This window comes from Paenibacillus glycanilyticus NBRC 16618 (genome assembly GCF_004000805.1).
Taxonomy (GTDB): domain Bacteria; phylum Bacillota; class Bacilli; order Paenibacillales; family Paenibacillaceae; genus Pristimantibacillus; species Pristimantibacillus glycanilyticus.
Genome location: NZ_BILY01000001.1, coordinates 230,685 through 288,355, shown reverse-complemented (window position 1 = coordinate 288,355; position 57,671 = coordinate 230,685). Strand labels below are relative to the sequence as shown.

The 57,671-nt window shown below is 47.4% G+C and carries 48 protein-coding genes and 1 pseudogene (2 of these 49 cut by a window edge); 38 read left to right on the top strand and 11 right to left on the bottom strand.

Going from position 1 to position 57,671, the window contains the following annotated elements:
* The 4 genes from PGL01S_RS01095 to PGL01S_RS01080 form a co-directional block, all read left to right on the top strand.
* On the top strand, nt 1-782 hold the 3' portion of the coding sequence (locus tag PGL01S_RS01095) for an AraC family transcriptional regulator (RefSeq protein ID WP_127490720.1). It extends 112 nt beyond the left edge of the window; only the last 782 of its 894 coding nucleotides appear in the window; its start codon lies off the left edge, out of view; it ends in the stop codon at nt 780-782.
* 558 nt (nt 783-1,340) lie between these two features.
* Nucleotides 1,341-2,078, top strand: coding sequence for a phytanoyl-CoA dioxygenase family protein (locus PGL01S_RS01090; RefSeq protein ID WP_127490719.1), 738 nt, complete (start codon nt 1,341-1,343; stop codon nt 2,076-2,078).
* Between the two features lie 40 nt (nt 2,079-2,118).
* Nucleotides 2,119-2,964, top strand: a complete 846-nt coding sequence (locus tag PGL01S_RS01085; RefSeq protein WP_127490718.1) for a helix-turn-helix transcriptional regulator — start codon at nt 2,119-2,121, stop codon at nt 2,962-2,964.
* 16 nt (nt 2,965-2,980) lie between these two features.
* A complete protein-coding gene (locus PGL01S_RS01080; RefSeq protein ID WP_127490717.1) occupies nt 2,981-3,802 on the top strand; it encodes a sugar phosphate isomerase/epimerase family protein in 822 nt (273 codons plus the stop codon).
* Nucleotides 3,803-3,818: 16 nt separating this feature from the next.
* Here PGL01S_RS01080 and PGL01S_RS01075 read toward each other — a convergent pair whose 3' ends face one another.
* The gene (locus PGL01S_RS01075) at nt 3,819-4,661 is read right to left on the bottom strand and encodes an AraC family transcriptional regulator (protein WP_164775338.1); all 843 of its coding nucleotides are present in this window, start codon (nt 4,659-4,661) and stop codon (nt 3,819-3,821) included.
* Nucleotides 4,662-4,823: 162 nt separating this feature from the next.
* Here PGL01S_RS01075 and PGL01S_RS01070 point away from each other — a divergent pair, with 162 nt between their 5' ends.
* Together PGL01S_RS01070 and PGL01S_RS01065 are read left to right on the top strand one after the other, a co-directional pair.
* Complete coding sequence (locus PGL01S_RS01070) at nt 4,824-5,966, top strand: glycoside hydrolase family 88 protein (RefSeq protein ID WP_127490715.1); 1,143 nt, start codon at nt 4,824-4,826, stop codon at nt 5,964-5,966.
* On the top strand, nt 5,963-7,786 hold the full coding sequence (locus PGL01S_RS01065) for a heparinase II/III domain-containing protein (protein ID WP_127490714.1): 1,824 nt from the start codon (nt 5,963-5,965) through the stop codon (nt 7,784-7,786). Before PGL01S_RS01070 ends, PGL01S_RS01065 begins: the two co-directional genes overlap by 4 nt.
* A 104-nt stretch (nt 7,787-7,890) precedes the next feature.
* Here the strand turns inward: PGL01S_RS01065 and PGL01S_RS01060 are convergent, their stop codons facing one another.
* A complete protein-coding gene (locus tag PGL01S_RS01060; protein ID WP_164775337.1) occupies nt 7,891-8,676 on the bottom strand; it encodes an AraC family transcriptional regulator in 786 nt (261 codons plus the stop codon).
* A 264-nt stretch (nt 8,677-8,940) separates the two neighbouring features.
* Here PGL01S_RS01060 and PGL01S_RS01055 point away from each other — a divergent pair, with 264 nt between their 5' ends.
* Entirely contained in the window at nt 8,941-9,540 is a 600-nt protein-coding gene (locus PGL01S_RS01055; RefSeq protein WP_127490712.1) for a maltose acetyltransferase domain-containing protein, read from the top strand.
* A gap of 25 nt (nt 9,541-9,565) precedes the next feature.
* Nucleotides 9,566-10,351: a nucleotidyltransferase domain-containing protein gene (locus PGL01S_RS01050; RefSeq protein ID WP_127490711.1), complete on the top strand. Its 786-nt coding sequence runs from the start codon at nt 9,566-9,568 to the stop codon at nt 10,349-10,351.
* A gap of 137 nt (nt 10,352-10,488) precedes the next feature.
* On the opposite strand, the gene PGL01S_RS01045 is transcribed toward PGL01S_RS01050, so the two are convergent.
* From PGL01S_RS01045 to PGL01S_RS01030, 4 genes are all read right to left on the bottom strand, one after another.
* Entirely contained in the window at nt 10,489-12,078 is a 1,590-nt protein-coding gene (locus PGL01S_RS01045; RefSeq protein ID WP_127490710.1) for an ABC transporter substrate-binding protein, read from the bottom strand.
* 72 nt (nt 12,079-12,150) lie between these two features.
* A complete protein-coding gene (locus PGL01S_RS01040) occupies nt 12,151-13,104 on the bottom strand; it encodes a carbohydrate ABC transporter permease (RefSeq protein WP_244935472.1) in 954 nt (317 codons plus the stop codon).
* A gap of 11 nt (nt 13,105-13,115) precedes the next feature.
* Entirely contained in the window at nt 13,116-14,039 is a 924-nt protein-coding gene (locus PGL01S_RS01035; protein WP_244935471.1) for an ABC transporter permease, read from the bottom strand.
* Between the two features lie 177 nt (nt 14,040-14,216).
* Nucleotides 14,217-15,650 (bottom strand): ABC transporter substrate-binding protein, encoded by a 1,434-nt coding sequence (locus PGL01S_RS01030; RefSeq protein WP_127490709.1) that lies wholly within the window; start codon nt 15,648-15,650, stop codon nt 14,217-14,219.
* Between the two features lie 56 nt (nt 15,651-15,706).
* Between PGL01S_RS01030 and PGL01S_RS01025 the strand changes: the two genes are divergently transcribed.
* The 4 genes from PGL01S_RS01025 to PGL01S_RS01010 all read left to right on the top strand — a co-directional run bounded on the left by PGL01S_RS01025 (nt 15,707) and on the right by PGL01S_RS01010 (nt 22,566).
* Complete coding sequence (locus tag PGL01S_RS01025) at nt 15,707-17,518, top strand: sensor histidine kinase (RefSeq protein WP_127490708.1); 1,812 nt, start codon at nt 15,707-15,709, stop codon at nt 17,516-17,518.
* Complete coding sequence (locus PGL01S_RS01020) at nt 17,518-19,134, top strand: response regulator (RefSeq protein WP_127490707.1); 1,617 nt, start codon at nt 17,518-17,520, stop codon at nt 19,132-19,134. The genes PGL01S_RS01025 and PGL01S_RS01020 overlap by 1 nt, the downstream gene beginning before the upstream one ends.
* A gap of 209 nt (nt 19,135-19,343) precedes the next feature.
* Nucleotides 19,344-21,197, top strand: coding sequence for a glycoside hydrolase (locus PGL01S_RS01015; RefSeq protein ID WP_127490706.1), 1,854 nt, complete (start codon nt 19,344-19,346; stop codon nt 21,195-21,197).
* Between the two features lie 52 nt (nt 21,198-21,249).
* Entirely contained in the window at nt 21,250-22,566 is a 1,317-nt protein-coding gene (locus PGL01S_RS01010) for a BNR repeat-containing protein (protein ID WP_127490705.1), read from the top strand.
* Between the two features lie 171 nt (nt 22,567-22,737).
* Here PGL01S_RS01010 and PGL01S_RS01005 read toward each other — a convergent pair whose 3' ends face one another.
* Nucleotides 22,738-23,619, bottom strand: a complete 882-nt coding sequence (locus PGL01S_RS01005) for an AraC family transcriptional regulator (RefSeq protein ID WP_164775336.1) — start codon at nt 23,617-23,619, stop codon at nt 22,738-22,740.
* A 153-nt stretch (nt 23,620-23,772) separates the two neighbouring features.
* On the opposite strand from PGL01S_RS01005, the gene PGL01S_RS01000 reads away from it, so the two are divergent.
* The 8 genes from PGL01S_RS01000 (at nt 23,773) to sigK (PGL01S_RS00970) (ending at nt 30,612) form a co-directional block, all read left to right on the top strand.
* Nucleotides 23,773-24,582: a sugar phosphate isomerase/epimerase family protein gene (locus PGL01S_RS01000; RefSeq protein WP_127490703.1), complete on the top strand. Its 810-nt coding sequence runs from the start codon at nt 23,773-23,775 to the stop codon at nt 24,580-24,582.
* A gap of 25 nt (nt 24,583-24,607) precedes the next feature.
* Nucleotides 24,608-25,648 carry a Gfo/Idh/MocA family protein gene (locus PGL01S_RS00995; protein ID WP_127490702.1) on the top strand — a complete coding sequence of 347 codons (1,041 nt, stop codon included), beginning with the start codon at nt 24,608-24,610 and terminating at the stop codon, nt 25,646-25,648.
* Nucleotides 25,614-25,784 carry a hypothetical protein gene (locus tag PGL01S_RS30710; protein ID WP_164775335.1) on the top strand — a complete coding sequence of 57 codons (171 nt, stop codon included), beginning with the start codon at nt 25,614-25,616 and terminating at the stop codon, nt 25,782-25,784. Before PGL01S_RS00995 ends, PGL01S_RS30710 begins: the two co-directional genes overlap by 35 nt.
* Nucleotides 25,785-26,013: 229 nt before the next feature.
* The gene (locus PGL01S_RS00990) at nt 26,014-27,015 is read left to right on the top strand and encodes a hydroxyacid dehydrogenase (RefSeq protein ID WP_127490701.1); all 1,002 of its coding nucleotides are present in this window, start codon (nt 26,014-26,016) and stop codon (nt 27,013-27,015) included.
* Nucleotides 27,016-27,115: 100 nt separating this feature from the next.
* Nucleotides 27,116-27,949, top strand: coding sequence for an AraC family transcriptional regulator (locus PGL01S_RS00985; RefSeq protein WP_127490700.1), 834 nt, complete (start codon nt 27,116-27,118; stop codon nt 27,947-27,949).
* Nucleotides 27,950-28,048: 99 nt separating this feature from the next.
* On the top strand, nt 28,049-29,182 hold the full coding sequence (locus PGL01S_RS00980; protein WP_127490699.1) for a glycoside hydrolase family 88 protein: 1,134 nt from the start codon (nt 28,049-28,051) through the stop codon (nt 29,180-29,182).
* Nucleotides 29,183-29,218: 36 nt separating this feature from the next.
* The gene (locus tag PGL01S_RS00975) at nt 29,219-30,064 is read left to right on the top strand and encodes a sugar phosphate isomerase/epimerase family protein (RefSeq protein WP_127490698.1); all 846 of its coding nucleotides are present in this window, start codon (nt 29,219-29,221) and stop codon (nt 30,062-30,064) included.
* Nucleotides 30,058-30,612: an RNA polymerase sporulation sigma factor SigK gene (sigK, locus tag PGL01S_RS00970; protein WP_127490768.1), complete on the top strand. Its 555-nt coding sequence runs from the start codon at nt 30,058-30,060 to the stop codon at nt 30,610-30,612. Before PGL01S_RS00975 ends, sigK (PGL01S_RS00970) begins: the two co-directional genes overlap by 7 nt.
* Before the next feature lie 459 nt (nt 30,613-31,071).
* Here the strand turns inward: sigK (PGL01S_RS00970) and PGL01S_RS00965 are convergent, their stop codons facing one another.
* Entirely contained in the window at nt 31,072-32,445 is a 1,374-nt protein-coding gene (locus tag PGL01S_RS00965; protein WP_127490697.1) for a DUF3238 domain-containing protein, read from the bottom strand.
* Nucleotides 32,446-33,379: 934 nt separating this feature from the next.
* Between PGL01S_RS00965 and PGL01S_RS00960 the strand changes: the two genes are divergently transcribed.
* The 5 genes from PGL01S_RS00960 (at nt 33,380) to PGL01S_RS00940 (ending at nt 37,483) form a co-directional block, all read left to right on the top strand.
* Complete coding sequence (locus PGL01S_RS00960; RefSeq protein ID WP_127490696.1) at nt 33,380-33,703, top strand: hypothetical protein; 324 nt, start codon at nt 33,380-33,382, stop codon at nt 33,701-33,703.
* A gap of 90 nt (nt 33,704-33,793) precedes the next feature.
* Entirely contained in the window at nt 33,794-34,069 is a 276-nt protein-coding gene (locus tag PGL01S_RS31415; RefSeq protein ID WP_127490695.1) for a restriction endonuclease, read from the top strand.
* A 47-nt stretch (nt 34,070-34,116) separates the two neighbouring features.
* Nucleotides 34,117-34,656 carry an RNA polymerase sporulation sigma factor SigK gene (sigK, locus tag PGL01S_RS00950; RefSeq protein WP_127490694.1) on the top strand — a complete coding sequence of 180 codons (540 nt, stop codon included), beginning with the start codon at nt 34,117-34,119 and terminating at the stop codon, nt 34,654-34,656.
* A 424-nt stretch (nt 34,657-35,080) separates the two neighbouring features.
* Complete coding sequence (locus tag PGL01S_RS00945) at nt 35,081-35,821, top strand: S-layer homology domain-containing protein (RefSeq protein WP_127490693.1); 741 nt, start codon at nt 35,081-35,083, stop codon at nt 35,819-35,821.
* Between the two features lie 291 nt (nt 35,822-36,112).
* Entirely contained in the window at nt 36,113-37,483 is a 1,371-nt protein-coding gene (locus tag PGL01S_RS00940) for an ABC transporter substrate-binding protein (RefSeq protein WP_127490692.1), read from the top strand.
* A gap of 94 nt (nt 37,484-37,577) precedes the next feature.
* Here the strand turns inward: PGL01S_RS00940 and PGL01S_RS00935 are convergent, their stop codons facing one another.
* Nucleotides 37,578-38,360: a helix-turn-helix transcriptional regulator gene (locus PGL01S_RS00935; protein ID WP_174806510.1), complete on the bottom strand. Its 783-nt coding sequence runs from the start codon at nt 38,358-38,360 to the stop codon at nt 37,578-37,580.
* Between the two features lie 53 nt (nt 38,361-38,413).
* On the opposite strand from PGL01S_RS00935, the gene PGL01S_RS00930 reads away from it, so the two are divergent.
* Together PGL01S_RS00930 and PGL01S_RS00925 are read left to right on the top strand one after the other, a co-directional pair.
* Nucleotides 38,414-39,238 (top strand): sugar phosphate isomerase/epimerase family protein, encoded by an 825-nt coding sequence (locus tag PGL01S_RS00930; protein WP_127490690.1) that lies wholly within the window; start codon nt 38,414-38,416, stop codon nt 39,236-39,238.
* A 199-nt stretch (nt 39,239-39,437) separates the two neighbouring features.
* Nucleotides 39,438-39,524 (top strand): annotated as a pseudogene (locus PGL01S_RS00925) (sigma factor-like helix-turn-helix DNA-binding protein); the annotation flags it as partial.
* A 54-nt stretch (nt 39,525-39,578) separates the two neighbouring features.
* Here the strand turns inward: PGL01S_RS00925 and PGL01S_RS00920 are convergent.
* The gene (locus PGL01S_RS00920; RefSeq protein WP_127490689.1) at nt 39,579-40,340 is read right to left on the bottom strand and encodes an SDR family oxidoreductase; all 762 of its coding nucleotides are present in this window, start codon (nt 40,338-40,340) and stop codon (nt 39,579-39,581) included.
* 311 nt (nt 40,341-40,651) lie between these two features.
* Between PGL01S_RS00920 and PGL01S_RS00915 the strand changes: the two genes are divergently transcribed.
* Complete coding sequence (locus tag PGL01S_RS00915; protein ID WP_127490688.1) at nt 40,652-41,719, top strand: alpha/beta hydrolase; 1,068 nt, start codon at nt 40,652-40,654, stop codon at nt 41,717-41,719.
* 414 nt (nt 41,720-42,133) lie between these two features.
* Here the strand turns inward: PGL01S_RS00915 and PGL01S_RS00905 are convergent, their stop codons facing one another.
* Nucleotides 42,134-44,404, bottom strand: a complete 2,271-nt coding sequence (locus tag PGL01S_RS00905; protein WP_127490687.1) for a glycoside hydrolase family 127 protein — start codon at nt 44,402-44,404, stop codon at nt 42,134-42,136.
* Between the two features lie 171 nt (nt 44,405-44,575).
* Between PGL01S_RS00905 and PGL01S_RS00900 the strand changes: the two genes are divergently transcribed.
* From PGL01S_RS00900 to PGL01S_RS00855, 10 genes are all read left to right on the top strand, one after another.
* The gene (locus PGL01S_RS00900; RefSeq protein ID WP_127490686.1) at nt 44,576-45,421 is read left to right on the top strand and encodes an AraC family transcriptional regulator; all 846 of its coding nucleotides are present in this window, start codon (nt 44,576-44,578) and stop codon (nt 45,419-45,421) included.
* Nucleotides 45,422-45,645: 224 nt separating this feature from the next.
* On the top strand, nt 45,646-46,629 hold the full coding sequence (locus PGL01S_RS00895) for an ABC transporter permease (protein ID WP_127490685.1): 984 nt from the start codon (nt 45,646-45,648) through the stop codon (nt 46,627-46,629).
* Between the two features lie 15 nt (nt 46,630-46,644).
* On the top strand, nt 46,645-47,526 hold the full coding sequence (locus PGL01S_RS00890; RefSeq protein WP_127490684.1) for a carbohydrate ABC transporter permease: 882 nt from the start codon (nt 46,645-46,647) through the stop codon (nt 47,524-47,526).
* A 65-nt stretch (nt 47,527-47,591) separates the two neighbouring features.
* Nucleotides 47,592-49,184 (top strand): extracellular solute-binding protein, encoded by a 1,593-nt coding sequence (locus tag PGL01S_RS00885; protein WP_127490683.1) that lies wholly within the window; start codon nt 47,592-47,594, stop codon nt 49,182-49,184.
* A 163-nt stretch (nt 49,185-49,347) separates the two neighbouring features.
* The gene (locus PGL01S_RS00880; RefSeq protein WP_244935477.1) at nt 49,348-51,120 is read left to right on the top strand and encodes a cache domain-containing sensor histidine kinase; all 1,773 of its coding nucleotides are present in this window, start codon (nt 49,348-49,350) and stop codon (nt 51,118-51,120) included.
* Complete coding sequence (locus PGL01S_RS00875) at nt 51,068-51,814, top strand: response regulator transcription factor (RefSeq protein ID WP_127490681.1); 747 nt, start codon at nt 51,068-51,070, stop codon at nt 51,812-51,814. Before PGL01S_RS00880 ends, PGL01S_RS00875 begins: the two co-directional genes overlap by 53 nt.
* 6 nt (nt 51,815-51,820) lie before the next feature.
* On the top strand, nt 51,821-54,124 hold the full coding sequence (locus PGL01S_RS00870; protein WP_127490680.1) for a glycoside hydrolase family 95 protein: 2,304 nt from the start codon (nt 51,821-51,823) through the stop codon (nt 54,122-54,124).
* A gap of 230 nt (nt 54,125-54,354) precedes the next feature.
* Nucleotides 54,355-55,275: an ABC transporter permease subunit gene (locus PGL01S_RS00865; protein ID WP_244935470.1), complete on the top strand. Its 921-nt coding sequence runs from the start codon at nt 54,355-54,357 to the stop codon at nt 55,273-55,275.
* Nucleotides 55,272-56,183, top strand: coding sequence for a carbohydrate ABC transporter permease (locus PGL01S_RS00860; RefSeq protein ID WP_127490679.1), 912 nt, complete (start codon nt 55,272-55,274; stop codon nt 56,181-56,183). Before PGL01S_RS00865 ends, PGL01S_RS00860 begins: the two co-directional genes overlap by 4 nt.
* A 42-nt stretch (nt 56,184-56,225) precedes the next feature.
* Nucleotides 56,226-57,671 carry the 5' portion of a type 2 periplasmic-binding domain-containing protein gene (locus PGL01S_RS00855; RefSeq protein WP_127490678.1) on the top strand. Its footprint extends 336 nt past the window's final position, so only the first 1,446 of its 1,782 coding nucleotides appear in the window; it begins with the start codon at nt 56,226-56,228; its stop codon lies beyond the right edge, outside the window.

Here is a 57,671-nt window from a genome sequence, read left to right as displayed (position 1 = left end):
GGCACTATCACCTCGAGATAATTTATTTTACAAAAGGCGAAGCTATTCTTGAGGTGGGAAATGGAAGAAAGGAAGTATCGGCAGGAGATTTGATTCTAATCTATCCCTGTGAGGTGCATGCTGTTATCGTAGAAAAAGGCATGGCGTCTGAACATTATGTGCTGGGGTTTGACCCTGAGGTATTGGAGCCGCTGTCAAGCTTGGCGTTCGAACTGCGCTATGTTCGGCCAATTCTGGCTTCGCTGGAAGCGCATCCTAGAGCATTGCGGTTAAATAAAGAAGACCAAAGACGGATGAATAGCTGGATCATGGACATTTATGAAGAATATAGGTATCAAAATATCGGTTTCGAGCTCGGGGTCACGTCCATTCTCTATCAAATCACGCTGTATTTGCTTAGAAATCCGGCAGTGGATTGGTTTCGTTCAAGCGGGGAATATAGACGAGTACCGCCGGTTCATATCCAGAAGTTTGAACAGATTATCCAATACATTCATGAGCATCTGCATGAAGATTTGTCAGCATCCATAGTCAGTCAGAAAGCAATGCTGAGCTATAGTCATTTTGCAAGACTGTTCAAGGCCATGATGCATCTATCTTTTACAGATTACTTGCATAATCTGCGAATACAAAGAGCGGAGCAGCAACTGGTGGACTCGGAACGGAGTATTTCCGAAATTGCTATGTCGATTGGCTACAATGATACGAGCTATTTTATCAAAATGTTCAAGCGGCTTAAGGGGATATCGCCGAATCAGTATCGTAAGACATATTTGCAATAAATCATTCTATACCTTACAAATGCAGATGGATAAATATAGCCATTAATTTATAATAGCCGGCTAAGGGAACAAATGCCCTTACCGGCTATTGATCTTTTACTAGAGAATTTAATAGTTGCTCCCGATAAACTCCCGGAATTCTTCGTTCTTCCATATTTCCCTTGCTAGACAACTTGCTTCACCATGAGAAAATAATACGTATAAACCGCTGTTTTCATCATCATATTATTTTTCTGCTTGGTACGGGAGGCGTCGACAATAGCGTGAAGCTCTTATTTCATCTAAATCGGTATGTCTTCGATCCTTGGCAATGCCAAGTTCATCTCCAAGCTGATGAGTTTTAACGCATTGACCTCGCATCATACTACGCATTCAACATCCGGATGCTCGGGCAAGCATCTTGAGAAATTTTACAAGTTAAATCGGCTAACAGAAGGGCATAAAGAATAGTTCCGAAGATAAATCAACTTTACAGGAAATAACGAGAAGTACGAATAAGGGCATTCCCGTTATGATTGGTTCAGAAACAACAACCACATTAACGGAGGGGATTTACAAATGACAAATGCATTACTTTTACCGCAGGAAGTTGAGTTTTATAATAAAAACGGTTACTTGCTTCACAACAAGCAAGTATTCAGCGAAGACAAAATGAAGGAGCTCAGCGGCATCTTCGAAGAGCAATGGGAGCTAGTTGGCAGGAAGCTCAATAGCGAGCTGGACACTCCGCACTTCCGTGACGAGCGTCTGCTCAAGTTCCTGCTCAGCGACGAGGTGCTCGATTTGGTAGAACCGATTATCGGGCCTAATATCGGTTTATGGTCGAGCCATTTCATCTGCAAGGAACCGTTGATCGGCAAACAAACGCCTTGGCATGAGGATTCCGCGTATTGGAATGGCCGTCTGAGCAGCTTCGATAAGATTGTGACAGTTTGGCTTGCGATTGACCGCAGTTGGGAAGAGAACGGCTGCATGCGCGTCATTCCCGGTACTCATGCCGGCGGCTTCTCCGAGTATGAAGAAGTCGACGGTAAAGATAATATTTTCAATTCGGAGATTAAAAATATGGATGCTTCCAAGGCAGTATACTTCGAACTCGAACCGGGCGAATGCTCGCTCCATGATTCGCGCATCATTCACGGCGCTGCGCCTAATAAAAGCCCTTATCGTCGTTGCGGCTATACAATGCGGTATTTCTCAACGGAAGCGAAAGTAATTGAGGAGAAAAATCCCGGTCATAAGGTTTGGCTGGCAAGGGGCAAGGATCTGGCGGGAAGCGCATTCGTCAACGTATAATACAAATAAATAAGTAGATATAGCGAAAGGGGAAGAACGGATGAATAACGGGTCGCCGGAGAGGCTGCTTGAGAGTAATTATTTGGAAGTCTCTTCCTCGTTTCGTATGTTTAAGCAAACGCTTACCGACAAAATAGAAACGCATTGGCACGATTTTTTTGAAATGGGCTGCATCGTCTCCGGCACGGGGCGCCATATCGTGAACGGCCAGACCTACCGTCTTCAACCGGGGATGGTATTCCTGCTGACAACGGCTGATTTCCATGAACTGATTCCGGATGAAGGACAGACAATTGAGCTATTCGATTTCATATTTAACGACTCTTTATTACGCCCGGTCATCTATGAAGCTATCTTCGGACATGCAGGTCTATTCATCCATACTTTCGATAACGAGCATGCGCAGAAGATGGAGTCGGAATTCTCCCTGTTATGGAACGAGTCGCAGCATTGGCAATTCGGCAGCGAAATTATCGTGCAGGGCAGCTTTGAACGCATCATTGTTGATCTTGTGAGACAGATGGATCTGATTAAACGAAGCGAACAGAACAATAGCAAAGAGGTTATGCATCCTTCCATTCGGAAGGCGCTGCTTTATATTCAGCATCACTTCCGCGAACCCGTCTCGCTTGCAAACGCGGCGGGTTACGCGGGGTTATCCGCCAATTATTTGAGCGAATGCTTCCGTAAACAAGTCGGCATTTCTTTTCAAGAATACTTAAACGAGAGAAGATTGCAATTTGCGTCGGCGCTTGTCCGAAGCAGTGATCTGCCCATTACGGAAGTATGCTTCGCAGCGGGATTTAATTCGATTCCCCATTTCGATCGGACATTCAAGCGGAAATTCGGATGTTCGCCAAGAGAATACAGGAAGCAGGGAAGTTAAGCAGGAGGGACATTTGATGAAATTACACGTATATAAAGCGTTATGGGGAATGGAAGGGACTTACGAGGAGCAACTGGGGAAAGCGTCTGCAGCAGGTTACTACGGCATTGAAGCGCCATTACCGCCGGAGAACGACGAGCATTCGTTCAAACAACTGCTGAAGCGATACGACCTTTCTTATATTGCGCAGATTGTCACGCACGGCGACCATTCGTCTTCGTTCGCTGAGCTAGTTAAACGAGCTGCCACGTTTCAGCCGGTTCATATCGTTGCGCATTCTGCAAAAGATAGCATGAGCGAAGATGATCAGGACCGCTTCTATGAGCAGGCGCTGCGGGTGGAGCAAGAGTGGGAAATACCTATTGGTCATGAAACCCATCGAGGCAGGGCTATGTTCACGCCATGGACGACGGCGAGGCTGCTCCGAAAGTTCCCGGAGCTGCGCATCACGGCCGACTTTAGTCACTGGGTGAACGTATGCGAATCCCATCTGGAAGATCAAGAGGAAGACATTGCCCTGGCTGTCAGTAAAACGATTCATATCCATGGCCGAGTCGGGTATCCGGAAGGGCCGCAGATTCCTCACCCCGCGTCCCCATACTTCCAAAAGGAGCTCAAATTGTTCATGGGCTGGTGGCAGGACATTTTCCGGCACCAGAAGGACAATGGCAGGGCGAATGCGACCTTCACGGCTGAATTCGGCCCTCCAGGCTATATGCACACCGATCCATTCACGAACAAGCCGATAGCTGACTTGTGGGAAGTAAACGAATGGATGGCGGATATGGTGAAAGAGAATTTCAATCGTCTTGAATGGAAGGGGAAGCTAGAGGGGTAACAGGCGTCTCTCCCGCTTAGATGTAGTTTGCCGGCGAGACGCCCGTTATTTTCTTGAAAACTTTGTAGAAGTTCGAATAATCCTCGAAGCCGGTCATCGTGCACACCTCGCCGGGAGGGAAACGCAGCTTCAGCAGCTCAATTGCTTTGGCAATCCGCTTATGCGAGATGTATTGTTTGAAGCTGAAGCCGGTCATGCTCTTGAACAAATGCGAGAAATGATAACGGTTCATATGGAATTGTTCCTCGATGTGCTGAAGCGTGAGAGGCTGGTACAAATGCTGATTAATGTAGCTGAGAATCTGCTCGATCCTTGCGTTGTAATTACCGTTTAGAGCGGTGGGGAGCACCTGGGAGGCTATGATATCGTTAATCTGGATCAGCATTCGTATGAACGCCGTCTCGATCAACAAGTCGCTGGCCGGATGGCCGCTGCGTTGATACTCTTCAATCTCACTGAAGGAACGCGCCAATTGCGCTTGCTCTATAAGCTTGCTCGGCAGCCAATTAAAGCTTCCGGGCTTTTTGCGTTCGAAATATTGTAATAGCGAGTACCCTTCATGACTGTAATGGCTGCAAAATTCCGGGGTGAAAAAAAGGATGATCCGCTCATACTCCGAATCCGAGGCGAAATATGGCCTGTGCATCTCTCGGTTGTTCAGGATAATCATATCGCCGGGATTAAGCGAATAGCTGTGCTCTTCGACCTGATAGACGACATTGCCCGATACTAAATAGTAGATTTCGTAGCACTCCAGCATATAGTTGTGATGCTGATCATCCTGAGGATTCCGCGTCAGCGTGCGCTGATAAGTGAAATTACCGTTATGCAGACTGATGGTTGTGATCGTTTCGTTCATCGTTTTGCTCCTCTCTCCCGTAATAATCATAATCGGCAATCTAGGATCGCAACATTTGCAATGTTTTACGCAAACTATACCATATCGGCAGAGAGGCGCTCAACGTAAACTCAAATTATATCAATTCGTATGATGATATTTTAATGATATGGAGGAGATGGCATGCAAGAGCTGCTGCAGGAAAACTACCCATTTATCGAGGAAACGTGGAAAAGGATTACAAACAAGGTAGCTGTGACTTCCGCCCGGATTAAGGATGGCATGCCGTATACGACGCATGACGGCGTTTATGACGACTGGCAGGATGAAGCATCCTGGTGGACGAACACGTTTTGGACGGGCATGCTGTGGCATATGTATGAGGCAACGAAGGATGAGTCTTACAAGCTGTACGCGCAAAGCATTGAGGAGAAAATGGATGCGGTTCTGCACGGGTACGACGAACTTCATCACGACGTCGGTTTCATGTGGCTGCTGTCGAGTGTGATGAACTATGAAGCGACCGGCGAGCAGAAGGCAAAGCAGCGGGCTATGCTGGCCGCTAACGTGTTGTCCGGCCGAATGAATATCGCCGGTGGATATATACGGGCCTGGAACGGGGAAGGCAATGAGGGCTGGGCGATCATCGACTGCATGATGAATATTCCGCTGCTCTTCTGGGCGAGTGAGCAGAGCAAGGACGAACGATTTAAGCAGATTGGTATTCTGCACGCAGATAAGACGCTCCGGCATTTTATTCGGGAAGACGGATCTGTTAATCACATCGTCGCCTTCGACACTCATAGCGGTGAGGTGCTGGACATTCCAGGGGGGCAAGGCTATGTGAGCGGCTCCTCCTGGACGAGAGGCCAGAGCTGGGCGATCTACGGCTTCGCGCAAGCTTACAATTGGACCGGCAAGTCCGAATATTTGAACGCGGCGAAACGGATCTCGCATTATTTCATCGCTAATTTGGCACTTACCGGATATGTACCGCCTTGCGATTTCCGGCAGCCGGCTGACGCAACGCTTCTTGATAGCAGCGCCGGAGCAATCGCAGCCTGCGGTCTGATCGAGATCGCGAAGGCCGTTCCGGAGGCAGAGCAGAGTTTGTATCTGCAAGCAGCGCTCGCGATATTGAAAGCGCTGGCAGAGCAGTGTGCCGTCTGGGATCTATCCGATGAATGTCTGCTGACAAATGGCACCTCTGCCTTCCATCGCGGTAATCATCGTTCCGACGTAGAAAATGGCGCGTTAATCTACGGAGACTATTATTTTGTCGAGGCCTTTGCTAAGCTGCGGGCGATAACAGGAGCGCAGTTATGATAACGTACACCTTCAAAGAAATTCGAGATGCAATAACAGCCGTGCGGGAATTGCCCCGAACTTTGCTAGGAAAGGAGATTAATCAGCGTCTGCTCCGGAAACTGGCGAAGTCCGCGCATCTAGAGCCGCTTTTTGCGGAGGCGAGAGCCGAGTCGGATCGCGCAAAGCGCGAGCCATTCCCGGAGCTAAAATTTTCCGATTTCCGCCTTTTTGAAGCACAAGGCACCCGGGTGGAATACGAGACACCTTATTTCGAACGCCGCAATCGGTTCATCTCTTTGCTGCTCGTGGTGCTTCTGGAACAGGAGCCGTCCGATTTGCAGGCATTAGAAGATTTGATCTGGGAAATCTGCGCGGAATATACCTGGTGCTTACCCGCTCATCTGTCAATGTCTCCCGATCGAATTCCTCCACGGCAGCGTGTCGATTTGTTTGCAGCAGAGACGGCTCATGCGCTGGCTGAAGCCTTGTACCTGCTGGGAGACTTGCTTGACCCGCAGGTCGCTGCCCGCGTGAGGGCAGAAGTGGAGGAGCGAATTTTTCAGCCGCTATTCGAATCCTCATCCGCCTTCGGGTGGGAATCCTCGACGAGCAACTGGTCGGCGGTTTGTTCGGGTGCGGCGGGAATGGCGGCGATTATGCTCGTGCAGGATAAGGAGCGTCTGGCAGGGATGACGGCAAGCGTCATTCGCACGATGAATGTCTTCCTTAGCGGATTCGAGGATGATGGATGCTGTACGGAGGGAATTGGCTATTGGGCGTATGGCTTTGGATTTTTCTTCTATTATGCAGATATGCTCCATGAACTGACTTCTGGTTCCATTAACCTGCTAAGTGGGGAGAAGATCCGTACCATCGCGGCTTTCCCTGCAGCGGTGCAGCTTTCCTCAACGGACTATACGAACTTTTCCGATGCATGGCCGGACAGTCAGCCTCATACGGGACTGATGTGCCGTCTGCATCACCGGCTAGACCAGCCGCTGCCAGAGATGAACAGAGTTCCTCGTCTATACCGTATCAATCGGTGGGCGCATGCTTCTCGCAATCTGTTTTGGAGTGAAGCGGAGCTGTTAAACGGATCGATGGCGCTGGGTAATTTCTTCTTCCCGTCTGCAGGCTGGGCGGTCTCCAAAGCGAAGAATGCCAGCGCGCAATTCAGCATGGCATGCAAGGGTGGTCACAACGACGAGCCTCATAATCATAATGACCTTGGGCATTTCATCCTCAATGTCAATGGGGAGTCGCTGCTGACCGATCTTGGAGCAGGTGTCTATACGAAGGATTATTTTGGCGAAAAACGTTATGAGCATCTCCATAATGGATCGGAAGGCCACTCCGTTCCTCTCGTTAACGGCTGCCAGCAGGCGGCGGGCCGGATCTATGCAGCCGAACTTGTCGGACAAGAAGAGAAGGGTGGAAGTCTTGAGGCGGAAGTAAACCTGACGCAGGCATATCCGCAAGATAGTGGTTTGACAAATCTTGTTCGATCATTCTCCTGGAAACTAGTGCCGAAATTGCCGCAGGCCGTATTGACCATCTTCGATGTGTATTCATTCCGTGAGGCGAACAACCGCATCGAGGAGCTGTTCATGAGCTTTCACCGGCCCGCACTTGAGCACGGCCGCATCATCTGGCAGGGAGAGCGGAGCAAGGCGGTACTGGACTTCGACCAGGAGATGCTGCAAGCGGAGATTGAGGAAATCGCAAGCCAGCATCATAATGCCGAGCCCGTTCTTATTTACCGCGTCCGCCTGAAGGCTCAGGCGCTGGGAGCCGAGGTGAGTATTCCTCTGCGCTTCACGGTAACGGCGGAGCTTTAACTAGGATGGCCCCGCTTCTTTGGCGGGGCTGTTTGTGTTATGAGTAATACCCAATCAGAGATTGAGATTAAAGATGGGTTGCACCAATTTGTATATCATTATTTTTATTTAGACATTCCTTTTATAAATTTCCTGTAGGCTAGAGGACTGAGACGCGTCTTCTTTTTGAAAGATTCAATAAAGTAACTCTGGCTGCTGAATCCAACTGTTTCAGAGATTTCTGAGATGGATATATCTGAGGACTCCAGAAGTTCAACTGCTTTTGAAACCCGATATTCCATGAGATAATCCGAGATTGTCATGTGCATCATTTTCTTAAAGTAGCGGCAGCATTCTCCACGGCTAACATTGGAATGTGTCGCCATATCACTTAACGAGAACTTCGAAGAATAATAAGTATGCAAATATTCGATCATCTTCAAGATTCGCGCATTATGTTGCTTACGCTCCCCTGCTTCTTCCTTGGACAAAAGATTGTTCCACAAAATGATCCAAACATCTTGTACGATCCGCTGCACGTTTAATTGGAACGCAGGGCTATCGTCAGCTTCTTGGTCATAAACCCGTTTCATCTGCTCAAATATGGGACGTGTCCATTTATCCTGAATATTAAACTTATAAAAGGCTTCTTTCTTATTTAATGCTGGAAAATAAAAGGCATGTTCAAAAAAACTGCCCTTAAATCCGGTTAACAAGGCGGGTTCAAAAATGAAAGTAAAATATCTTGCAGCTTTCGCACCTTTGCTTGGTTTTAAGGTGTGTAGACGTTCCGGCAAGATTAGAAAACCATCGCCAACTTCCATCGTTTCTTCGCGTTCCAGGACGGTCACATTAATACTTCCTTCTAAAACAATAGCAATCTCTACAGCAGTTTGTTTATGCCAGTTCACGAATCCGCCTACATAGTCGCTTAAATCATCCCGGGAAAGTACAAAAGGAAATATGGGATTCAACTTAAAAGTGCTGTTCAGATCCTTATCAACACGGACAATACGATTTTTCAGTGATCTCACCACATTAGGTTAATATAATGATATTTTCAGTCAATAATTATATATAAAACGTTAACTGACATCAATAAAATAGAATTTAATCAAATGTTGAGGTTTTGCAAAAGAGGTCTGAGAAAATTAGAAAAAGAAAGGAATTATTAAATGACACAGCGTGAGAATATAAAGAATGGTTTGTTGTTCACCGATATGGGAGAAGGTCTGCCCGAAGAACGACTTAGGGGAAAAGAGCTCGTTTTCGATTTTAACCAAACGAGACCGTCCGAGGTAGACAAAAGAGAAGAACTTGCTAAACAGCTTTTCGGAACCTGGGGCAACAATTGCTGGATCGAACCTCCGATTCACTTTGCCTATGGCTCCAATACGTTTATCGGCAATGATGTCTACGCGAATTTCAATCTTACAATCGTGGACGATACAACGGTCAAAATCGGGAATGGCGTCTTATTTGCTCCTAATGTTACGATTTCAACTACAGGACATCCTATTGACGCTGAATTGCGCGCAACAGGCCAAATGTATGCATTCCCAGTTGTCATTGAGGACAATGTATGGATTGGGAGCGGCGCAGTCATTAATCCCGGCGTTACGATAGGCAGGAACAGCGTAATAGGTGCGGGAAGTATTGTCACGAAGGACATTCCACCGAATGTGGTTGCCGTGGGCATTCCTTGTAAAGTGCTGCGGGAAATTACGGAGGAAGATAAAGTTTACTACTATAAGAACCGGAAGGTGCAGCCCTAATTCCACTTAGAAGGAGCCATTCTTAATGTATCCACATCATAAAACAGCCATTGAAAGGATTACAAACAAGCTTAAGGAAAAGGAAGAGATTTTGGCTGTCATTGTCGGGGGCTCCGTAGCGCATGGTTTTGCAAAAGAAGATTCGGACATCGACTTGATGCTTGTTGTATCGGATGAAAGTTATCTTTCTTTATTAGAAAGCGGAGATATTCATTACCATGAAACGGAGTCAACGCCTTATGTTGGCGGATATGTGGATGGGAAGTACACCTCGGTTTCGTATATTAAAAAGGTTGCTGAATCCGGCAGCGAGCCCGCTAGATTTGCCTTCAAGGACGCAATAGTTAGTTATAGCGAAATAAACGGCCTGCAAGAAATGGTGCAAGCGGCGTCATGTTATCCCGCTGAGCGGAAATATGAGACCATGGAAAAATTTCACGCCCAATTTGAAGGTTGGCGTTGGATGTTTTACGAAGGTTTAAAGAAGAACGAACGTTACGTCATCGAAATCGCGACGACTAATTTCGTTTTATTCGCAGGGCGGCTTATTTTGGCATACAATGAAGTTCTCTATCCCTATCATAAATGGTTCATGAAAGTGCTGGAAGGGGTTGCTTGCAAACCGAATAACCTTGTTTTAATGATGAATAATGTATTGCAGCATAAATCAAAGGAAAACGTTGAAGCACTGTATGAAAGCGTGACGCAATTCCATGAGTGGCCGAAGTCGGAAAAAGGAAGGCACATTCGATTCATGCTTGATAGTGAATTGAATTGGATGACAGGCCATGTACCGGTCATTGATTTATAACACAAATGTGCTGCTTGATTTTGCCAAGTAAAAAAGCCCACTCGTGGCTCTGTGAACACTGTTATAAAGGCAAGCAAGCAAAAGAGCTCTGCAGGGGATTCTGCAGAGCTCTTTTGTATCAACCTTCAGCTGATCATTTATTTTTTGCTGGCCAGAAAAGCATCGATTTGACGCTGCTTCTCCTGCAAAATTTTGTCCATTCCGGCTTTCTTCATTTCATTGTTCATCTTGTTTAGATAATCGTCTGTATTGCCGATGCCCGCGGAAAGCGCATCAATGTATTTCTTCCAGATCGCTGCGATTGCGGCTTCCTCGTTCTTCACAGGCTCGTTATTATAGGAGAAGCCGGCAAGCACGGACGGCGTGCTGGAGTCATTGAACGCTTTGTAATTTTCCCATTTTTGTTCATTTTCCGTTTCGAAGGTGTAGCTAAGGAGTTGGTTGCCGACTTGCCAAGCATTTCCAGGCGAATAGCCGATCTTCGAAGTTTCTACACCGTCCAGGTGCTTGATAACCGTCGTTTTGCCATCGACTTTGACATAGTGCTTGCCTTCGATGCCGAAGTCGAGAAGGTTGACGACATCCGGATCGGAATGGAGCAGATTCAGGAACATCATGGCGCGCTCAGGATCCTTCGACGTTTTGGAGATCGCCAGCATGGAGTTGTTCAAATCGCCGATTTGCGTATATGTGGGCGTCAACGGCACTTGAACGACCGGCTTGGTCAGATTAATGCTGGCTTCCTCAGCTGCACCAGGCTTCAATTGGCTTTCGGTTGCGAAGATCAACCCGGTTTTGAGTTGAGCGCTAAGCTCGGTATTGGTTGCGGGATCCTTCTGGAAGAGGCCGAGTTTGTACCATTTCTCCATCAATTTGAATAGATCTTTCGTATCCTGCTGCTCGAAGATATTAACGACCTTCGTGCTGCCGTCCTTAGGCAGGCGTCCCGGGCTCTCCTGCGAACCAACAAGCTCGTAAGGCAGGATGGCCAGCCAGTTGGAAGTGGCCACAATCGGAATCATATCCGAGTGATCTTTTTTGACATTCAGCAGATAGGGTTCGAGATCTTCCAGCTTCTTGATCGAGGACAGATCGATGCCGTACTGGTCCACAATGTCCTTCTGAAGCAACATGCCGTATTGGGAAGCCATTTCCTTCTGGGTTGGAATCGCATACAGCTTGTTGTCGACTTTGCCGCCGTTCAGCAGCACGGGATTAATGGATTTTAGAATGTCCTGACCGTATTTCTCAAGCAGGTTATTGTTTGGATCATCAAGTTGGACGAAGGCGCCTTTGGATACGTTGCCGGTGAAGTTATCGAAGCCTGCGGTGAACATAAGATCGAACGGTTCGCCGGATGCCATCATCAAGTTCATTTTTTGAGGAAAATCTCCCCAGCTGAGGTGATTGATTTTAACGGTGGCATTAATTTTTGCTTTTGTAATCTTGTTTAGCTCCGCCTCTACGAGCGCAGTGTCGGTTTGTGCCTTAGGGCCTTCGAAATAAATGGAGATTTCTCTTGGCGGAAGTTTGGACGGATCGACGGCTGCGCCCGTATTATCCGTGGCACCTCCGTTATTTGTTGCTGCCGCGGTTTCGCTGGCGTTTGAGCTTGGTTTCGAATTAGCGTTTGAGTTGTTGTTATTCGTGTTGCCGCAAGCCGATAGCAGCATGGCGGTTGCCATAGACAATGTCATTGCGCTGGCGACGATTTTTTTTCTATTCATTTTTATAAACCCTCCTATGTGTTTGCTTATATGCTATCCGCTGTAGCGGTAGTAGCCGTAATGAATCAGAAATCAGCCTTTGACTGCACCGACTGTCAAACCTCTGACGAAATACTTGGCGATGAACGGGTAGACGATGACGATCGGTCCGATGCCAACGACGGCCATAGCCATGCGCACGGTCTGTGCAGGCAGCGTCTTGAGTACGCCGTCCACGGCCTGCTGATTGGCGAATCCGGAATTCAGATAGTTCATGTCACTGATGACGCGGTATAGCAAGTATTGGATGTTGACGAGTTTTTCCGAGCTGATGAAGATCAGGCTCGTATACCAATCGTTCCAATAAATCAGCGTCTGGAACAGGCCTATGGTTGCCAGTACCGGAAGTGAGAGGGGCATAATGATACGAGCGTAGATGCGCCATTCACTGGCGCCGTCAATCTTCGCCGATTCTACCAGAGCATGAGGTATTGTATTGGCGAAGAAAGTTCGCACGATGATTAGGTTAAACGGAACGATCAAGCTCGGCAATATAAGTGCCATCATCGTGTTTTTCAATCCGGCTTTGACATAGATTAGATACCAAGGAACGAGTCCCCCGTGAAACAACATTGTGAAAAAGACCAGGAACAGAAAAATATTACGGTATGGAAAGTCCGGCCGGGAGACCGGATAAGCGAAGAGCGAAATGAGCAGTAGGCTGGCTGCCGTTCCGACGATGGTAACAAAGGCCGAGATGCCGTAGCCGCGAGCGATCTTATCGAAATCATTCATCAAATAATCGTAGGCATAAAGAGAGAACTTGGCCGGAATAAATTGATAACCGTGCAAGGTCAGCGAGCTTTCGTCTGTGAACGAAGTCATGATGACAAGTAGGAGCGGCACTATACATGCCAGGCTAAGTATGGTCAAGCAGATAATTATTGTGTAATAGGCAGCCGGTGAGAGAGACTGAGCGCCCATGAACTTTTTACGCCTTACGCGCTCCGGTCGTATTGCGGTTTGTTTTTCAGCAAGTTGTGTCAAGTTGCCACCTCCTAGAATAAAGCATTCTCTTTGTTAATTCTCCGAACAATTGCATTAGATGCCAGCACGAGCACAAAACCTACGAACGACTGGTACAGGCCGGCGGCGCTAGACATGCCAACATCTCCGTTCAAAAGGAAGTTCCGGTATACAAAGGTATCCATTACCTCCGTCGCATTCTGCAGCGCACCTGAGTTCAGCGTCGCTTGATAGAAGAGCCCGAAATCGGCGTTGAAGATCCGGCTGACTTGCAGCAAGGTCATGATTACAATAACCGGGAGCATCATTGGAATCGTAATGTAGCGGATTTGGCGCCACTTAGATGCTCCGTCAATGACAGCGGCTTCATAATATTCGGTGTCGATGGATACGATTGCGGCCAAGTAGACGATAGCAAAGTAGCCGACATGCTTCCAGGTGTTGACGAGCGGCAGAATGAAATGCCATTTGTCCGGAGATGAATACCAAGAGACAGCGTCTTGGCCCAGCCACTTGAGCATCGAGGTATTCATAAAGCCGGATTCGCCAAGGAAGGCATAAAGGACGTAGCTTACGGCAACGTAAGACAAGAAATACGGGAAGAGCATCGTACTCTGAAAGATAGTTTTCCATCGTTTGCTGCGAATCTCATTCAACAAGATGGCGAGGCCTATGGCGCACACGGTATTAAGCGCAATGAAGATGGCATTGTACATGATCGTATTTCTCGTAGCCAGCCACGCGATATCGGTCTGGAACAAATACTTGAAGTTTGTCCAGCCGGCCCAAGCGCTTCCCCAGATCCCGTCGCTGAATGTGTAATTCTTGAAGGCCAGTACGACCCCGAACATCGGCACGTAGTTGTTGAAAATGACGATGGCGAGCGTCGGCAGCATCATCAGAAATAAAACGCGGAATTTGATGATGTTCCGAAAATGGTATCTAATTGCTCCCACAATGTTCACCTGCTCCTTCTAATTCAATGTTGTAACCCTTATTTTAAGGAAATAGGGCAGATTTAAAATAAAGGATTTATGTATTCCTATCAGTTTCTTGCGAAAATTTGTAGAAGATAATGAAAAAAAATGAGGTTTTCCCGGTAAAGCAGCGTGGGAAAACCTCATTTATTATGACTAATTGCCAAATGGCGAATGGAAGACTGGCGACAGAAAGGAGGATAGTTGGATATGACCGTCCTGCACTTCTTCCTGCAACAGAAGATTCATTCGCTCTGTCTCGAGCTGGAGTGCATTCTGTACGGAGATGCGACCGGAGACAGCTTCTGAGTACGCTTGAAGCCGGTTATTCCAGTCAATATCGAGAAACAGCGATTGATTCGGATTCAGCTTGTTGTTCAGCAGAACCGGAGCGGGAGGATAGAAGGCTTCCGATTCTGTTGGCAGAAAACTCCGAATATGCGATACAGCTGTACTGTCAGGTTGCGAAGCCTTGCGAATCTCTTCCGAATAAGGTAGCAGTAAGCTAGTTTCATAGAGCTTTTGCAACGTTTCCGAGCTTTCAAGATAAGTCCAGAAGCGGATTGCTGCTTCCTTGTGCTCGGAGGCATTGTTAACGGCAATTAACGGTTCCGGCTTTAGGATAAGCGGGTATTTATTTTTAAGTCCGGCATCGAGGACAGGCGGCAGCGCTGCTCCCCACTCGAACTGAATGCCTAACGAATGCTCGAGCTCGTACACATCGCTGTTGGTCACGATCATCATGCCTACATTGCCTTTGGCGAATTGTGCCAGAGCGGATTGGTAGCCCAGAGATAGGCCACCGGGAAGGAGACTTTCGGTTTTTTCGAGTCCGTTCATCATTTCCAGCCATTTCCTGTAACTGGTCAGATCGTACCGTCCAGTGTCATGGTTGAATATCGATAGCCCGCTGTAGGTTAACGGCACCTCCATGCTGTTGATAAAGCCGACTTCTTTATCACCCAGAGGCCAAGCAAATCCGTATCGCTGGTATCCAATCTGGCTCTGGCTGATTTGACGGGCATTCTTGGCCAGCTCGTCGAGCGTGGCTGGTGGAGCCTCGGGGTTTAGTCCTGCTGAAACGAACAGCGATTTGTTATAGATCAGCCGGGTTGTGTCGAAAGCATGAGGAACGCTAAAGAGCTGGCTGTTGAAACTGCCGTAGTCGATAGCCCATTGGTCGTAAGCGGGCAGCTCCGGAGATTTCGCGGCGACGGTAAGATCGGCCAGCCAATTTTTCAAAAAATACGTTGTCTTCCAATCCTCATCCACAGATAGTAGATCCGGACCGTCTCCGTCAATCATGTGCATGTTCATCAGCCGCGCGTAATCCTCCTTCGGAGTATCGATCAACTCCACGGTCGTTTCATCCGGATTAGTGCGATTGTAATTCTCGATGATCTCCGTCAATTTCGTCTTCGGAATCCCGCCGTTATAGGCGAAAGTAAGGTGGACTTTATTCGCAGGAACTAGAGGTTCCGCAGTTTCTACATCCTGCTGCTTGCGAAGTTCGTGGATTAGAAAGATGGCCGTAATAAAGGTCAGAACGACGGAAAGCAATGCAATGATACGAATATTTATGGGTTTCATTTTAATCCTCCCGCAAGTATAATGGGCAATAAATTAAGGAAAAAGGAAGTGGGCCGATGGCGGTTCGATCCGTTTCCTCGCTCGTGATGAATAATATCAGTATCCGAACGAGGTTGTTGACTTATTTTTTGTCCATAGTGCTCCTGCCTTCATCGATTATCATTCTGACGTTGTATAATACATCCTCGGCGACCATCAATCAAAACATGAAGAGTGCGATTGAACGCGACATGACGATGATGGAGATGAATTTGACTAAAAATGTGGAGGCGATCGACAATACGACAACCAGCCTGTATCTGAATTCCAATTTGCAGGATATTCTTTCTTCGGACAAGCCTAGGGACGATTACGGGATGATTAACGAGATGACACGGCTGAATGCGCTGCTTGCGACCTACAGCACGAACGAACGTACGGGAAATCAATTTCAGCTCAAGCTGTACCTGATGGATCGTTCGGAATATAGCCGCTTTGCGTTTATTGGCAGCGTTTACAATATTGAGAGTATCCAAAACGAAGAATGGTTTCATTCTATCCCATTTAAAGAAAAATACAAGGTTCTTGGTCTCTACCGCAGCGATAACAGCGAGGGCTCCTATTCGATTCGCTTCGTCAAACGGCTGTACGGTCTAAACGATCCAACGCTGGCGTTCGCAGGCTTGTTGACAGCTGATGTTAGTATCGACGATTTCAACCAAACCCTTATGGCGATGAAGCCTTCGACTAATAGCCAGGTTTATCTCCTTAATGAAAATGGAACGATTATGGCGGGTACAGAGCCGATTACAGTTAATGAGTCGTTCGCTTCAAGTATTCATTTGGATGAGAGAGCGCTGGCAAGCGGTGTCGCCTTCCAGGCCTCTGTACGGAAGGTGGACGGTAATGCAATGCTCGTAGCCAGTCGAGGTATTCCGGAGCTAGGATGGAAAATCGTGACCCTCTCGCCGATGCGGGATTTGAACGGTCCGCTTGTTTCCTTTAGGAAGGTAATGGTACTCGTCCTCTTGGTCAGCCTGTTGCTGGCGCTGCTACTTGCATTGTTGTTATCCAATAACATTACGAATCCGATTCGTAAGTTCGTGAAATCCATCAATCAGGCCGAAGCCGATCTCTACAATGTAACGATGGAGTATAAGCGCAATGATGAATTCTCGTTTTTGTTCACGCGTTTTAATCAGATGATCGTACGCACACGAGAGCTAATCGATAGTTTGTATGTATCGGAGGCTAATAAGAAAAAGGCTGAACTGGAGGCACTGCAGGCGCAGATTAACCCGCACTTCCTATACAATACGCTTGATTCGATTAACTGGATGGCACTAAGGAACGGAGCTGGCGATATTAGCCAGATGGTCACGTCGCTGTCTGATTTCTTCCGTCTTAGCCTGAATAAAGGCCGAAGCATCATTAAGCTAGAAGACGAGATCAATCAAGTTATGGCATATCTGACCATTCAGAAAATTAAGATGAGTAAGAAGCTGACTTACTCGGTGGATGTGCCTGGGGAACTAGCTTCCTTTCTGACGGTGAAGCTATTGCTTCAGCCGCTTGTTGAGAACGCGATTATCCATGGCTTCGATCGTTCAAACGGACATGGAAGCGTACTTGTTCGGGGAGAACTGCAAGGAAATCTGATCATGCTTAGCGTGATTGATAATGGCTGCGGGGATCATGCGACAGCAAGTTCGATTACAGAGCTGCTTCATACGAGCGGTGAGGCAGGCTCATTTGGCATCCGCAACGTTCATGCGCGCATCAGGCAATGGTTCGGTGATGAATACGGACTGCGGTATGAAGCAAACGAGGACGCGGGGTTGACGGCAATCATTACGATACCGGCAGTAAAGACAATGGAGGGGTACTGATGCTTACCATGATAATCGCGGACGATGAGGATATGGTACGGGAAGGATTGAGCTTGATTTTACCTTGGAACGAGTACGGTATTGAGATTGTTGGGCTGGCCGATAATGGCAAGGATGCTTATGAGCTGTGCAGCGTTCTGAAACCTGATATTCTGTGTACCGACATCCGCATGCCGATGATGGACGGGCTGGAGGTAGCGCAACGGCTGCAGGAGGATAAAAGCGCCACTCGGGTCATCCTAATTAGCGGAGTGCAGGACTTTGAGTACGCGAAGACCGCGCTTAGTCTCGAAGCGGAAGCTTACGTACTGAAGCCGGTCAAAATCCCGGAACTTCTGGAAGTCGTGCAGAAAGTCAGTACTAGCATTCAGATCGAACGAAGTCAGGCGCAGATGACGGAGCGTCTTCACAGGCAGCTCCGCGAGAGCATGCCGGTCTTGAGGGAACGGCTGCTGGTCCAGCTCATTTCCCGCGACTTCGCCAGTGAGCACGAAGCAGCCGAGAAGGCGGCGTATTACGGAATCGAGCTCCTGCCGGGTGAAGTTATGACCGTCGGATTGTTACAGCTCGACGATTACAAGAAGACGTTCGAAACCTATAACGAAGAGAACAAGCAGCTATTGTTCTTCGCCTTGCTCAATGTTGTGAGCGAACTGCTTGCAGCCGCAAACGCGGGGTTTGCTTTCGCGAATACGCTCGAGAACGAGCTTGTTATTCTGTTCAAAGGCAGCTCTCTGAAAGGCAGCAAACCGATGCAGCTATGCGAGGAGATCATTGCCTGCGTCGGCCAGTTTGTCAAAGTGTCCGTCTCAATCGGTCTGGGCTCGCCGGTGACAGGGCTGCTGCAGCTCAGCCGATCCTACAGCGAAGCAGACTCTGCAATCCGGTATACGTTCTTCTCGGGCAAGGGGTCGGTTGTCACCATCGACGACCTTGGCCAGAATTTGGAAACGCATGAACATTATCGTCAAGTGTATCAAATCGAAAATCAGATGCTGACCTTGCTAAAGCTGGGGGATGCGTTGGGGGTCCAGGCGCTGGCTGATCGGATGTTTGATCAGGTGATACTGCCCAGCCTCAAGGTGGAGCAGGTGCATAATCTGTGCACCGAGTTCGTATTCCATCTTGCCCGCACCGTTCACGAACTGGACGAGTCGTTTGACGCCATAACGGGCATGTCACTGAACGCAGTGCTTGGACATATTGAGGAAACAGTCGACAGCGAGTCACTCCGCAGGTTCATTCTTGAACTGCTCGGCGGCATGTCGAGTTACTTCTTCCATAAGCATCATTCCAAAAATCAGAAGGTTGCTCAGAAGATTAAAACCTATATCGACCAGCATTATATGGAAAACATCACGATCCAGCAGCTGGCCGAAATTGTTTTCCTAAGTCCTACCTATATGTGCCAGATTTACAAGAAAGAGAACAACGAAACCATTATCGAATACTTGACAAAAGTTCGAGTGGACAGGGCAATGGAGCTCATGAAATCGCCTGATTTGAAGCTGTTTGAGATCGCCGAGATGGTCGGCTTCGAGAACGCGACCTATTTCACAACGGTCTTCAAAAAGCTGACCGGTATATTGCCGGGCAAGTATCGCGAAACGCTCTAATCGGAGCGAATATATATGTAAAATCAAGCCGAAGCAGTATAGTCCCGTTTCGGCTTGCTGTCGTTCAAGGTGTACCCTTAGACAAAATCAACAGAAATGAATAGAAATCGTTGGATTCTTACTTGTAGATTAGCTGCCAGACATTAGAATAAACCGTGCGCCCCGCTGTTGTGCGGTAGCTAATCCTGAACAAGAAAGGTTTGGTCCCTATGGATTACGAATGGAAATTAGAAGATAAACGACTGGGAATCTTGTTCGATGAAACAAGTCGCAGCCTATTGGTTCACGATAAACGTTGCGGCAAGGTATGGAGCCAGCAGCCGGTTGACGAGAGCTTGACGCTTGAAGGGGTTACGCGGGAAGGCAATAAACTGCAGGTAAAGCTGCGAGGCGAGTTCATTCTGACGGCTACAATTGAACTGACGGAGGCGTCGGAGCTGAGCGTGACGCTGAAGGCAGAAAAAAACGCTTCTTGCGCAGCCATCCGTTTTCCCTCGGCTTTCCGGACACCGGACAGCCGGCATGCCATCGTACAGACAGACAGCCAGGGATTGCTCTTGCCGGCGGACGATTTGTTCTATCCGCTGGAGGAGCAGCCACTATTCTTTTGCGGCGGAGGCGCTGCGATGGCTTGGGCTGGAGTGGTTGACGAAGAGCTCGAAAGCGGGTATATGGCGATCGTCGAGACACCTCACGACGCGGCGTTCTCGTTCGATCGGGATGAAGACGGACTTATTGCTTTTGCGCCAGTCTGGTACGGTACGATGGGGGAATTTGGCTATGCGCGCAAAGTCACATACGTTTTCTTTGATCGTGGCGGCTATGTCGCCCAGTGCAAGCGATACCGTGCTTACAGCTGGCAGAAAAACGGTATTCGGACGCTGCGGGAGAACGAGAAGCGTTTTCCGGCGCTCGAAAAGATGCTTGGCTGCGTTCATATGTACGTATGGGATGGTGCGAGAGAGATTGAATTCGCCCGCGGCTTGAAGGAGGCAGGCATCGAGAAGGCGCTTATATTGTGGGACGCCAATCATCTTCCTTATCCAGAGCCAGGGTATGACGACCGGCTGAAGGAACTGGGTTACGGAACGGGTGCTTATGAGCTGTTTACGGATATTCATCCGGACGGGCATGCCGGCAGCATCGTGCGCGAGGACATTCCACTGAAGCGTAACGTTTATCCTGGGAAGTTTGAAGCGATCGTTTCGAGGAAGGCGGACGGCACTACTTATTTCAATTCGTACGGAACTTATGTGTGCCCGGAAGCCGTGCGGCCGGAGATGTTCAAGCGGGTAGAGAGGGAATTGGAGGAGTATAACCATGAGACGTATTTCCTGGACGTTTATCAGGCAAACGGGCTCTATGAATGCCATCATCCGGAACACCGGCTGAGCCGGCAGCAATATGCCGAGGCGATTCTAAGGAATTGCGAGCTGCTAGAGGAACGTTACGGTACGTATCTGGGCGGCGAGTTTGGAGCGGACTTTGCCGCTAAGCACGGGTTGTACGCCCACGGTATGATGACTTTGCAGCGTACCTTCTTTGGTTCCGAAATTACCCATAAGGGTACCATCCATTATTACGGGGATTGGAAAAACAATCCGAGGCCGTCCGTCATGCTCGGAACTCGCACAGCATCCGACACTTATCTTAAGTATGCCATTAACGAATATACGAGGGTGCCGTTGTACGAGCTGGTCTATCATGACGCCGTCGTTACGTCCTGGCGTTGGGAGGATGGCAATCATCACTGTCCGGAGATTTGGTGGAAAAAGGATCTGTTCAACATCCTCTACGGTACAGCGCCGCTCTGGTCCATCGATCAGGACCGATGGGAGAGCTTCGAAGTTAACTTTATCGAGAGCTACAATAACGTTTGCCCGTGGCTGGAGCAGATCTGCCGTGACGAGATGATATCCCACCGTTTTGTCAGCACGGATCGAAAAGTACAGGAATCGCGCTTCTCCTCGGGTCGCCGGGCAGTCGTCAATTTTGGCGAAAACCCGCATGAGTTCGAGGGAAGAACGGTGCAGCCTCGCGGTTATATTACATTGGACAATTAAGCAGTCTGGCTTCTTTAGCGCTTCATATTTTCGAATGGACAGGAGGGATAAGATGAATGCGCATGAAGGAGAAACAACCTATATCGAAAACAACATCTCAGTAATAACAAATGACGGCGCCTGGTGCTGGTTTGCAGATCCAAGGGCCATTCGTAATGTTAATGCTGAAACGGGCAGCGATAAGACTTATATTGGATACATTGATGTTGCGGGAAATATTCAAGCGCTGCAGTATGACAATACAACTAACGAACAAGACCAAGTATTGGTCCGTGCAGGCTTTCAAGCTGACGATCATAATAATCCGACCTTTTTGATTCTACCCGATGGGCGAATCATGATATTTTATTCGGAACATTCAACCACCCCTTATTTTTATTATCGAATAACGTCCACGCCGGATGATATTAAGACACTAGGTTCCGAAAAGACAATAGATACTAAAGGATACGGTAATACAACTTATCCCTCTGCCTTTATTCTAGCGGATAAACCAGAATACTTTTATTTGTTATGGCGGGGAATTAACTGGAGCCCTACCATAGCCAGGTTCAAACTTCCTGATCAGAATGGCGACGTGGTTTTTGATAGGATTCCAAAACAAATAGTAGATGCTAGGAATGATTATTCGGAGACTGGAAAAAGGCCTTATGCTAAATATGTATCAGACGGAAAAAATAAAATCTTTATGACTTTCACCTATACTCATCCTGATGACAGTATTCCAAACTCCTTATATTTCTCTTATCTGGATATCAATACTTTCACTTTACATGATGCGCAGGGCAATATGCTGGCCGATGTTAATAAGGAGCCTCTTAAGTTAACAAACGAGGAGAATGATCCTAGCTATCTAATAGACCGTCGGCTGGACATGCGGAATTGGAACTGGGATCTTGCACTCGATAAGGAGGGGCAGCCAGTAACTTTGTTTGTCAGAGTCAATAAGGAGAAAGACAGCCATCACTACTATTATGCAAAATGGACAGGCTCGTCGTGGCGGCTGACCGAACTAGCGGATGCAGGCAGGTGGTTTCATCTTAACGAAAGAAAAGAGTGCTGTTATTCTGGCGGGATGATACTGGATCATGCCAATCCCTCTACGGTCTATATGTCCAAACCTGTGGAGGGTCAGCATGGCTCAATATTTGAGATCCTTAAATGCGATATAGCCGAGGATGGCTCTATTACAAACCTAATACCTATCACCAAAAATTCTGCAAAAAACAATGTACGGCCTTTTGTGGTCCGTAATGCATCTCCTGATGACAGGTATTACTTGATTTGGATGCACGGGGATTATTACTATTGGGATCATTCTCAGGGGAAATTAGGATATACAACTGGTCTTCGGACCCTCTCTAATTAAGGCTCTAACTCAATGACAAGTAGAAATCCATGCTAACGATCTAAATCCTCTTATGGCGCTTTATAGGCTATTCATTGAAATCATCATAAATCCCCATAGTAAAGTCTATTCCATGGTCATACCGATGACTTATGGAATAGACTTTTGCACATTCCGGCCCCTGGCTAACGTTCAGTTATTGCGATATTGTGCGGGGGTTACACCAGTCTTACGCTTAAACATCCGGTAGAAGTGAGTCAAATGATTAAAGCCTGCTTCTGCACTGATACGCTCAACGCTCCAATCCGGATGCTCTTTGAGCATTCGAACCGCCTCGTTCAGCCGAATTTCGTTCAGATAGTCCACAAAAGTCATGCCTTTCATGAGCTTGAAAATAGTGCTGAAATAAGAAGGCGACATGGCGGCTTTCGACGCAGCGTCTTGCAGGCGTACAGGGTCACGGTAGCAGGTGTCGATATAGCGCAGCGCCTGCTCGAAATGTTCGCGGTGCTGGCTGACAAGCTGGCGCTCCCCGGCATGATGGCTGTATTGCAGAAATTCACGGCCGGCAATGACAAGCAGCTTTTGCAGGTCCGACTTAATCATAAGGGGAAAACCGGTATCCTGCCGCAAGAATTCTCCCATCATTCCTGCGATCAGTTGCTCCGTTGCCAGCTGTCCCTCATAGGATAAGTTAAGCTTGGGCAGAAGGTTGTCCTGGAATTGCACAAAAGGCTGAATAAAGGCAAAATCGACGAAGCTGTCCATGGCGAGCAGTCCTGCCATATGGCGGTCGAGCAGACTCGGGAGAAAATCAATATGGACGACCTGTGCTTCCTGATCTGGAAGCGCTTCAAGCATATGCCCGTACATGGGCGGGATGGAGAATAGATCCCCTTTGACCAGAGAGACCCGTTTGCCGTGCGCATGGTGATAGCAGGTTCCTTTTAGCACGTAGCAAATCTGAAAGTAATCATGCGCGTGGGAGTCGGAATTAAGCTGCTCGTTCTCTTTGATTTGGATTTTGAAAGGGAATGCTTCGCTCATAATGCTCGTGTAGGCTAAAAGCTTCAACTTCTGTTCACCGTCCATTCGTTTGGTCATCGCCGGTATTTATAATCGTGAAATAGAGGAAAGATTTCCAAAGAAAGTGCAGGGTTTGCTTCCTGCTCCCAATTGTACAATGAAAGCGTACACGAAATCAGCCGGCAGGAGGCAGTATTTAAGATGAAAATTGCATTTCAAACTTTGGCTTGTCCGTCATGGAATTGGGAGACCATTGTCTCCGAGGCGCAGCGAATGGGCTACGACGGCATTGAAATACGCGGCATAGAAGGAGAAATGTATCTGCCCAAGGCACGTCCTTTTCTGCCTGGCAACATCCAAGAGACAATGGCCGATCTGAAGAAGAGAGGCCTTGCCATTTGCTGCCTCGATTCGGGCTGCGCCTTCCACGACGGAGAGCGATATGGCAAAGCCATTACGGAAGGCCGGGATACGATTGATCTTGCGGCCCGTCTTGGGGTGCCGTATATCCGGGTATTCGGCGATCTGGTCCCGCCGGGAGCACAGCATGAGGATGTTGCTGCTATGGTCGCGCAAGGACTTGAGGAGTTGGGGCGCTATGCGGAAGACAAGCAGGTCAAGGTGCTGCTGGAGACGCATGGCGATTTCAATAAACAGAAGGTTATTCTGGACGTGCTTGGCCGGGTGCAGAGCGGAGCGGTTGGCGTGCTATGGGATTTCGAGCATCCGTATATGCACGGCGAATCAGTGTCGGATACCTACCGTCATTTGGCTCCTTACATCAAGCATACGCATGTGAAGGATGCCCGCCATACAGACGGAGGCAAGGAGCTCTGCCTGATCGGTGACGGCGAAGTGCCGGTACCGGAAATTGTTGCGTTATTGAAAGAAGGCGGCTATTCGGGCTGGCTCTCGCTGGAATACGAGAAGCAATGGGTTCCGGCTTTGGAGGAACCGGAAGTATCGCTGCCCGCTTACATCGGCTATATCAAGCAGGTACTTGGACAATAAGAATATCAATGGGGAGGAAGCCGAAATGAAGAAATTAAGAGTGGGTTTGGTTGGGCTTGGGAATATCGGGAAGACGCATCTGTTGTACTTGAAGGATATGGACAGGGTGGAACTGGCAGGCGTAAGCGACATTGACGAGCAGCGGACAACATTCTTCGCCAAGGAATCAGGCGCCGAGGCTTATTTGGATTATAGGGATATGTTCGAGAATGCGGCGCTTGATGCGGTCATTGTAGCCGTACCGCATTATGACCATCCGAAGGTCGCTATCGAAGCGTTCCGAAGAGGCATTCATGTACTTTGCGAGAAGCCGATTGCGGTACATGTGAACGATGCGGTTACCATGGTGGACGCTTATGAAGAGGCGAGGAAAATACAGCCCAATTTGCAATTTGGCTTGATGTTCCAGGAGCGCACGCTTGCCCATTACCGCAAAATAAAGGACATATTGGACGGCGGCGAGTTAGGGAAACTGGTTCGCGTTACCTGGATCAACACGACGATGTTCCGTTCCCAGGCTTATTACAACAGCGGCGGCTGGCGCGCGACATGGGCTGGCGAAGGCGGCGGCATTCTGGTGAACCAATGTCCGCATACGCTGGATATGTATCAATGGTTGTTCGGAATGCCGCAGACGATCAGCGCCCATGCGCATATCGGCAAGTACCACGTTATCGAGGTAGAGGACGAAGTAACCGCCTATTTCGAACATAACGGGGGAATGATCGGCCATCTGATCGTATCGACGGCTGAATCGCCTGGGACGAACCGCTTCGAGATCGTTGGCGAGAATGGCAAGCTGGTCTACGAGAATGACAAACTCCTGTTCTATCGAAACCGTCAATCGATGTTGACCTTCTTGCGGGAAACGAATTTAAGCTTCAGCCAGGTGGAGAACTCATGTACGGAAGTGGCCATTATGAATACGGAGCCGACTGGGCATCAAGTCGTCGCCGAGAAGTTCTTTAACCGTATTCTGGAGGGAGAAGGCGAGTTGACCGCATACGGGCATGAAGGGCGTTCATTCGGTTATGCTCGCCAACAGCATCATGCTGTCCTCGTTTAATAGAGCGGCCGTACAGGTTCCGATTGACGCCGATGCTTACGAGGACAAGCTGAACTCATTAATCAACGGCTCAAATTTCGTGAAAACAGTGCAAGCAGACGTCAAGGTCGACATGGAGAATTCGTTCGGCAGATAGGGCTTGCGTAAGAATCAAAATCTCGAGAAAGACCAAGGCAGCCAGTGTAGGCTGTCTTGGTCTTTTTGTTCTTGGGAAATTGCATATTGACTGCTGCGGCATCGGCTCGTAACGCGTTGTTACTCCTTCTATCAACGCGTAAAAAACGCAAAACATTTCGTAAAAAAGTGCATGAAGCCGTACATGGGCGGACGATATACTTATCTCACGAATAAGGAGGCAGGTACTCATGAAATTTCTTGTGACAATGGGAGAATGCGAGACGAGGGACAGTTTCTTTACACCGCGGGCGATTGCCGAGCTGAAGAAACACGGAGAAGTTGTTTTTAACGATACAGGCTCTTTCGCTTTGACCAAGGCGCAGCTCATGGAGATGATTGGCGGAGTGGACGTGCTGTTCTCCGGCTGGGGTGCGCCGAGAGTCGATGCGGATGTGCTTGCGAAGGCGGATCGTCTGAAGGTTCATGCCCATACAGGAGGAACCGTTGCGGGTGTCGTCAGCCATGAAGAGTACGGGCGGGGAATTGCCGTGTTAAGCGGCAACGATCTGTACGCCAGAAGCGTAGCCGAAGGATGTCTGATGTATACGCTCATGGGGCTGAGAAGGGCGGAAGCTTACGTCAACGCTGTACGCCAAGGCGGCTGGCGTCCGGAGCAGGATAGGAACACCGGTCTGATCGGCAAGAAGGTCGGGCTGGTCGGATACGGCGCAATCGCTCAATATTATGCGGAGCTGCTGCAAGGGTTTGACGTCGAGCTGTATGTATACTCCAAGTACATGCCGGATGAGGAAGCGGACCGAATCGGCGCGCGCCGGGTCCCCAAGGAATATATCTTTGAGCATTGTGATGTCATCTCGTTGCATTCCGCGCTTAACGAGGAGAACAGAGGCATGATTACGGCTTCCTTATTATCGAGCATTAAGGCAGGGGCTTTGTTCGTCAATACGGCCAGGGCGGGACTTGTAGACGATGACGCGCTGTTAAAGGAGTTGCAGAGCGGCAGATTCCAGACGGTGCTTGATGTCTATCCCGTAGAGCCGCTTGCAACAGACAGTCCGTTCCGAAGTCTGGACAACGCGCTGCTGCTGCCGCATATCGCCGGTCCTACCTTCGATATGAGAGAGAAGGTCGTACTGGAACTGCTGGCGGATGTTCTAAAAATTCAGCAGGGCGAATCTCCAAGGAGTGCTATTCCTTATGATTATGCTGTTCGTATGACAACCTCCTGACATGTCAAAGAATTGAAACTCTCTTCGATCTAATGCTAGCATAGAGGCAGGCAGATCAACTTGCCGCGAGGCAAGCCAGCCGGGCGAAGGAGCGTAGGAAATGAGCACTCACGATATTTATTATTATAAAGATTTTATGGAAATCGATTTTCCATTCAAACTTGCATTTCCCAATGAAGAGACGCTTAATCAGGTGGATCACGCCCATGAACATTTCCAGATTTGTTATTTGACGCGAGGCGCTTGCATCCATCACGTCAATCGCGAAGCTTACTTAATGACCAAGGGGGATATGCTGGCGATACCGCCTTTCGTCCCCCACCGCTTCGAGCGGTATCAGGAAGAGCGGTTCGAGATGGTACAGATTGACTTCATGCCGCTTGTCGTGGACCAGGACGAAATATTGCGCGACGCTCCTCTGTTTCCGAAGCTTCGTCTTTCGGCCAAAAGTCAGAGCTCCGTTGAGCAGTTGATTGCAAGCATGAAGGAAGAGCATCGGAAGAAGGAGGACGGCTACAAGCTCCTAATTAAAGCCGATCTCATTCGGCTGCTCGTTACGCTGTTCAGAGAGAGAAGCAACGACGAGCAGCCTGAAGGCGCTTCCGCATTCAGGAACAGGGAGCTGTTCTTCGCAGCTGTACAATATATTGAGACTCATTATGCGATGCAGCTGAACCTGGAGGAGATTTCGCAACGCGCGGCGATGTCGCCAACTTACTTCAGCTACATGTTCAAGGTGCTAATGGGGCAGCCGTTCATCCAATACGTGAACGAGATACGCATACGCAAGGCACTTGATCTGCTGCGCATGTCGGACCTCAGCGTTATGGAAATATGCTTCGAGATCGGCTTCAACAATGTCAGCCATTTCACGCGAATGTTCAAGAAAGCCACGGGCGTTAGTCCGTTGAAATACCGGAAGCAAGGCCGTTGATCTCGGTACTTCCTGCCATAAAAAACGCAAATAACTTCTTAAAATACTGCATTTTTTGCAGCGGCAGTTCCGTTAATATGGCTGTAGGGAGGGATTCATATGATTCCATTGCAAGAGATACGGCAATTTATTCTGGATAAAACAAAAGCAAACGCAAGTAAATTCGGGGACAAGCTGCCCCATTGCGCTGACGAGGACAGCTACAATTTTGTTGACAATTGCTTCTGGGTAGGGGGCTTCTGGACGGGGCTGAATTATTTGTGCTATGAGATGTCCGGCGACCAATCGTTTATCGAAAATGCCAGACGTTCAAAACACCGCTTCGTGAAGCGGCTATACGATGATCGTCATACTACGGATCATGATCTGGGTTTCCTGTTCAGCTTATCTGCTGTCGCCGACTATAAGCTGACGCGGAATGCCGAATCGCGCCGAATCGGCATTGACGCGGCGAACACTCTCGCCGATCGCTTTAATGAGAAGGGACGATTCCTGCAGGCTTGGAACGTATGGACGCCGGGAGACCCGTTCAGCGAAGAGAACCGGGGACGTCTTATTATCGATTGCATGTACAACTTGCCTCTGCTGTTCTGGGCAGCCGAGGAAACGGGGGATTCCCGCTACAGGGATATTGCCATTGCGCAAGCGGATACTTGCTCGACCACAATCGTTCGCCCGAATTTCACGACGTTCCATACGTATTTGTTCAACCCGGAGACAGGTGATCCAATCGGCGGCCGCACGTTCCAAGGGTACGCCGACGAGTCTTGCTGGTCGCGGGGACAAGCCTGGGCGATCGGCGGCTACACGCATGCATATAGGTATACGGGCGATAAGCGTTATCTGGAAATCGCGCAACGTTGCGCGGATGTGTACATCGAGCGCTTAGAAGAAGATCTTATACCGATGTGGGACTTTACTTTCCGGGGTGACAAGAGCGGAGAGCCGCGGGATACTTCGGCCGCAGCCGTAACTGCCGCGAGCCTGCTTGAAATGGCGAGCCATATGGATGAAGCTGAGAGCGTCTATTACAAGGATCTGGCCACTCGGATGGTGAACAACTTGTACAGCATCTATTCGACGAAAGACGAACCTGGGCATGAAGGGTTGCTTAAGGAAGCGACATCTCATAAGCCGCATGACTCCGGCATCCGATCTTCCCTCATTTACGGCGACTTTTATTTTGCGGAAGCGGTGGCCCGTCTGCAGGGCCAAACCGTTATTTATTGGTAATTGATAAGACGCATATTGAACGGGGGCTTGTCCATTATGAAACTGTCCTTTAGCACCCTTCCTTGCGAAGGATGGAGCGTAGAGCAATTAATTGAAAGCTGCAAGAAGTACGGATTTACAGGCATTGAGCTCAAAGAGGATGCCCGATATGTCGTCACCATCGATTCCACCGAGGAAGAATTGCGGCGGGCGGCGGAGAAATTTCGCAAAGCCGGCATTATCGTGACGAATATTGGCACGCGAGTAATCTTCAACGGGGTGGAGTCGAACGGCGCCGAGCGGCTAGCGGAATTAAAGCGGAATATCGAGCTTGCCCAGGCGCTGGATGCGAAGGGCGTACGCGTCATGCTTGGTAACTACTTGCGCTTCAAGGATGCCGGGGAGCAGCCGATCAAGCGGCAGCAAATTGTCCGATATTTGCGGGAGGGATGCGATTACGCGTCGGAACGCGGCGTCGAAGTATGGATCGAGACGCACAATGAATTTTCCACCGGGCAAGTACTGCGGCAGCTGCTGAACGAAATCGATCGTGACAACTGCCATATTATATACGACATCATACATCCTTTCGAGTTCGGAGAAGCGCCGGAGGAAACGGTTCGCCTGTTCGGCCGCAATTGCGCTCATATTCACATGAAGGACGGGGTTCCGTTCGAAGACCCACGCATTCATGAGTGGAAGTATACGTTGATTGGCGAAGGAGCTCTGCCGCTTCGCTCCATTGTAGAAACGTTGGAGGCTAACGGTTACGACGGTTATTACTCGCTGGAGTGGGAGCCCAAGTGGAGACCGGAGCTGCAACAGCTAAATTTGGATGTGAACGATGTGTTGGCGTCCTACTCGTCGATTATGAAGAGTATGATCGAAGTCCAAGAATCATAGGCAACTATCATCCCACAATTACATCGGATCGTGTTCACAATGTCAAAAAATTCGATAACACCGGGGAAGATCTCGAGGATCTGATCTCGATTGGAACGATCGGCTTGATTAAAGCGATTGAGAGCTTTCAGACCGGTAAAGGAACGAAGCTGGCGACATTCGCTGCTCGTTGTATTGAGAATGAAATACTTATGCATTTGCGTTCGCTGAAGAAAACGCGCAAGGACGTATCCTTGCATGACCCGATAGGTACGGACAAAGAGGGGAACGAGATTACGCTGATCGACATCCTCGGCACGGAAGCCGATGATGTCGTGGACCGGGTGCAGTTGAAGATTGAGAAAAGCAAGATCTACCGCAATCTCGATATTCTCGATGAACGGGAGCAGGAGGTGATCCGCGGCCGGTTCGGCCTGGATCATGGTGGGGATGAGCGTACACAGCGGGAAATCGCGAAGGAGCTGGGCATTAGCCGGAGCTATGTGTCACGAATTGAGAAGAGGGCGTTGATGAAGCTTTATCATGAGTTTTATAAGGCGAAGAAGTGAAGTGCTTATCGCTGATAGCGATGAGGTCAGGGGTTCGATCCCCCTTGGCTCCACCATAATAAAATCACTCAGGACCCTTGTGCATCAAGGGTTTTTCTTTATTTTAGGAAAAATGATCATCAGTGGAAAAGTACCTAATTTCGGTAATTGGGGACGGATTGGGGTTTGCAGGATTTGTGAAAGACAAGTAATTAGGGAATAAAATAAGTACATAAAACGAAGCTGGGGCTGGACAATCTCATGCCGTGTTCACCTAAGATTCCGCTGACCTGCCGCGTCTTTAAGAGCTAACGTAAGCATAGCAAAGCCCACATCCGAATGACCAGGTGTGGGCTATTTTACGCTTAATCATAAGGGGGTCTATAAATGTTAGAACTGTTTGTATATCAAGAAGTATGTTAATAATTAAGTTAAGAAACATAGAGTTATTATAGAGGCACTGTTATATCCTGTGTAGAATTAGTTCTCAGCAGAGAAGAAAACATCAGTTGTAGGTGGAGCTAGTGCCCAAAAACTTGTAATTGTATCACGGTGAATTGTCTCCACTGTACCGTAGTTCTTTTGTAGATATACTTCATGATTCGGAGCACTATCATGATATCCCGCTATTTTCCATGAACCATCTCTATAAAAATCACCAGAGATATCTACATTGATTGAAGGCGCTGAAAATAACCAAGCATATTTATATGCTATTGAAACATCATGAATCAATTTAAAACCAACATAACCAGGTGAAATACTGATATTAGTCATCTTAATTCCTGTATCTGATGCTTGGTCGCGATCTTGATATACATAATTACCGTTGTCTTTCTTTGTGTAAATTAATGTAGGACCGACTTTTTTAAACAGCAATGTTGAGGGGGTTGCATTGACGAAACTAATTATACTATCAGAGCTAGTCTTTGAATTATCTGTCGCGTTAAAATCCCAACTTCTGTTGTTACCATTAAACCAAACTGGATCAACCCAACCTGAAGGATTCTGTACAGGCGGTTTAACAAAGGCATCAGCAATAAATGTATTGTAACGTAATACCCAAATATCCCCACTAGCAGCGGCGCGTGCACTAACATTTAGAGATTCATTAACAGAATCAATAGTTTTGCTTACCTCAAAGGTTTGGTACTCTAAACGTTCTTTTTCAGAGTCTGAAAGTTGCTCGTAACTTTCTCCCATTTGAACAATTTGGTTTTGAATTACTTCTTCACTAAGTTTTCTTTTACCGACAAATGTATATTTATATTTTTCATTTACATTAATATTAGTATCAACAAAATAACTTTGACTTATTGACCCTATAGTAACGTCATTCTTCTTTACTATATATTCGTTAACTCCTTCAATATCATCCCAGTCAAATACTATCTTATCTTTTTTAATAATTGTTTCTGTTTGCAAATTACTCATTTTATCAGCAAGTATTTCAGTTTCAGTTTGAGCTCTAGCTTTTTGTATTGTTGGGGGATTAGAGAGTGTTGACGTTTTAATATGCATTGAATCAATTAATTTCGAGTCTTTAGAGTAAGACTCAAGGACGTACTTATAAACATGCTTAGGTGTCAGATTATTGTGAGTAAATTGTGAAACTTCACCTTCATAAATCAATTCATTCTCATTGTAAAGTTTATAGTAATCACCAGAATTGTTCCAATCTAAAGTAATACTATCAATGTCAGAAATGATATTCTCTGTTCCCAAAATTAATTCCTGAGACTGTTCAGTGCTTTCATGTGTTTCAGTAACTGATGAGGCATATGTGCTTTCTGACGCGATAAAGGTGACAGCTAAGCATGCAGTCGTTAAAATAGTTATTACTTTGTTTTTCATTCAACATGTCCTCTCTCAATATGATGCATAAGGAGATAAACAAAATGATTAAAAAGAAACTAATAGTTGCGTTTTGCTCATCATTATTTATCACAGTGATTGTTTCCGTTCTAGCATCTTCACCGAAAAGCCTGATACTTTCAAATATTCCTTGGCTATACATGTTTATTGGACCAACTGTATTGGTATATGGTACTTTGGCTTCTTTATTAGCCACATACTTAGCGAAGAGATCACGCTATCCAAGGACGCTCTACTTTGTTTATCATATCTTACTAGCATCAGTTTTCATTTTCTTTAATGTCTCTTTTACTCTATTAAGCATCGCCTCTTCCGTAATTTTCTACGCAATAGATCTTGCATACGATTGGTTAAAGAAGTATTGCATTTTCTAAAGATAACTGCAGCAAAGATTTTCTTAATACTACTCTTCAAGTCAATCAAACCATCTTTTGTAATAACTGCAAGATGAATGGTAGATTATATTGGGATATTATTCAAGTTGTATTTTTGTTTTTTTTTTGAATTTTACAATGTTCTTATGTGTATATAAAATGAAAATAAAAGAGTGAATGATATTAAACCGCAATTTATATTGCGGTTTTTTTGTGTGTAAAATATAGATTTAACAAGGCGTTTGAGAAAAAATAAAACCACACCGCAAACCGAGATGATAATTACCGTAAGTTTAATTGCGTTCAAATCTATAAATGTGAACAATTTTTGAACGAGCATAGGATGAACAGATTGCAATTTAAAAAAAGTAGAAATAAAATAGCACCGCAAGGCGGATACTCTAACGGGAGACATTAGTTCAAATTAACTCGACAGCAGCAGGCACTTCATCGGTTGCTTTTTTTGTTAACCTAACGGGCAGCATAGTTCCAATATTTTTTGTTTATGTTGTGGTTGTGCTTTAAAAAACGAACATGTAGTGAATAATAAATTTACTAAATTCACTGGTGAGTTGCTCAGTGTTGTAAAACAGAAGGATAGCAGTTTTACTGTTACAGTAATAAAGGCGTATCCTTCGACAGAAAATTTTAAAGAATACAGAGAATTTAATCTAATTAGTGGGGATTTTTTCTATATTACGAAGAGAACGATCATTTATAAAAAGAACAAAGAAGATGAAAAAGAGATAATAAATGCGATTGAGCTAGAAAAAAATCGAGGGAAGCAGATAGAATTTTGGATAAATGAAATGCCAGATCAAAAATACCAATTAGAGGAAATAGAAGTAACAATATTAAATTAATTAAAAAAATGGCGATTGTCCCGTTGTCTTACGCTACGGGGAACGTTAGTTGAATGAGACAGCAGCAGTCTAAGACTTTATTTTCAAGTCTTGGCTCGCTGCTGTTTCTTTTTATGTGATCAGTCTAAAACTTATTTTTTAAAATCTAACGATTTTTCACCTGAAAAACAGCATCAAATCCACAAATCCAGTCTAATTCTTTATTTTCATCAAACAGCTAAAGGTATTTTGGTTACAACTTCAACTTACGGTCCTGATGCACGAAGTTTTGCTAAGGATAAGCCTATTGAATTAATCGATGGACGAGTGTTATTGCATATGTTAGAGGAGCAGGGAGTACAAGCAAAAATTATTTTTAATAAGTAATTTTGATGGGGAAACATCGAAGCTGCTGATGTTTCCCCATTTTTTGATTGACAGTATTTACATCGGATTGTGTTCATATTGTCAAAAAATTCGATAACACCGGAGAAGATCTCGAGGATCTGATCTCGATCGGAACGATCGGACTGATTAAAGCGATCGAGAGCTTTCAGACTGGCAAAGGAACGAAGCTGGCGACATTCGCTGCCCGTTGTATTGAGAATGAAATACTTATGCATTTACGGTCTTTGAAGAAGACTCGCAAGGACGTCTCTCTGCATGACCCGATTGGCACGGACAAAGAGGGGAACGAAATTACGCTGATCGACATCCTCGGTACGGAAGCCGATGATGTTGTGGATCGGGTACAGCTAAAAATTGAGAAAAGCAAGATCTACCGCAATCTCGATATCCTCGACGAGCGGGAGCAGGAAGTGATCCGTGGCCGGTTTGGCCTGGATCATGGTGGGGATGAGCGGACGCAACGGGAGATCGCGAAGGAATTGGGGATTAGCCGGAGCTATGTGTCACGAATTGAGAAGAGGGCGTTGATGAAGCTGTATCATGAGTTTTATAAGGCGAAGAAGTGAATCGGAGTATTGTTGAGCTTTGAAAATAGGCAGGGAATAATTCCGCTATTCTAACGGAACATAATGATCTTTATTTTAAGCCATCTTCTCAATGGAGGATGGCTTTTTGTTTATATGGTATTTTCCCCTGCTGGGAGAGTACGGGAAGGTGATAAAACATGTACAAGCTACAACATTCGATCTTAAAGCCGGTTTTTCTAAACTAGCAAAAACACTTGTGACATAAATCCCATTACCGTGGAAGGTTGCCCTATCGGTAGACGAACATACAGATAGGAAGAACAATGAACAATGTTTTCTTTTAATTTATCGTCCCAAATTTTTTCAGTGTGAAAAATAATAGGCTCTTCGATTGTATTACTAATGTAAGGGTGGATTTAATAGGTTTAAATCTTAAAAACTAAAAACTCACGGGGTGAAAGAAATGAAAACAAAAACCAAAACGATTATTCTTTCCACGGTTACCGCATTATCATTAACCTTTGCAGTTCCTAGCTTTGCAGCTGCCAATCCTTTCTCGGATTTAACGAATATTGCTGCAAAGGATAAGATTATTGCCTTACAAGAAAAAGGCTTAGTCCAAGGTATTTCGGACAACCTATTTGCCCCTAATGACATCATCACTGCGGCACAAGGTATTCAGCTTATTGTTAATGCCGCTAATCTGAATCTAGATTTAGTGAGATTCCTTGTAGAACCTAAAGCAACAGATTATTTCAAAAACGCAGACAACGATGCATGGTATGCGAATGCCTTAATTACAGCTAGCGTTAATGGAGTCGTACTGCCGGCGGATCTTGATCCTAATAAGAAATGGACGCGTGAAGAATTCACTCACCTGCTTATTAGCACGATTGAAGCGCACAATAATCTTCCAAAGCTTAAGCTTGTTCCCGTCGAGATTAACGATAACAAGGATTTAACCATTGATTATGATGGATCCATCCAGCGAGCGCTTGCTTATAACGTAGTGAAACTAGATGAACAAGGGAACTTCCATCCTAAAGCTGAAATCACTCGTGCAGAGGCAGCGGAACAAATTTACAATGTACTCGAATACGTCAAGGCACATCCTGCACCATCGCCACAACCAGATGTAGAATCAGAAACAAATTCAAAACGATCACCATCGTCAACAAGTCCACAAATACCAGGAACAAAATAAGATAGTAACTGGAATGGCAGCCAATCGTGGCTGCCATTTTTTTGTAGGTAATTAACTATCATTTCTTATTCGAGTTAGACAGGGTGAAAAATAATCCGGAATTACGTCCATTGTTACGCTTTTCTTTTCTATGGATTCAAGTCTGCATTCTCTCTCTTTATAGAATTAATGTTTGAAACTTACAAATCAAGTTTAGATTCTCCATGGTTTGTTTGACGGAAAGCAGATAACATTTCTTAATGTAAGCGCTGTACTTCAGAAGAGACAGCCAAAACATAGGGGGGATATTAGATGTGGAAAAGGAATTCGCTTCTTATGTCGTTGATTCTAATTCTGTTATTAGCCGCTGGATGCAGCAGCAACGGCGGCAGTAACAAGAACAACAATGCAGGAGTCGTCAGTACGCCTGCTTCTTCGGAATCGGAAGCCAATGATGCAACTCCTGCTGCTATTCAGGATGATACCGGAACACCTGAGATGGATTTCGACATGGGCGGTCGAACGATTAAATGGGTTTCCTGGTATGACGAATCCATCAAGGAAGATAATCCGGATAATATCAAGCGAAAGCAGAATCTGGATGAACTAATGAAAAAGCATAATTTCAAGATTGAATATGTCACAGTTGACTATGCAGAATACTCCAGTAAGGTTACAGCCTCGCTGCTTGCCGGAGAACCGATCGGCGACATTATCCGGATGGCTAGACCGTGGATGATTCCATCACTTGTTAAGCAGGAGCTGTTCTCTCCTGTAGACGAATATACGAAGAATGACAAGGTATTTATTCAGCAATATACAAACGATTATTCGCAGTATGAGGGCAGAGGCTATGGATTCCGCTCCGGAATTAACGGCGCATCGTCAGGTATTTTTTATAACCGTACTCTGATGAATAAATTAGGCATGAAGCCGCTGCAGGATTATGTGAAGGATGATAACTGGAACTGGGATACTTTCATCCAGGCTGCCAAAGAAGCTAACAAAGATACGGACAATAACGGTAAGCTGGATACATGGGGGGTTGCTACAGCCAATATTCTGGTGCAGGCGCTGGCTTCCAATGACGCCAATCTGGTCACTGGTGATAAACAGAATTTGGAGGACCCGAAAACAAAGGAAACGCTGGAGTTCATCTCCAAGCTTGCTACGGAAAATATCGCTAGACCTACTGAAGGCGGAGACTGGACGGAACCTGGGCAGTTTTTCCGTCAAGGCAACACATTGATGTACGCGGGAAGCGATTATGAGATGGATGGCTTCAAAAAGGATATGCCGGATATGGATATCGGATTCCTGCCATTTCCTAAAGGACCTAGCGCGGTGGCCTATCACTCGCATTTGACGATTCCGAACTACATGACCATTCCGAGTGTAATAGAGCATCCTGAGCAGTTGGTCTATATCTATGAGAAAATCAATGATATCGATTCCATTTACGATTATCCGAAGCAGGCCACGCTGGAGACGTTATTTAACAATGAAGATGATATCGATAACGCCAAGACAGCAGGAGAAACGATTAATAGGGTTGACGGAAAGGGTGGCTATCCGAATATGCCTTACTATGAAATGGTCGATGAAATTCTGAAGGGTGTATCCGTATCTACGGTAATTGACAAATACAAAGAGCAATTTCAGTCGTCTATTGATGAAGTGTAGAAGAAGTAACGGCACTTTGAACGACAAGGGCAGGTCCCCATTGCAGCAATGGGGACCTCTCTCTTTCATCTGCTTTGCCGTTGAAATACGAAGATCATTTTATTTTGGCGGCGGATGGAGGATATCCTTTTATTTCTTTAAATACTTTGCTGAAATAATAGATATCTTGGATGCCGCAGCGCTCTGCGGCTTCCTTAACGGTGAAATCACCGGAAGAAAGCATCATTTCTGCGTTATTGATCCGGATGCGGTTGACATATTCCTTGAAAGACATCCCGGTATTCTGCTTGAATAGCTTTCCGAAGTATACAGGATGCAGTCTTAAACCTTCTGCTATCTCATTAATAGCTATATGATCCGAGTAATGTTCCGTTAAATATTCTATAAGCTTCTTTATTCGGGGATCAAAAGAGGTTGGTAAATTTCGGTGGAAGCTGGTTAACAGACGGTGGATGATCAATTCGAATAGTGCCCGTGCCTGAATATGGTAATAAGGCTGCTTGTTCATCCACACATGGTTAAATTCACGCAGATAGCTTAGGATCTCTTTCGTGATAACCTTTTTCGTCAACCCCTGAAAAGGCATATGAATATGATTATGAGGATCTGCCCAGTAGAAGTTAAAAGGATAGGAATGCATAGGAGAATCTTTAAAGGTATGAGCTTCCCGAACACTGCCGCTGGGAACATAGACGAGATCGCCTGCTTCAGCGGTGAATTTCTTGCCGTCAATATAGTAATTAGCCTTTCCTTCGATAACAAAGGTGAGATCGTGAAAGCTGATTCTAGCCTTTTGTATGGTCCAATCAGGATAACATCTTCGATCTACAAACAAAAAGATATTAGGAACAAGATAGGGATGGTGTTCTAGGTCCAATAGAGTTCGCCTCCTATACAGCATATATAGATTACATGCAAAGGGAGATTGTTATGATTACATTAACAGGCTTTGCTGATGAAATCTCATCAGAATTGGATATTCAGCTGGATGTCCTCGAATCGGAACAAATCCATCATCTAGAGCTGCGAAGTGTTTGGGGGAAAAATGTATTACAGCTCACTGATGATGAAGCCGTAAAAGTAAAAGGAATATTAGAGGACAGGGGATTTCAGGTATCTTCCATAGGCTCTCCATTAGGTAAAATTAAAATAACCGACAATTTTGATCGGCATCTTGAAGAGGCAAGGAAGGCAATATGGCTTGCATCGTTTTTTCAGGTTTCCTATATCCGTGTTTTTTCGTTTTATATTCCTGACGGTGAACATGATCGCTACCGTTCGGAAGTTCTCTCGCGCATGCAAAGTCTTGTACAATTGGCGGAGAGAGCAGGTATCGTTTTACTACATGAAAATGAAAGCCATATTTATGGGGACAACGGCGAACGGTGCCGGGATTTATTACAAGCCATATCATCGCCTTATTTACGCGCTGCCTTTGATCCGGCAAATTTCGTGCAATGTAAGGTGAGTCCAGTAACTGAAGCCTATCCGTTGTTGGATGAATATATCTCCTATATTCATATTAAAGACGCTGTCATGGAGACTGGTTCAGTTGTTCCATCCGGTGAAGGAGACGGACAGTTGAGGCAGCTTTTACAAGCATTGAAGCAAAAAGGATATGGCGGATATCTGTCTCTGGAACCACATCTGCAGGCCGCTGGGAGACTGGAAGGGCTTAGCAAGCCGGAATTATTCATTGTTGCTTCAAGAGCGATCAAACTATTATTAGCAGAACAGAATATACCCTGGTTGTAATCATGTACGGGCAGCCGGTTGTTGCGACCGGTTTTTATTATTTCTTTCATGATAGGTTTAGATTTAGATGACTTCAATTACTTTCAATAAAGCCCTATAATCGCTAAGGTGAAAAATCTATAATTAGACAGGCTACTTAAATGAATTCAATAAATCTGGAAGGCAAGGGAAGATCTCGAGGATTTGATCTTGACCGGAAAGGGAGCTGGGCATTAGTCGCAGTTACGTGTCACGGATTGAGAAGCGGGCTTTGACGAAGCTGTACCATGAGTTTTGTAAGACATAAAATCCCTAGGAGAACCGCGCGAATATATCGCGCGGTTCTCATTTTACGAAAGGATTACCAAGGGAGCTGGTTATTCATGAAGAAGAACTGGCCGGTTGGCCCGTCAACAGGCAGCGAAGCCAGCATTACGCTTGTTTTGCTGCCTTCCGCAGCGTCTAATTCGGCGTATTGGCCGCCGATATCGGTCTTCACCCAGCCTGGATGAGCAGAGTTGACTTTAATCGGGGTGTCCCGGAGTTCGTGCGCCAGATGAATCGTAAACATATTTACGGCTGCCTTGGACGTGTCGTACGCGAACACCTTCATGTTGTAGATCGGGGCTTCCGGATTGGAATGCAGCGTAAGGGAACCCAGAACGCTGGACAAATTGACGATTCTGCCAGCGGGCGATTTGCGGATCAACGGAAGAAGCAATTGCGTCAGTTCAACCAGGGTGAAGAAATTCGCCTCGAACGTTTCACGCAGGGTATCCGGCGTTACGCTGCTGGTTTCGTTCATGGGTACAAGATGCTCCACTTCCTTTTGCACCCCGGCATTGTTAATCAGGATATCGAGCTTTCCGTACTTTTGTTCAAAGAAAGCATATGCGGCTTGACGATCGTCAGCCAGCAGCACATCGAATTTCATGCTTTCCGCTTGGATGCCTTCTGCCTGCAGCGCTGCTGCCGCGACCTTTCCTCTCTCTCCATCGCGCGAACCGATGACGACATGAGCGCCGAGCTTGCCTAATCCGCGTGCCGTCTCCAGGCCGATGCCCCGGTTTCCTCCAGTAATGAAAGCGACTTTCCCTTCGAGATTGCTTTGGTTTGCAGTCATGTTAATTTGCTCCTTCTCCTGTTTATTTGGTGAATCAAATTGAGTTTAGCCATATTCGACGTCTATTTTAGAATGATCATTCCCAATAGACTTGAATTCATCATATCTTATTGAGAACGATCGGTAAAGAATTTTTTTTTGCCGGTTGAACGGCTCTTGGTTGTTTAATTACTCCTATGTTAATCACGGTGGCGATGCATATCTCAGTTAAATAATTGCAAGTGAATATATAATTTGTAAGGTTACGTCGCTCTTTATCGTCATGATACTATTAACCTATTACCAAGCGACCGAAGGGGCGATCATGAACGATGAGAAATAGGAATGTAACTGCCGTACCGGCTGAATATTTTAACTCAGTGAAGCCAGAGCTTCAAGGTACGATTCAAGAGGTTTCCTACGAGGCAAGCAGCTATATTGATATATCCCGGCAGCTTGTCGCCAAGGAGAACATCCCGGTCAGCGAAGCGGGGAGAGAAACCGTTGCAGGCGATGCCATCTGGAAAAGATGCAATGTTTACCTGCCAGCGGGTTATGATTCGAGCGACAAGGACACCAGATACAATGTCATGTATTTGCTTCACGGCGTTGGCGGGAGTCAATTCGAATGGTTAAGCAGCAACGGTCAGGTTGACGAGCGATTTATCCTTTGCAACTTATTCGACAATCTCATTGCTAAGGGAGATATTGAACCGCTGATCGTCGTATTCCCCAACGGAAGAAGCGCCCATGACTGGACGGACGCATCCTTTACGACCGAAGGAACCAATATGCTGGGGTTCTATTACTTCGATTACGAGCTGAGACACGATTTGATTCCGTTTATAGAATACAATTACAATACTTACGCGAACATAACGGACACATCCCCTGAGGGAATCCTATTTAATCGCGCGCATCGGGCGATCGCCGGACTTTCGATGGGTGGAATGCAGGCTCTGAATCTGATTGTCGGCGGTTACAGATACGACTCGACGCGATTCACGGGAACCGAAAGTTCCTGGAACAACGGGCTGGATAAGACGGTGCCGGCGCCAGGCATGATAGATTTGTTCGCTTATGTCGGTGCTTTCTCGAATGCTCCCACATCGAGTGAAGGCAGCGTTCTTGGAGCAAGCCTGAGATCATCGGATCATAAGCTCCAGCTGCTGTATATGACTTGTGGAGATGCCGATGGCGTTGCCATTACGAGCTATGCGAAATCGATAGAGGGGCTTACAGAACATGCGGGAAATCATCTTGGTCCTTTTTATCAAGTTGTGATTAAGGACGGTTTTCACGATTTTAATGTTTGGAATAACGGTGCCTACAACTTTAGCCGCCTGATATTTGGAAATAGCGAAGAGTATGCAGAATCGGATGTTAGAAAGACGCTTTAGAACCAAGGTTCCGGGAGAAAGCTGGTCATTTGCCGGCTTTCTTTTTTAAAGTTCATCCCGGGAGCTTGTGCTCATCAAAAACAATCTTCAAACCTTGCTATCCTCCATCGAAGATTATTCCAAAATTCTAGCCAGCGATTATCGATTGCAGAACGCCCTCTTTTACGATTATTTATTAAATAACGAACCCAATGCGATCAAGCCGGTTGAAGGTTTAAACAACCTCTCGCAGCGAATTTGCATATGCCAGGCAGGCCGTGCAATTGGGTGAACGGGTCGAATCAGAGCATCAATCCGAAAGCGTGGACGACGAGGGCGGAAACGGCCGTGTTGATGCAACGCTTGTACAATTATTTTTATAAGTAAAAGCAAAGGGACGCCTCCGGCCTAAGCCGGAAGCGTCCCATCTGTTTTTTAATCAGCCGAATGTTTGATTGTCCTTAGGACGCCATAAATGCCGTTTATTTTCCCGTTCGGCACAAACTTAACGGTTACGGATGTTTTGCCAGCTGTTAAAGCATCGGGAAGCTCAAACAGCCTTTCATAGAAGCTTCTCTTCCATACGTCAGGGAAGCTCTCGGTTGCCAGCAGCTTGTCGTCGACGTAAATGTCAAAGCTTCTGTTCGTATGCATGCGGTTAAAGGTAACCGCTAACGCTGCATCCGGCTGGATCTTCAATTGATAGCTGAACCATCCTCCGGCTTCCGCCATCCTTCCGTTTAATCCTTCCCACGTACCGCCATGCGTGCGCTCGCCCTCAACCTGATGCTCCAATTCATATTGATCATTACCAACCTGCACGGAATCAATTGTTGCCTCTCTTAACCTGCGTTCCCGGTCCACGGCCTCCGTATGCTGCCGCAATTCCTCGGATTCATGATCCAGGAGGCTCCAATAAATGCCGTATCTTTCCCGGTGCTGCAGATAGTGCGGGGTGAAAATTAACCGTTCATCCATATCGGTGTTTCTCAGCGAGAAGGCCAGTTCATTCCCAAGACGTACGACATGCTTGTCGAATTGGGCAAGCCATTCCTTGACGCTCATCCCTCGAGGTACGATATAATCCTTAACCGCTATCCTTCTTGTCGCGATGTTAACGATAACCCCGGTTCTTGATTCCACCATATCTTCCTTGCCAAGCGCTGCGCTTAGAACGACAGGACCGTATTGCAGGCCAATGACATGAGGAGCATCCGGCAGAGACGAGAAAGTAACCTTCATGGGGATACGAGCTTCTATTGTATCCCCATCCTTCCAGGTCCAGTCAAGAACGACATACTGCTGCTGAACAGAAGCAATAACGGCTTCTCCATTAAGCACGATCTCGACTTCTCCAGCAGCCCAATGAGGGATACGAATATGAATAGCAAGCCGTTTCGGAGTGCCTGTGCTTACCGTCAAATGGACAAGGTCACTATGCGGCAGCGAAGTCGTCTGCGTGACAACAGTGTGCTGCTCCGTCCAATCCAGTCTGCTGCTGTAGAATTGATTGACATAAAGATTATGGTCCAAATGGAAGTAGATGCTGTCATTCAGCTTGGTAAAGCTCTCCATTCCCGTACCCGTACAACACCAAAAGTGTTCAAAGGGCGAGCTGTAAACTTTGAAGTAACCAGTGGCCATCGGCTGGAAATACATCGTCATGCCGGTCTCCGGATTTTGCGAAGAAAGGATGGCATTGATATACGTTTTCTCGTAAAAATCGGCGTATTTGCTGTTTTGCGTGAGCTTGAACAGCTCTTTCGTCAGCTTCAGCATATTATAGCTGTTACAGGTTTCGCAGGTTACGTCTGAGCGCTTACTGTCCAGAATATCCGGTTCTCCGAAATGCTCGCATTCGCTGTTGCCGCCAGTGATATAGCTGTGATGATAGACGACCGTATCCCAGAAGTTAACCGCCGCTTCCAGGTAGCCGCGCTCGCTTTCGCCAAGCGTTAAATAACGGTTCAAGGCACCGATAAACTTCGGAATCATGGTATTGGCATGCTTGCCTTTGAGTACATCCCTTCCTTCCCGAAGCGCTTCGAACAAGCTGATCTCGTCAAACTTGTGAGCGGCCTCCAGATGAAGGCTGTTGCCTGTGAGCTTGTACAGATCATACATGCAGTCGTTCATGCCGCCGTATTCGACCGCCAGAACGGTAGCCTGAAGCTCCTCCGACCAAGAACAGGCACGGTCCGCGACCCAATCGCCTAAGCGGCTGACAACCTCATAAGCTTGCTGCAGCTTGGTCGCTTGATAGATGGCAACTAGCCCGGCAATGATTTTGTGCATGGTATACCAAGGAACCCACGCCGGTTTTCGGTTCTCCACATTGTCAAACAACGTCTCGGGAAAAGCGGATAAATAACCGCTCTCCTGCTGAGCTTCAGCCAGCTCCGCAACCAGGTATTTCAGTTTCTCCAGCAGCTCGGAATCCTGCGTTTGAGCATAGGCTTGGGATACGGCGGTTAAGTAATGACCTAACGTATGCCCGCGAATTTCGGTATTCTCCCAGCCGGGATACTTGTCTGCTTTTGGCTGCAGGCCGCTAGTCTCCCTGAATCCGGCAATCAGCCGGTCCACGTCATAGCTGCGCAAATAATCCAATTCTTTCTGAAAGGCGTTCGTTTGGTATTCACTGTACAACTTCACCCGGTTCAGCTCAAAATGGTTCAAAGCCGTACTGCCTGTTAATGCCTTCATGAACATCATCCTCTCGCGAATATGATAAAAGCTTATTACTAGCAGGCGGTCCCGGTAAATGGCGTAAGGTTTGATTATGTGTCAAAAAGGAAGTTAATTCGAAGGGATCTATCCGATTTGTTTGATTTATTCTACAATGAGGTGTAAAAAGGGCAGAAAGGGTGGTGTTTCATGACCAGCTTCAGCTTCCGTGTAGATCGGCCGGTAACCCTGGTAATGACCGGGAAATTTGTGGCACCAACTCCGGAGTGGAGGCACATGCACCGCATGCTGCACGAATTTGAGCTGTTTATTCAAACCAGAGGCACTTTATATATAGCCAAGGACAACGAGCGCCATATTCTGAACGAGGGAGACTTTCTGCTCATGCCGCCGGGAGCTGAGCAAGCCGGTTACAGGGAGTCTGACTGCAGCTTTTATTGGCTTCATTTTGCGGTTCAGGACGGATATCAACTCGAAGATAATGATCCGGGCTATGAGCCGGGGAAGGTATGGATTCCGGAGAAAGGGACGCTCAGAAGTCAGGATAAATTGATCGTATTGCTCAAGCAGCTGCAGGATTCCGTCCGCAGCTACCGGGAGCAGACACTCAACAATTATTTGACTACCGGGATCTTATGCGAGTTGTATAATCAGCTTTATTTCATTCAGAACCAATCGGGCAAAAAGTTAAAGCAGCAGCAGCTTTATAACGACCTTGTGGATTATATCAAGTGGAATCGGCAGGAGAGTTTGAAGGTCGGCCAATTGGCTGAGCATTTTGGATATAATGCCAAGTATTTGTCCTCTCTTTTTTCTGAGATTGCAGGAGTTCCACTGAAGCAATTTATGCTTCAGGAGAAGATGGATGCAGCCAAATCGCTTTTGGCCGATACCAATCAGAGTATTAAAGAGATATCGCAGCAGCTTGGTTACCCGGATAGTCATCAGTTCATGCATAGCTTCAAGAGGATGGCGGGATTAACCCCAACGGACTATCGCAATGCCTATGCCAACCGGCTTCTATTTTACAGATAAATCGAAGCGATAGAGTGACGCGGCCGACCGCGGCTGGTGACAATGCTGGACGTTATTAAGACAATCCACTTTATAGGGTGGATTGTCTTTTTTGTTAGTTCTAAGAATCTGCTAGTTTATCAGTCTGAAAAAAGCGATCTTAAAAAATGACAACGCTTTCTTAAGAATGTTGGCTTTCGACGGCTTGGTCCCGGCGAGTACACTGAAACAAAGGAGGCGCAGTTATGGAGTTGGGTACTCGGGTAACGGGAACTACGGGAAAAACAGAAGCACGAGCACAGTTATGGAAGCGGTTTAAAAAGCAAAAAACGCTGCACCTGTTCGTTGGGCTAGGCATGATTTTTTTGCTCGTCTTTGCCTATACGCCGATGTTCGGCATTCTAATGGCATTTAAGCAGTATTCCATCTCAACCGGAATTAAGGGCATTTTTACGAGCGAATGGGTGGGGTTGAAGCATTTCAAGGAATTCTTTAACGACTACCAGTTCGGGATGATTGTTCGAAATACGCTGGTCTTAAGTCTTTTGAAAGTCTTTTTCGCTTTTCCGGCTCCCATATTGCTTGCCATTCTATTGAGCGAAGTGAAAAATGCACAATTTAAGCGTTTTGTTCAAACGGTCAGCTATTTGCCCCATTTCATTTCGTGGGTTGTCGTCGCGGGGATCGCTTTCGCATTCCTGTCTACGGATGTCGGGATGGTCAATAAGGCACTTTTAGGACTTGGCTTGATCGACAAACCGCTCGACGTACTGACCAATCCCAATTACTTCTGGGGCTTCGCGACGGGAAGCGCCGTCTGGAAGGAAATGGGTTGGTGGACGATTATCTTCCTGGCCGCTATAGCGGGCATTAACCCGTCGCTGTACGAAGCCGCGCAGATCGACGGAGCGGGCCGCTTGGCTCGAATTCGACATATAACATTCCCCGGAATGAAAGGAACGATCGTGGTCGTGCTTATTCTGACAATCGGAAGCATTCTGGGCGGAGGGTTGGTTGGCTCCAACTTCGAGCAGGCTTTCCTGTTCGGCAACAGCATCAACAATCCAACCTCGGAGATCGTTCAAACCTATGCGTTCAAGGTGGGATTAAGAGACGGGAGATTCTCTTATGCGGCAGCGATCGATTTGATTCAATCCGTCATTTCCGTCATTCTGATTTTCTCCAGCAACTACATTGCCAAACGCACTTCGGGTTCAAGTCTATTCTAGGAAAGGGGAGCCGGCATGCAGCTCAGCCAGAAACAAAAAGACCGTTTCATGGATGTCTTGGTTTATGCGCTACTAGCCATTCTGACGTTATCCATGCTTTATCCGTTTTATTACGTTCTGATTCTATCCTTCAATAAAGGAACCGATTCGCTTCTTGGTGGCGTTTATCTATGGCCGAGAACCTTCACCTTTGAAAATTACGCGAGGTTCTTGGATGATCCCCACTGGTACCGCGCATTTTTGGTCACGATTATGAGAACGCTTGCAGGAACCGCCCTAGGCGTCCTTTTTACCTGCTTGGTCGCGTATGGGCTTTCGCACCGGGATCTGCTTTTCCGCAAAAGTTACTTCACGGTCATTATTTTCGCGATGTACTTTTCCGGCGGTTTGATTCCGTATTACGTCGTTCTGCGCTCCGTGGGACTACTGAACACGTTTGGCGTCTATGTCATTCCTTCCATACTGAGCACGTTTTTTCTTCTCATAGCCATCTCGTTCTTTCGGGAAATTCCGAGCGAATTAAAAGAATCGGCTCATATGGACGGGGCCGGCGAGCTTGTTATTTTCTACCGGATCATGCTGCCCGTCTCGATGCCGCTGATCGCAACCATGTCGCTATTCCTGGGAGTTGGTCAATGGAACTCCTGGCTCGATTCCGCGTACTTCGTGCAGTCTGAAGGTCTGCGGACGCTAGCCTTCCGGATGATGGAGGTTATTAATAAGAGCAATGCTCCGATGGATGCTATAGCGGTTGCAAACAGTGCCTCGGCGGGCGTCACCAGCTATTCGCTTCAGGTAGCGGCCATGGTTATCTCAATCGCGCCTATCGTATGCGTCTATCCGTTTCTTCAAAGATTTTTCATTCAAGGAATTATGCTGGGTTCCGTGAAGGGCTGATTTTTAATTGGCATGATATTAAAGCGTTTGCTTTAATATAAACATCACTTGTTGGAGGGGTTACTTTGAACAGAAACAAAGGGAAGAAGGCTCTGCTCCTATCGCTCATCCTTATGATGACGATAGCGCTGATGTCCGCATGCGGCGGCAATAACAACAATGACGGCCAGAAGGAAAACGCGGGTGCCGCAAATCCGTCTGAAACATCCTCGGAACCGCCCGCAAAAAACAACGAAGTGAAGGAGCTGTCCTTGTTTATCGATGCCTCGTGGTATCCGGTAAAAGAATGGAAGGGATCCGTTGCCGAGAAAATTACCGAAAAGACGGGAATCAAGCTAAAAGTAACGGTCGCTACGGATGACAAGCAGCTTCCGCTGATGATCGCATCCGGCGATCTTCCGGATCTGGTCTTTACGTATGCCAACATCGACCGGATGTCCGATTCGAAGCTTTCCTATCCATGGAATGAACTAATCGAGAAATATGCGCCGGACTTTAAGATCGATCCGACAAGAATCGCGATCCACACGATGGATGACGGCAACTTCTACACCGTGCGCAATTCCTTCGCAACCCAGGAGGAAATGGCTCAGAACAAATATTCGCTGGGAAGTGACGGAAATCCGGGTATCGCGGTGCGCGAAGATATTCTGAAGGAGCTGGGAAATCCGCCGATTGACACCATCGATAACTTTGTAAAGGTTCTCGGCATGGTTAAACAAAAATATCCGGACATGGTTCCCTTGATCATGGATAAGGATTGGATTGAGCAATATTTCCTGCAGCAGTTCGGAGTCGAGGGTCTTCTGGACGGCTGGTACGAGCGGGATGGAAAAGTAGATTATGCGATAAGGCAGCCGGAAATGCTGGAATTTTTCAAATTCATGAACCGTCTTTACCGCGAAGGGGATATTCTGGCGGAGAACTTCGCTTATACGAACGATCAGATCGACGATCAGTATGCAACCAGCGGAAAGGCATTTGCGCATAGCCATACGGTCAGCATAGCCGACATGGATAATATCAAGGTCAAAAACGCGGGCGGATCCTATACGTTCCAAATGCTGCCTAGCGCCATTTCGAAAAATGCGAAGGCCGTCAGCTCGGGACTAGGCTTCGCAGGCACGTTTATTACGAAGAAAAACAAGGATCCCGAGGCTTCGATCAAATTCCTTCAATACCTCGCGAGCGACGAAGGAAAGAAATTAACGATGTTTGGCGTTGAAGGCGAGCATTGGACTTGGAACGACGAGGGCTATCCGAATTTGAAATATGATCCGTCCGATGCCGATTTCGTGAACACCAACGGTATCAAATGGTGGTACTTGTACAACGATGGCGTAACGGAAGGAATGCTGAGCTATGTACCGGGGGCCCAGAAGACGAAAGCCCTGATGGAGAAAAAAGAGTTTACGGTATACAAACCGGAGCTTGGCTTGATTCAATTGCAGCCGGATTCGGAAGAGAAGACGATTAAAACGAAGATCGATGAAATGATTAAAAACGAGAAGGTCAAAATTTATTTGGCGAAATCGGAAGAAGAAGCCGTGGCAAACTACGAGACCATGGTGAAAAACGCGGAGAAGATCGGTCTGGACCGCTTGGTGGATTGGGCAAACCAAACCTATCAGAAGAAGAAGGACCTGTTTAATAAATAAGACAAAGTCCGGTAGTAGCGCGGGTGCGTTACCGCCGGACTTTGCATGCTGATTTGCGATTGATCGTTTCGGGGGCAATGCGACTCTAGCGGAATTTTTTTGTACGTGATACGTTTACGATATATGGATTCCATATTTGGAGGGAAATGCTGCCGTGAGCATCATGCGCAAGATCGTGCTTGGATACGTCATTATGATCTTTATCCCGGTTATTGCTTTCGGTTATCATTATTACACGCAAATCTATGGAAACTTGACCCAGCAATTCGTAGAGAGCAGGCAGAAGATCCTGGAGCAGGCTTACGCTAATATGAAAACGGACTTCGCTAGAATTCAATCGGTACACCGGGTACTGCAATACAATCCTTACCTCACCGATTATCTGGACGGCGTATACGATTCCGACGCGGACAGCGTGTACGCGCTGACCCGATATATTCTCCCTCTGTACAGCCAATCGATGTTCGCCAATCCGGAGATCGAATCTATCGTGATCTATAAAATGAAGGATCGTGTGCTGCCCATAACCAATTTGTTTCGGGACAGGTCCATGCTGGATCCGCAGACAGAAGCTGCCGTCTCGTCGCTGAAAGCGGGGCAGGGAATATGGCTGAGAGCCGATCCGAACGTGTCGGAACCCGATCTGATTTATTACCAGTACATCTACAATACGCAAATTACGGAACGGATTGGCCTCCTCGAAATTCGGGTTAGCAACAGCTTAATCCGCAACTTCTATGCCGCCGCTGGCGTGGAGGGGAATTGGAAGGCCGCCCTGATGTCCGGGCAAGGCAACTTGCTGACGAACGAAGCGGCTGGATTGGACCATAAGACGCTCAGTCTTCTGCATGAGGAGGGGCGGGATTTCTTCATTGACCGAACAACGATCGTCAATCAACTGAAGCTTGAGCCGCTGGACGTTCGCGTTATCATTACGGCTCAGGTTGGAGAGGTATTCCGTTCCGTGAAGCAGAAGGAACTCGTCCTAGTGACGATCATCGTGCTGCTATTATTAACCTTGTCCATCGCCTATTACTTGCTGGCTTCGACTATTACCAAGCGAATACTCAGGCTGGCCCGGCATATGCGCACGCTGAACGACGATAACTTGAGGGTGCTGACGATTCAAAGCGGCAAGTTCGAAAAGGACGAAATCGGTTTCTTGATCGGGGCCTATAATTCCATGGTAAGGCGAATGGACGAACTCATTAACAATGTCCACCGCGCCGAGCTGCGAAACAAGGAAGCGGCTTACCAGGTGCTGCAAGCACAGATTAAGCCCCATTTTCTCTACAATACGCTCGAAACGATCCGAATGGTTGCCGAAGCCAACAACGACAAGGAAGTTGCCGATATTTCGTTCTGGTTCGGGAAACTGATGAGGTACAGCTTGACGTCCGCGCAGCAAGAAACGGTTCTTGCGAAGGAAATCGAGATGGTCGATTTTTACATGAGCATCCACAAGATGAGACTTCAAAGCCGGCTGACCTACGAGATTAAAGTTGATGTTGACGCCGGGCGGCTGGCCTGTCCGCGTTTTCTTTTGCAGCCTCTAATCGAAAACAGCATCGTGCATGGAGCATCCGCCGTTTTGCGCCCCGTTCATATACGGCTGCATGCGTCGGAAACGGAGGAAGAAGTGACGATCGACGTTACCGACAACGGAAACGGGATTGCGCCGGACAGGCTGCTCGAGCTGCGCGATCGGTTGTCCAGGCATGATGAGTTCAAAAAAGAGGATGAACCGGTTGGCGTAGGCTTAAAAAACGTTAACGAAAGAGTCAAGGGTTACTTCGGGGCCGAATCCCGGCTGGAAATCATTAGCGCTCCGGGGAAAGGAACCAGCTTGCGCATTGTTATCGTGAAAAGGACGGTGATGGACGTTGAAGATACTGATCGTAGACGACGAGCCTTTGATTCTGAAAGGGTTAGTTAAAATCGTAGAGGAAGTCGCGCCGGCCGGCTCCGACATTTGTTCGGCCTTCAACGCCTGGGAAGCCTTAGAGACGATGAAGCGATTTATGCCAGATGTGACGATAACCGATATCAACATGCCCGAGAAGAACGGCTTTGAACTGATTCATGATGCCAGGCTTGAAGGATTATGCGATCGGTTTATTATCCTGACCGGCTATGACGAATTCGAATATGTCCGCCAGGCCCTTCGCTCGGGTGTTGTGGATTATTTGCTGAAGCCCTTGGATAAAAAGGAGATCGCGGTGCTGCTGAGCCGCGTCAAGGAGGAGCTTCCGGCCGCATCGGATTCGGAGTACAGCCGGCATGCCGAACGGATTCTGGCTTATTTGCAGCTGAATTACATGAACGATTTGTCCCTCGATCATCTCGCGGAACACATGAGTCTGCATCCGAATTATATCAGCAGCTTGTTCAAGAAGGAGACGGGGGATACCTTCGTCAATTACTTGAATTCGCTGCGAATCCGGGAGGCGCAGAAGCTATTGAAAACGCAGCCGCAGCTGACGGTTTGCGCAATCAGCCAGCAGGTTGGCTTCGACACCAAACATTACTTTGCGAAGGTATTCAAGAAGTATGCGGGCACGACTCCCGGCGCTTATCGTGAGCATAAAGAAGAGGACGAATCTATTCAAGCCATTAACGGAAAGGATTGAAAGCATATGCCCGAGAACAACCGAGAACACGAGGACACGCTGCTCTATTATTCTCCCGCCAAGCAATGGGAGGAAGCCTTGCCGATCGGCAATGGACGGTTGGGTGCGATGATATTTGGCGATCCGCGCGCGGAACGCGTGCAATTAAACGAGGATTCCTTATGGTATGGGGGGCCTAGGGATCGGCATAATCCGGATGCACTGCCCAATTTGGCGGAAATTCGCAAGCTAATATTCGAAGGAAAGCTTCAAGAGGCCGAGCGCTTGGCAACGATGGCTCTTACGGCCATTCCCGAGTCCCAGCGTCATTATGTACCGCTTGGCGATTTGTTTCTCCAGTTCGAGCATGCGGGGGAGATTCGGAACTACGAGAGACGGCTTGACCTATCGGAGGCCATCGTTCATGTTTCCTATACGGCGGGAGAAACGAAATTCGCCCGCGAAATTTTCGCGAGCTACCCGGACAGAGCGATCGTGCTAAGGCTAACGGCGGATTCTCCCGGCCAAATCTCGTTTACGGCCCGAATGGGACGCGAGAGGTTCCGTTACGTTGACGAGATTCGCGCAGAGAACGGTAAGATCGTGATGAGCGGCAATAGCGGCGGAGGCGTCCGGTATTGCGGCGTCCTTGCATGCGTGCCCGAGGGGGGAAGCCTGCGCACGATTGGTGAACACCTCATCGTCTCGAATGCCGACGCCGTTCTGCTGGTCATGACCGCTTCGACGGATTTCCGCGAAGCCGACCCCGAAGCTGCTGCGCTCGGCGACGCCGGACGCGTTGCCGCAGCCGGCTATTCGGAATTGAAGGCTGCGCATATCTCGGATTACCGAAGCCTATACGATCGAACAAGGCTATGGTTCGGAGCGGAGTCCGGCTTGAGGCCCGAGATGGCAGAAACCTCGGAACGTCTCGGTAACGTTAAGGCCGGCCGCGAAGATACCGGGCTTACGGCCTTGTATTTTCACTATGGCCGATACCTTCTGATCGCCTCGAGCCGACCCGGATCGCTGCCCGCGAATTTGCAAGGGATATGGAATAAGGATATGCTTCCCGCGTGGGACAGCAAGTTCACCATCAATATTAATACGCAGATGAATTATTGGCCGGCAGAGAGCTGCTATTTGCCGGAATGCCACCTGCCTCTCTTCGAGCTGATCGAACGCATGATTCCGAACGGCAGGCATACCGCCCGAACCATGTATGGCTTACGCGGAAGCGCGGCCCATCACAACACGGACATTTGGGCAGATACGGCCCCACAAGATTTGTGGCCGTCGTCGACGTATTGGCCGCTTGGTCTCGCTTGGCTGTCGCTTCATCTTTGGGAGCATTATCGATACGGGGGAGACATGGCGTTCCTCGAGCGGGTTTACCCGATGATGAAGGAGGCTGCGGTCTTCCTGCTGGATTATCTGGTCGAGCTTCCAAGCGGCGAATGGGTCACCTGCCCGTCCGTCTCTCCCGAGAATACGTACCGGCTGCCAAATGGAGAGACGGGCGTATTGTGCTACGGGCCGTCCATGGACAGTCAAATCGCGCGCGAGCTATTCCAGGCTTGCGCAGCCGCGGGAGAACGGCTCGGGTCGAATGACGAGCTTCTGGGCGAGCTGCGTCAGGCGATCGACAAGCTTCCACCACCCCGCATCGGGCGTTACGGACAACTGCAGGAATGGTACGAGGATTACGAGGAGGTAGAGCCTGGGCACAGACATATCTCTCATCTGTTCGCCTTGCACCCGGGAACCCAGATTACTCCTGATAAAACGCCGGAACTAAGCGCTGCCGCTCGCCGAACGCTGGAGCGCCGCCTGGCGAACGGGGGAGGACATACCGGCTGGAGCCGGGCCTGGATTATCAATTTCTGGGCGAGACTGCAGGAAGCGGAAGAGGCGCATGCTAACATAACCGCGCTTTTGTCCCACTCCACGCTGCCTAATCTATTAGACAATCATCCGCCGTTTCAGATCGACGGCAACTTCGGCGGCACGGCAGGCATTGCGGAATTGCTTCTGCAGAGCCACGAGGACACTATTCATTTGCTGCCTGCCCTTCCGAAAGCTTGGCCGGCCGGCGAAGTCCGCGGGCTCCGGGCGCGCGGCGGCGTTACGGTGGATATCGCATGGAAAGACGGGCTAATTCATCAGGCGATTTTGAGGCCGGATCGTAAAGGGACGTACCGCGTACGCTGCGATCACCCCGTAGCATTATCGTTGGATGGGGCGGCCTGCGAATCGGAAAATCCGGATAAGAATAGGAATCTTCTATCGTTTGCCGGGGAGGCAGGCATGACTATCGTAATCCACGCATGAGTTTGAAACAATTCTCTTCCTTGCTGCGGAAGAGGATTGTTTTTTTTGTATCCTATTAAGGTTATCCAAAACAACGTTATCTTAGGATACATCAATAATCGATGCGGAAACGTCATTGTTTAGAATATTTAGTTAATTTATACTGACTTCGACGCAAGTTATGAAAGCGCAATCATTCAGAGCCGGGAGGATATTCTTGAAAAATTAAATGGAAAGGGTGGCGTGATACGGTGCGATTACAGTCTTACAGCAAGAGGCGAATTTCAAAGATCAAGTTTCTTTACATTTTGCCCTTTATGATCTTGCTTGGTATCTTTGCCTATTACCCTTTATATGGGTGGGTATATGCTTTTTTTGACTATACGCCTCCGATCCCATTGTCCAAATCCCCGTTTGTCGGGCTCAAGTGGTTCCATTCGTTAGTTGAAAATCAGGTTAAGATTGATCAACTGCTTCAGGTTATCAAGAACACGTTTGGGATGAGCGGCTTGAACCTGCTCTTCTCTTGGCTCCCCATGATTTTTGCCATATTCCTGACGGAAATAAAAGCGGTGCGCTTCCGCAAGTTTATTCAAACCGTAACGACCCTGCCAAACTTTATCAGCTGGGTATTGGTTTATTCATTGGCGTTCTCCATGTTCTCAAGTGAGGGCATCATAAACGGTCTCCTGAAGATGCTCGGATTTATCGATTCGCCGGTTTTATTCCTTCAGAACTCCGACCATGTATGGTTCACGATGTGGATGTGGACAACCTGGAAAGCATTAGGCTGGTCCGCGATTTTGTATATTGCCGCCATTATGGGGATAGACGACGCTCTTTATGAAGCAGCCCATGTCGACGGTGCGACACGAATGCAGATCATCCGGTATGTCGTACTGCCAAGCATGCTGCCTACCTACTTTGTCCTGTTGATGCTGCAGATTGCGAGCTTCCTGAATAACGGCCTGGAGCAATATTTCGTATTTCAGAATGCCTTTAACAAAGATTCCATACAGGGTTTGGATTTATATGTATACAACCTGGCCATGGGAGGCGGCAGCTATTCGGTTTCCGTCGCGATTAGCATGCTGAAGAGTCTGATTAGCGTTGTGCTTCTCTTTTCCGTGAACAAATTGTCCAAGCTGCTGAGAGGGGAGAGCATTGTATGAGCAGAGTAAAAATGAAAGTCGGCCTAACCGACCGAATAATTTCTGTGGTGGTTTATACTTTGTTTTCCCTATTTGCTCTGATCTGCGTATACCCTTTCTATTCCATCATTATCAATACCATTAGCGCAAATGATATAAGCGCAAGAGGGGATGTCGTATTTCTTCCCAAACATATTCATTTTCAAAACTACCTGGACGTGTTCAAAATACCGGGCTTGTGGGACGCCACTCTGGTATCTTTGGGGAGAACGGTTATAGGCACATCATTGACCGTTGGCGCTTCCGCATTTCTGGGATTTATGTTTACTCAAGAGGATATGTGGGGGAGAAAATTCTGGTATCGCTTTACGATTATAACGATGTTTTTTAACGCAGGGGTTATTCCTTGGTATTTGACTATGAAATCTCTGCATCTAACCAATAATTTTCTTGCTTATGTATTGCCCACCATCGTAGCCCCATTTTTCATCATTCTGGTCAAGACCTTCGTGGAATCAACGCCCAAGGAATTGCAGCAGGCCGCAAGCATAGACGGCGCGGGTATTATGACGCTTTTTTTCAGAATCATGCTGCCTATAAGCAAACCCATTCTGGCTACGGTCGCCATCTTCTCGGCTGTGGACCAGTGGAATTCCTTTCAGGACACGCTGCTGCTGGTTACGGACAGCAAGCTGTACAGCCTGCAATTCATTCTCTACAACTATATTAATCAGGCGAGTTCATTATCGACCATGGTCAACCTGCAAAATGCCGGCTCAACGGCCATGGCAAGCTTGGCCACCAAGCAGACGACAACTTCCATTCGCATGACCGTCACCATCATTGTGGTTGCGCCAATTCTACTGGTGTATCCGATATTTCAAAGGTTCTTCGTTAAGGGGATTATGATTGGCGCGGTAAAAGGTTAACTTGCGCCATTATAATACATTCATCCAATGGGGGGTTATCAATTGAGCAGGAGCACTAAAACATTCAAAAAATGGACTTTGTTATCGGTTACCGGTACCTTGTTGTTGTCGACGGCATTAGCGGGGTGTCAGAGTTCATCCAATGAGTCAACTGCTTCAGCAAAGCCAAGCAATGGGGAAGGCACATCCGAATCGGGAAAAGGGATCGATCATAGCAAACCTCTGACCATCACAGTCTACGATAATGCGGCCAATTACCAAGGCGAGCAGACAGGCTGGTATGGGAAGCTCATTAAAGATAAGTTTAATATCACTCTTAACATTCTCGCACCGCAGGTCGCCGGCGATCAGCTGTATAAGACCAGAACGGCGGCAGGGAATTTAGGCGATCTTCTCATCGTGGATAACAGTCAGCTGGAGGAATTAATTCCGGCAGGACTCGTTATGGATATCACCGACAAGTTGAAAAACACGCAATTTCTGTCCAAATACGTAGATAATCACTTTAAGCCTTTTAATGCGGCTTTCGACAAGGTCAATCCGGACGGGAAAATATACGCGATGCCGACTTTTGAGGCAGATACGTCGCCAACAACGTTTTCCGAAGAAATTCCTTACTCCAGCCCGATAATGCCTTGGGATTATTATAAAGGAGTAGGGGCTCCCAAGCTGAATAATTTGACCGATCTTCTGAATGTGCTGAAGGAAATGCAAAAGAAATATCCAACTACGCCTGACGGCAAAAAAATCGTTCCCATCACGTTGTGGAAGGACTGGGATGGCGGAAGCATGGAAAACGTCCGCTGGCTCAGCAACTGGTACGGATACGAGCAGCCGGACGGAACTTCGACCATTCAGTTGAATGCCAAGGGCGATATTGTTCCTCTCATTGACGATAACAGCATGTACAAAAAGATTTTGCAATTCTATTTTACCGCTAATCAAATGGGACTCGTGGACCCCGATTCCGCATCGCAGGATTGGAACAAAGTTGCGGAAAAGCTGACGAATAAACAGGTTCTTCTCTTGTGGTACTCCTGGCAAAGAGGCTTCTACAACTCGATAGAAAGAGGCAAGAACGGAGACGGCAATGTGGCTGTTCCGATCGCCGATACCCGTATCATCCAGAATAGCGATGCCTATTACGGCAACGGCCGGGTATTTGCGCTTGGCTCGAAAGCCAAGGAACCGGAAAGAATTATGGAGTTTCTGGATTGGATGGTCTCTCCAGAAGGATTGCGTTATTATACGAACGGATTTGAAGGCTTCAATTATGAAAAATCCGAAGACGGCAAGTTTAAGCTCACCGAGTTTGGACAAACCGCTTTCCAGAAAAACACACCGGTTCCGGATCAATACGGTGGCGGCGGGTACCAGGACGGACAAAGCAAAATTAACAGCATGATTATGAGTGATTTTGTCGTGGATCCGGAAACAGGCGAATTTTATAACAACAACTATTGGAGCTCTACAATCGAGGCAAACAAG

What these genes read in the sequence shown, in the direction of transcription:
- PGL01S_RS00975 (WP_127490698.1), top strand. Translation starts at nt 29,219, where the DNA reads ATGAAACTGTCCTTTAGCACCCTTCCTTGCGAAGGATGGAGCGTAGAG.
- PGL01S_RS00990 (WP_127490701.1), top strand. Translation starts at nt 26,014, where the DNA reads ATGAAATTTCTTGTGACAATGGGAGAATGCGAGACGAGGGACAGTTTC.
- PGL01S_RS00870 (WP_127490680.1), top strand. Translation starts at nt 51,821, where the DNA reads ATGCCCGAGAACAACCGAGAACACGAGGACACGCTGCTCTATTATTCT.
- PGL01S_RS01090 (WP_127490719.1), top strand. Translation starts at nt 1,341, where the DNA reads ATGACAAATGCATTACTTTTACCGCAGGAAGTTGAGTTTTATAATAAA.
- PGL01S_RS01025 (WP_127490708.1), top strand. Translation starts at nt 15,707, where the DNA reads ATGGCGGTTCGATCCGTTTCCTCGCTCGTGATGAATAATATCAGTATC.
- PGL01S_RS30710 (WP_164775335.1), top strand. Translation starts at nt 25,614, where the DNA reads ATGCTCGCCAACAGCATCATGCTGTCCTCGTTTAATAGAGCGGCCGTA.
- PGL01S_RS01070 (WP_127490715.1), top strand. Translation starts at nt 4,824, where the DNA reads ATGCAAGAGCTGCTGCAGGAAAACTACCCATTTATCGAGGAAACGTGG.
- PGL01S_RS01065 (WP_127490714.1), top strand. Translation starts at nt 5,963, where the DNA reads ATGATAACGTACACCTTCAAAGAAATTCGAGATGCAATAACAGCCGTG.
- PGL01S_RS00900 (WP_127490686.1), top strand. Translation starts at nt 44,576, where the DNA reads ATGACCAGCTTCAGCTTCCGTGTAGATCGGCCGGTAACCCTGGTAATG.
- PGL01S_RS01085 (WP_127490718.1), top strand. Translation starts at nt 2,119, where the DNA reads ATGAATAACGGGTCGCCGGAGAGGCTGCTTGAGAGTAATTATTTGGAA.
- PGL01S_RS00905 (WP_127490687.1), bottom strand. Translation starts at nt 44,404, where the DNA reads ATGAAGGCATTAACAGGCAGTACGGCTTTGAACCATTTTGAGCTGAAC.
- PGL01S_RS00940 (WP_127490692.1), top strand. Translation starts at nt 36,113, where the DNA reads ATGTGGAAAAGGAATTCGCTTCTTATGTCGTTGATTCTAATTCTGTTA.
- PGL01S_RS00890 (WP_127490684.1), top strand. Translation starts at nt 46,645, where the DNA reads ATGCAGCTCAGCCAGAAACAAAAAGACCGTTTCATGGATGTCTTGGTT.
- PGL01S_RS01015 (WP_127490706.1), top strand. Translation starts at nt 19,344, where the DNA reads ATGGATTACGAATGGAAATTAGAAGATAAACGACTGGGAATCTTGTTC.
- PGL01S_RS01030 (WP_127490709.1), bottom strand. Translation starts at nt 15,650, where the DNA reads ATGAAACCCATAAATATTCGTATCATTGCATTGCTTTCCGTCGTTCTG.
- PGL01S_RS01050 (WP_127490711.1), top strand. Translation starts at nt 9,566, where the DNA reads ATGTATCCACATCATAAAACAGCCATTGAAAGGATTACAAACAAGCTT.
- PGL01S_RS01055 (WP_127490712.1), top strand. Translation starts at nt 8,941, where the DNA reads ATGACACAGCGTGAGAATATAAAGAATGGTTTGTTGTTCACCGATATG.
- PGL01S_RS00945 (WP_127490693.1), top strand. Translation starts at nt 35,081, where the DNA reads ATGAAAACAAAAACCAAAACGATTATTCTTTCCACGGTTACCGCATTA.
- PGL01S_RS01075 (WP_164775338.1), bottom strand. Translation starts at nt 4,661, where the DNA reads ATGAACGAAACGATCACAACCATCAGTCTGCATAACGGTAATTTCACT.
- PGL01S_RS00930 (WP_127490690.1), top strand. Translation starts at nt 38,414, where the DNA reads ATGATTACATTAACAGGCTTTGCTGATGAAATCTCATCAGAATTGGAT.
- PGL01S_RS01000 (WP_127490703.1), top strand. Translation starts at nt 23,773, where the DNA reads ATGAAAATTGCATTTCAAACTTTGGCTTGTCCGTCATGGAATTGGGAG.
- PGL01S_RS01045 (WP_127490710.1), bottom strand. Translation starts at nt 12,078, where the DNA reads ATGAATAGAAAAAAAATCGTCGCCAGCGCAATGACATTGTCTATGGCA.
- PGL01S_RS00895 (WP_127490685.1), top strand. Translation starts at nt 45,646, where the DNA reads ATGGAGTTGGGTACTCGGGTAACGGGAACTACGGGAAAAACAGAAGCA.
- PGL01S_RS00880 (WP_244935477.1), top strand. Translation starts at nt 49,348, where the DNA reads ATGCGCAAGATCGTGCTTGGATACGTCATTATGATCTTTATCCCGGTT.
- PGL01S_RS00915 (WP_127490688.1), top strand. Translation starts at nt 40,652, where the DNA reads ATGAGAAATAGGAATGTAACTGCCGTACCGGCTGAATATTTTAACTCA.
- PGL01S_RS00965 (WP_127490697.1), bottom strand. Translation starts at nt 32,445, where the DNA reads ATGAAAAACAAAGTAATAACTATTTTAACGACTGCATGCTTAGCTGTC.
- PGL01S_RS00980 (WP_127490699.1), top strand. Translation starts at nt 28,049, where the DNA reads ATGATTCCATTGCAAGAGATACGGCAATTTATTCTGGATAAAACAAAA.
- PGL01S_RS00995 (WP_127490702.1), top strand. Translation starts at nt 24,608, where the DNA reads ATGAAGAAATTAAGAGTGGGTTTGGTTGGGCTTGGGAATATCGGGAAG.
- PGL01S_RS01020 (WP_127490707.1), top strand. Translation starts at nt 17,518, where the DNA reads ATGCTTACCATGATAATCGCGGACGATGAGGATATGGTACGGGAAGGA.
- PGL01S_RS00860 (WP_127490679.1), top strand. Translation starts at nt 55,272, where the DNA reads ATGAGCAGAGTAAAAATGAAAGTCGGCCTAACCGACCGAATAATTTCT.
- PGL01S_RS00920 (WP_127490689.1), bottom strand. Translation starts at nt 40,340, where the DNA reads ATGACTGCAAACCAAAGCAATCTCGAAGGGAAAGTCGCTTTCATTACT.
- PGL01S_RS01080 (WP_127490717.1), top strand. Translation starts at nt 2,981, where the DNA reads ATGAAATTACACGTATATAAAGCGTTATGGGGAATGGAAGGGACTTAC.
- PGL01S_RS01010 (WP_127490705.1), top strand. Translation starts at nt 21,250, where the DNA reads ATGAATGCGCATGAAGGAGAAACAACCTATATCGAAAACAACATCTCA.
- PGL01S_RS00985 (WP_127490700.1), top strand. Translation starts at nt 27,116, where the DNA reads ATGAGCACTCACGATATTTATTATTATAAAGATTTTATGGAAATCGAT.